We start from the raw sequence: 57,671 nt of genomic DNA on the forward strand, positions 1-57,671 counted from the left end.
CATTTAAAGAAGCTGAAAATACGATTGAAAGATATGTTAATGGATATAACACTAAACGAGTTCATTCAGCAATAGATTATAGAACTCCAGAAGAGTTCTACAATCTAAAAAACTGTAATTTTAAGAAAGAGTTAGTAATCAGTGTATAAGGTCCCATTTGAGGGGGCCAATCCGATTATTCATTCTTAATTTTAAATTTTAAATTTGGTTGTTTATTAAACAGCACATATGGAGTTGAATATGGTGAGAAAAAAGATCCTTGTTGTAGATGATGAAGTGAAAATAATTGAAGTTATAAGTGCATACTTAAAAAATGAAGGTTATGAAGTAGTTTTTGCTACTAATGGTAGAGAAGCTATAGATAAATACAAGTCAAATGATATAGATTTGATTATTTTAGATTTAATGCTACCAGATATATCAGGTGAAGATGTTTGCAAAGAAATAAGAGAAATATCTGATGTACCTATTATAATGCTAACTGCTAAAACTGATGAAGATAGTGTTTTAAATGGGTACTCATTAGGTAGTGATGATTATATTACTAAGCCTTTTAGTCCAAGGCAGCTAGTAGCTAAAGTAAATGCTTTATTCAAAAGAATCACTAAACCTGAATCAACAAAAATGTGCTTCAATGATGAACTTATAATAGACATTAAAAGTAGTGAAGTTATAAAGAATAATGAGATTGTAAGCCTTACTCCATCTGAATATAAGATATTAATTATGTTAGCCAAAAATCCTCAACAAGTATTTACTAGAGAAGAGTTATTAGATTATATAACAGGGGAAAATGACTATGTTTATGACAGAATAATAGATACGCATATAAAAAATTTGAGGTTCAAAATAGAAGATGATAGTAAGAATCCAAGATATATAAAAACTGTTCGTAGTTTAGGTTATAAATTTGATGAAAACTAAGATGAAATTAAAAAATAGACTCATAGCTATTTTTCTCCTATTCTCTATAACTATAATATCACTAGTAGGAATTATAATTCGTATATACATAGAGCATAACTTTAATAAATATGCTGCTAATAAGATGGAAGAAAGTAAAAAAGAAATTTATGAAAAAGTAGAAAAATCATATAAAGAAGATAAATGGAATATAAATAAAATTAGCTTCATTGGATATGATGGATTAGAAAATGGATTATTAATTAGTATAAAAGAAGAATCAGGAAATATTATATGGGATGCAAGGGAATATAATAATATAGAATGTGAAACTATTTTAGCTAAAATTAGATACAATACTAATAAAATAAATCCTAAAAATGATACTGTAAATACAATAGAAGAGTATGAAATAAAGTCAAATAATGAAGTGGTGGGCACCTTAAAACTAGAATATATAGGACCACTTTTCTTTGATGATTCAGATGTTATTTTATACGAAATGTTAAATGACATTTTAATTATAGTAGCAATAGTGTTCTTAGTATTTTCTATAGTACTTGGAATAGTAGTATCTTCATCATTAAATAAACCAATTTTAAAAGTTATAGAAGCCACTAAATCAATTTCTGGTGGAAATTATTCGAAGAAAATATCAGAAAAAAGCAATATAGAAGAAGTAAATGAATTAATTACATCTGTAAATAAAATGGCGGAAAATATAAAGCATCAAGAAAATCTAAGGAAAATCATGACTAGAGATATATCTCATGAACTTAGGACACCATTAACTACTATACAAGCCCATTTAGAAGCTATAATTGATGGATTATGGGAACCATCAGAGGAAAGATTAAATAGTATACACGAGGAAATACAAAGATTAAATAGGTTAATAATATCCTCTGAAGAATTATTTAAATACGATAGTGGTGAAATGACTTTAAATAAGACAAAAGTTGATATTTCAAATGCTTTAAATTCTATTCTTATCAATTTTGAAAAAGATTTTTTAGATAAGAGTATTGAATTAGAGATGAATTTAAATAAATGTGTCGCATTTGTGGATAAGGACAAAATAAGTCAAGTTATAGTAAATATAATTTCAAATAGTGTAAAATACACTTATCCTAATGGAAAGATAATAGTTAATTGTTACGAAGATGATGATAAAGCTTTTATATCAATTAAAGATAATGGGATTGGAATTAGTGAAGAAAATATAGAGTTAATCTTTGAAAGATTCTATAGAGTAGATAAGTCAAGGAATACAGATTCAGGAGGGCTAGGTGTAGGGTTAACTATTTCAAAGGCAATAGTGGAAGCTCATAAGGGAGAAATAAGAGTTAATAGCAAAGTTAATGATGGCACTGAGTTTATAATATCTTTGCCGAAGTAAATTAATAGAATATAAGAAAAGAGAAGGAGTATCCATAATGAATGGGACTTCTTCTCTTTTGTATTAATAGTACAAGGATAAATACTTTACATTTATATAATCTTTAAGGGAATTAAATAAATTATTAAGAAGTATGAATTATAGATAGTAAAAGATATCTAGTGCAAATATTTATTTCCTTTTCTCTATAGGTATAAGGAATTGGTTAGTTTTACCCATATTGTAAGCTAATTTTATCATGCCTATTTCTTCAGAGGTTAATTTTTTATTATACATTTTTTCAATTTGAAGAATTAAACTGTTATAATCAACTATTTTCTTAGGCTCTGATTTTATTCTAATAGGTATATGTGAGTAAATTTTTGCTTCTATTGAATCATTATATAATTTTTTAAATATTTCAGATGTATAGAAAGCATCATTAAAGGCATTATGAAATTCAGAGCTTATATCTATATTTAAAAGATCCAGTGCATTTCTTAATCCAATCCTTTTCCCACCAGGAACTTTAAAATATTTGCTAGTATAATCTTGAATATCTATATAAAGTTTAGGGAGATTTTCAGTGGAAAGATTGAAGTAAATAATGTTTTTATATAATTCTCTTAAGTCTACAGTTCCCCAAATAATAAATGTAATATCTTCTTTTCCAATAAAATTCATAAATTCAGAATATATATCCATAAAATTTTTAGCAGTAGAAACCATCTCGTCAGTAATTTTTGTTAAATCTTGAATATAACAAAGAACAGTTTTGTAAACGGTAGGCTTTACTAATTCATTAAAAGTTGAAATAGTTTTAAAGTTTTCATCAAGTTTTAAAGCTCCAATTTGTATTATCTCAAAAGGCAATTGGAGAACCCTGTCTTCTTTATTAGAACTTTGATTAAATTCTAAATCAAATATAATATACTTCAAATTCTACCACCTCTTTTAAAAATAGTATGCTCAAATAGAGGTTTAATACTGCTTTTAACTATAAATTTTAGACGTTTTTAAATTTTTTTAAGTCTTTATTATATAACTTAAGAAGCAATTAAGATTGAAGAAATCTTCAAAGTCACAGAACTTTAAATAGAAGTAGATAATATTGATAGTCTAACCGAAACTATATTAAGAATAGTTCCTAAATTATTACTATATATTATAAGGTGATATTATAACATGACTTACAATTTCATGATATATGGTTAATAATGTTGAAGGAAATGAATATGATAGAGGGATTAACAGGAACTGTTATAACAAAAGGAGATAAAAGTTATAATATTCTTCGTAGAAATAAAAACTTATATTTTAGTTATTACCCAAAGGTGATAGTTTATCCGAATGATACAATAGATGTAGTTAATGCAGTTAATTGGGCAAGAAATAAAGAGTTAAATATACGATGTAGGAGTGGCGGGCATAACTATGAATCATTTTCTGTTGCAAATGACGTCATTGTGATAGATGTTTCTAATTTACTTGATTTTGAAATAGATTCTAATGCTGGTTATGTAAAAATTGGGGCTGGATATAAGCTAGGAGAACTTTATTCTAAGATAGCTGAATATGGATTTGCATTTGTTGGAGGAAGCTGTGGAACTATTGGCGTTGCAGGAATTGCTTTAGGAGGAGGGGTTGGCCTTTTACAAAGAGAATATGGACTTGTATGTGATAATTTAGTAGAGGCGCAAATAGTAGATGCATTTGGTAGATTAATAACTGCTAATTTATTTCAAAATCAAGATTTGTTTGCTGCATTAAGGGGAGCAGGGAGTAATAATTTTGGAGTAGTAGTATCTCTTACTTTTAAAGTGTATCCTATTAATAAAGTAACAGTGTTAACTGCAAAGTGGAATAAAGAAAGTAGATATGAAGTAATCCAAGCATTTCAAAAGGTAGGGGAACAGTTAGATAATAGATATACAATTGAACTTTCTATTACTAAAAATAATATTAATTTATATGGTGTAGGTTTAAGAACTACAGAAGAGGAAATGGAGAAAACATTAAGACTTTTATTAAAAGTTCCTAATAAAGTAAGTTACACAATAAAGCATATTGATTTTAAGGAATACATACAGAAATATTCGAGTTTTGTGTCTACTCCAAAAGGATTTAAGAATACAGGATTATTGGCATATAAATCATTAGGAAAGGCACCTTGTAAAATACTATTTGATTATTTAGATAACTCACCTCCAATACAACAATCTATAGAGGTTGAAATTCTTCTATTAGGAGGAAGGATTGAAGAAAATAAATATTTACCTAGTGCTTATCCTCATAGGGGAGCTAAAGTATTAATACAAATTATTGCCGAATGGGAGCCTAAGTATAGTACGTATGCTAATGATACAGTTAAATGGGTAAATAATTTAAGAGAATCATTACTTCCATATGCGAACTTTGGATATCTTAATTATTGTGATATTAATATACCTAATTATTTATATAGTTATTTTGGTAATAATGTATCTTGGTTAAAAACTATAAAAGAAAAATATGATCCATATAACTTATTTTACTATCCTCAAGGAATAAATTTATAAGTGTGGATAAACCTTAAGCATTAAGTTAAATTAAGAGCATTTAATGGGATAGGATTTAATCTTAATATGATTTTAGTGGATTTTTATTGTATAGATATAAGATCATTATAAAATTTTTTTTTTAACTATTAATATCTATTTGGAGTACGTACTACTACTTGGAGTTAGTGATTTATATTTTTGCAGCATAATACTACCGTGAATATTTATAGTTCCAGTAATACTAGCTTTTTCTATTTCTTTAGTATAGTTAACATTTATAAAACTTTATATATTTACTAATGAGTATATAATTATAATCTAAAGAAAAAATGATTTTGAGAAGAAATAATTTTTTGAAAAAATGTTGACAAGCATGAAACTATCTGTTATCGTATACATACAAGGACTGTTACTGATTCGATCAGGCATGACCAAAAATTAATGTGATTATTTATATATAATTATATTAATGTTTGGTCATTTTTTATTTTTTAAAACAAATAAGGGGGGAGATGCTAAAGATGAAGATATTAAAAAAGTTAAATAACAATGTTGTATTAGCTTTAAATGATAAAGGAGAAGAAATTATAGTTACTGGAAAGGGATTAGGATTCCGTAAAATGCCATATATTTTAGAGGACCTATCTTTAATAGAGAAAAAGTATATAATTCCTCAAAATACAAAAGCTTCTGAAATATTAGAATCTATCCCTAATGAAGTTATAAAAGTAACAGAAAAAGTTATAAGGAGTGGCTATAAAGAACTTAATATGGAGTTTAATGCAGATATTTTATTAACATTATCTGACCATATTAATTTTGCTATACAAAGAAGTAAAGAAGGGGTAGAAATGAGAAGCCCACTTCAATGGGAAATCAAACATCTTTATCCTAAGGAATATGAGATAGGATTTCATTCCCTAGATATTATTGAAAATGATCTTGGAGTTAAATTAGATAAAAATGAAGCAACTTTTATAGCACTTCATTTTATAAATGCTCAGCTTGGTAAACATGATATGACTGAAACAACTAAGATAACAACTATTATGGGAGAAATTCTTAATTTAATAAAATATAAGTTTAAAATAGAGTTTAATGAAGACTCCTTTGAATTTACTAGATTTGTAACTCATATAAGATATTTTATTATAAGACAAGTAAACAAAAGACCATTAGATAATGATAATAATGATATGTTTTCTCTTATGAAGGATAAGCTAACAGAAGAGTTAGAGTGTGTTGAAATAATAGAGAAACATTTAAATAAAAATTATGGATGGAAGTGTACAAATGATGAAAAGTTATATTTAATGCTTCATATCCAAAGAATAAGGAAAGAAAAAAATTAGGACTGTTACTGATTCGATCAGGCATGACCAAATATTAGTGTGATTATTTATTATAGCTATAATTACATTAATATTTGGTCATTTTTATTTTAAATTTATAACTTATAAATCAAATGCTAGCTAGATTTAAAGGTTTTAAATATATGTATCATAAAACAAAAGGTGGAGATTTAGATGAATAATAAAGAATTAGCTCAAAAGATTCTTGAATTAAGTGGTGGAGAAAAAAATATCAATCTTGTTACTCATTGTGCTACAAGATTAAGACTTGTTGTTAAATCGGAAGCAGAAGTGAATTTAAAAGCAATAGATACTTTAGAAGGTGTTTTAAAAGCACAACATAGTGGTGGTCAATTACAAGTTGTAATTGGGGCTAAGGTTAACAAAGTATATGAAGAATTTATACAACTTGGTAATTTCTCAAGTAATGATGGAGAAGATATGCCAAAGGTTAAGAAAAATCCTTTTAATGCATTTATAGAAACTATAGCAGGAATATTTACTCCTATACTACCTGCACTTGTTGGATGTGGGATGATGAAGTGTTTATCATCATTAATGACTACAACAGGAATGGTAGATCCATCAATGGGTTTTATTACAATATTCAATATGATAGCTGATTGTGTCTTTTACTTTATGCCATTTTTCCTAGCAGTTAGTGCAGCAAGAAAATTCAAAACTAATGAATATTTAGCAGTTGCTTTAGCAGGATGTTTACTTCATCCAACAATTTTAGATGCTGCAGGTAAAATTGCTCAAACTGGTGTTGATAGGATAAGTTTTTTAGGATTACCTATTTTATTAGTTAAGTACACTTCTACTGTAATTCCAATAATATTATCAGTATGGTTATTAAGTTATGTTTATAGATTTGTTGAAAAGATAGTTCCAGATATGCTTAAGGTATTAGTTGTTCCAATGATTACTTTATTAATTATGGTTCCAGTTCAATTAATTGCAATAGGACCATTTGGTTCATATGTAGGTACATGGATTGCAGAAGGATTAGATATATTATTTGCAAAAAGTGGAATAGTTGCAGGTGCTTTATTAGGATTCTTTAGACCAATACTTGTTATGTTTGGTATGCACTATTCAATTATGCCAATGCAAGTTCAACAAGTTGCAGATACAGGATTTACTGTATTAACAGCAAGTGCTTTAGCTGCTAATATTGCACAAGGTGGTGCAGCCTTTGCTGTATTCTTAAAGACTAGAAATAAAACTATGAAGGCAGCAGCAGGATCAAGTTCATTAACAGCTGTATTTGGAATTACAGAACCAGCTATTTACGGGGTTACTTTAAGATATAAAAAACCTTTCTTTGCTGGGTGTTTAGCAGCAGGTTTAGTAAGTGGATTTTTTGGTATGGTTAATGCAAAGGCAAATGCTATTGCTATTCCAGGAATTTTATCTCTTACAACATTTAGTGCAAATAAATATATTTATATAATAATTGGTGTAGTAGCAGCTTTTGTTTTAGGATGTGTATTTACCCTTATTGCTGGAGTTGATGATTCTGTAATGGGTGAAGATAAGAAAGAAGATAAAAAAGAAGATGAAAAAGAAAATGTGATTTCTTGTGAAAGTATTATGGTAAAAAGCCCAGTAGAAGGTACAGTTAAAGATTTAGCTGAAGTTAATGATACTGTATTTTCTGATGGATTAATGGGAAAAGGAATTGCAATTGAACCTAAGGTAGGTAAGGTAATAGCTCCATTTGACGGAGTAGTTGAAGCAATTTTTAATACAAATCATGCTATTGGTTTAAAATCTAATGATGGTGTAGAAGTGTTAATTCACATTGGATTAGATACCGTAAACTTAGAAGGTAAATATTTTAAGAGCCATGTAACTAATGGACAAGAAATTAAGGCAGGAGATTTATTAGTTGAATTTGATATAGATGGAATTAAAAAAGAAGGATATGATGTTATAACTCCATTTATAATTACAAATTCTGATAAATTTAATGATGTTATAGCTGTAAAAAATGGTGAAGTAACAAATGATGATGATTTATTAAATTTAGTATAAATAATGAAAGATTTATATGAAAGTTTTCATTATGAAAAAATGTAAGCATTTATTAAACTAGTATAAGTAATGAAAGAGGTAGATTTATATGAATAAAGGATTTCCAAAGAACTTTTTATGGGGAGGTGCCTTATCAGCTTGTCAAGCTGAGGGTGCCTACAATCTAGATGGTAAGACACTTACTATTCCAGAAGTAATGCCATTTAATCCAAAAAACGATAGAAAAGTAACTAAGCAACTTAAAATTACAAGAGAAATGATAGAAGAAGCTAAAAATGATCCAGATACAATAAAGTATCCAAAAAGAAGAGGTATAGATTTTTATCATACATATAAGGAAGATATGGCTTTATTTAAAGAAATGGGATTTAAGGTATTTAGATATTCAATTTCTTGGGCTCGTTTATTTCCAAATGGAGATGATAGAGAGCCAAATGAATTAGGGTTAAAATTCTATGATAGCATAATAGATGAATGTTTAAAAAATGGTATGGAGCCATTAATAACAATATCACACTTTGATTTTCCAATAGTTCTAGTTGAGAAGTTTGGTGGATGGTATAACAGAGAATTAATCGATTTATACCTAAGATATTGTGAAGTAATATTCAATAGATATAAAGGAAAAGTAAAGTATTGGGTAACATTTAATGAAATAAATATGAGTATTAAAGCAGGTCCTAAAACTATGGGTGTAATAGATGAAGGACAAGAAAACTATGAAGAAATGTTATTCCAAGCTCTTCATCATCAATTTGTTGCAGCTGCAAAGGCTACAAAACTTGCTCATGAAATAGATAAAGAAAATAAGATAGGTAGCATGGTAGCATACTTTACTACTTACCCTTATACATGCAAGCCAGAAGATGCTTTAGCAATGCAAAAGGATGACCAAATGAAGAATCTATTCTATTTAGATATTTTAAATGGTGGTAAGTATCCATATTATTCAAAGAAATATTTTGAAGAACACAATATTAATTTAGATATAAAAGATGGAGATTTAGAAGTTATAAAAGAAAATACAGCTGACTTTGTAGGAATGTCATACTATAATTCTATGATATCTAGTAATGATGGAGAGCAATTAGAACTTACTGCTGGTAATGTTCATAGCGTTTATAAGAATCCACATCTTGATGCAAACGAATGGGGATGGCAAATTGACCCAATAGGATTAAGATATACATTAAATCACGTATATGATAGATTTGGACTACCTGTATTTATACTTGAAAATAGTTCAGGATTCTTTGATACATTAACAGAAGATAATAAGGTACATGACCCATATAGAGTTGACTTTTTACGTAAACATATTGAACAATTAAAGCTTGCTATTGAAGATGGAGTAGAAGTTATTGGTTATACAATGTGGGGACCAATTGATATGATTTCATCAGGAACATCAGAAATGTCAAAGCGTTATGGATTTATATATGTAGATCAAGATGACTATGGTAATGGAACTATGAAGCGTTACAAGAAAGATTCATTCTATTGGTATAAGAATGTTATAGCTACTAATGGAGAAGAACTTTAATATTTATGAAAATATTAAAGAGTATTAAGAAAGTACCAGGGGGACTTCTTATAGTTCCCATGATACTTTCTGCAATAATAAATACTTTTTTTCCTGAGATTTTTCAAATAGGGAATCCAACAACAGCACTTTTTACAAATAAGAGCACTATGGTTTTAGTAGGACTAATGCTATTTGCATCTGGAACACAATTTAATTTAAATAAAACAGTTGATGTTATTAAAAGAGCTGGTATATTATGTGTTGGAAAGTTATTGATATCATATATTAGCGGATTATTATTTATTAAATTCTTTGGAATAGAAGGAGTATTTGGAATATCAGCAGTTGCTATTATTGCTACAATTACAAGCTGCAATCCAGGATTATACTTAGCTTTAGTTAATGACTATGGAGATGAAATAGATAGTGCAGCTTTTGGATTTTTAAATCTAATAGTGGTACCTGCAGTTCCACTTATGATTTTAAGTTCGGCAAGTGGACAAGGAATAGATTTAAAAATAGTAATAGCTAATCTTTTGCCATTTATATTAGGAATGGTATTAGGAAATTTAGACGTGGATTTTAAAAAGCTTTATGCACCAGCTACAGTAATACTTTTACCTTTTATGGGAATATGCTTTGGTAGTAGTATAAACTTTATAGTAGCCTTAAAAGCAGGAATATCAGGAATAATTCTTACAGTAATATTCTATTTAATAAGTCTTTTACCTCTGTTATTAATAGATAGAAAAGTTATTAAGAGACCTGGTTATGCAGCTATTGCAATGTCATCTGTAGCAGGGTTATCTATTTCAGTACCATCACTAGCAGCTGAAATTAGTAATGTATATGCTCCTTTTATGGATGCTGCAATGTCTCAGATTGCATTAGCATCAATAATAACAAGTATAATAACTCCAATGATAATAAAATATATAGCAAAGAAATAAGAAAATAACAGATATCTAAAATAAAAGATATCTGTTATTTATTTTTGTAATAATAGTTTAATTTTATTTAATTCATCAGTTAACCTCTGAACTTGCTTTTCTAATTCTTCTATTTTATCTATGTTAATATCATTAGATCCTGAATTTGATGATTTTGATGAAGTAGATGTATTTGAGGTGCTTGATGAATTAGTACTTGTATTTTTAGAATTAGAATCTGTACTATCAGAATTATTGCTACAAGAAGAGTTAGAGGTATTAAAATTCTTAGGATCAAAAAATCTACCTGGACCAGACTCGAAGTATTGTTGCTGAGCATTAAAGAGTAAAATAGCTTGCCCAATTAATTCGAACCAGTTTCCTATTACATTTTGTACATTAAAAGGAAGATTTCCAGCTATTATATTACCTAGTAGTTCGCCTATTAGCACAAAAAGTTCAGGATAAAGAGTTTGGAATCCATTTGGTATATCATTACATCCAGGGTTATTTTCATTTTTATTCTCATTACTATTTTCATTTTTAGAAGAAGTAGTATAACCGCAAGCTCTTAATAAATCTTCATAATTACCCCATCCATTAAAATTCATTTTATTACCTCAATACAAGTGATTATTTTTATTATATTAAACTTATAATTAAAAGGTACTAGATATATAATGGGAAGGGGATTTGAATAAGGGTGACATAGGAGAATTTAAGTTTAAAAGTATTTAGATATCTGACAACCATAAATTACTATAGTAAAATAAATCTGTAATAAAAAAGATACTGTAGTAAAATAAATGTATAATAAGAAAGTTTAAGTATGTATTTGAAAGGGAAGTTATACTATGGGACAAAATGTAAAAATGAGATACCCAGAATATTTTAAAGAGTTTAAATGTATAGGTGGACACTGCAAAGATAGTTGCTGTATTGGCTGGGATATAGATATAGATAAGACTACCTTTAGAGAATATTATAAAGTTCAAGACAAAGAAATGAAAAGAATGTTTCAAAAAAATGTTCATAATAATGATTATTGTACAAGTTATGATGTAGATTATGGAAAAGTAAAATTAAAGGGTGATAAAAGGTGTCCTTTTTTAGATGAAGAAAATTATTGTATTATTTATTCTAAGCTTGGTGAAGAATATCTTTCAAATGTTTGTACATCATTTCCTAGAATAATTAATAAAATAGATGGTTATTATGAAATGTCCCTTGATGTAGCCTGTAATGAAGCTGCAAGAATTCTTTTATTAAAGGAAGAGGGAATTAAATTTAAAGAAAGTGAAGAGAGCTTAGGAAAACATATAATATCAAGTGAAATTGATACTAAATCTAAAAAATATAATAAGTCACCAATAAAGTATTTAAAAGAAATTAGAGATGTGAGTATTAAAATAATACAAAACAGAAAATTAAATTTAAGTGAAAGACTTTATATATTAGGTGATTTTATAAATAAATTAGAGGACGAAATAAATGATAATTTTAGCAATGTAGCTAAATTTATTAAGAATTATGATATAAATTTAGATAAGAATAATTATGAGAAAAATCAATTAAATTATCTTATTCAAATTAATTTTTTTAGAAAAATGTTAGAGCTTTTAGATGTATCTAAGAAGGTAGATAGCATTACCTTTAAACAATATACAAAGGAAGTTATAGCTGGATTTAAGCTTGATGAGAATACTGGAACAAGTGAATGTTCAGGATTATACATAAAAGCATTTGAAGATTATAATGAAAATTTCATTAATAATAATAGTTATATTTTTGAAAACTATTTAGTAAATTTCATATACAATAATATTTTCCCATTTACTGAGTCTGAATCAATATTTGATGGATATATTATGCTTTTAACAAGATACTCATTTATTAGATTTTATCTGGTAGGGAAATATCTATACAATAAACAGGAATCTAAAGAAAGCATAGTTGACTTTATCCAAGCTTTTTCTAAAACTATAGAACATCATAAAAGTTATTTAATTGATTCATTAGAGTATATAAAAGAAAATGAATTTGATAATATGGAATTTGCGAAAGTACTTTTATAGCAAATTAGAAATATGTTTTAGTGCAATTGGATTTAAATGAATATGTTATCAAAAAGGATGCTACACCCAGCAAAGATTAGCATCCTTTTTGTTTGCTTTTAATTTCAATATCAAGACAAATAAATAGAAAAAACATCATTTGTAGTAGTTATGGAGAAGTATAGGTGTAGAGAATCAAAATAATTAGGGAAAATTAATCTGTAATATAAGGAAATGATATAAAAGTATTAATAACTTATGTTATAATTGAATTGGAAATAAATGGAAATTTGTTTGATAAATAGAAAGTGTGGGGGGATTAAAAATGGAGATTTATGAAAAGGCTTTATTCACTATGAATGAATTATTTGCAAAGGATTATCAGTTTGCAATGGCTACTGTGAAGGATAATATACCATCAGTTCGATTTGTTGATACTTTTTTTGAGGATGATTCATTTTATGTAGTTACGTACTCAAATTCACAAAAGGTTAGAGAATTGGAAGATAATAGTCAAGTTTCACTATGTAATGAATTTTATCGTTTTAGTGGTAATGCTTATAATATTGGCCATCCATTATTATTAGAAAATAAAGAGATAAGAGAAAAATTAATTAAAGTATTTGAGCCTTGGTATTTCGCACACAATAATGAAAATGATGAAAATATGTGTTATGTAAAAATTGAACTTAAAGAAGGATTTTTATATAAAGATGGGATAGGATATAAAGTAAATTTTCAACTAAAAGAGGTTGAAAAATTTCCCTTTGATTTAGATAGTGAACCAGTATTGTAATTTTTAAATTCCAATTTATATAGGTAAATATATTTAAAGCGGTAGGATGAAAATTATGATGATGTAGAAAATTATTATATTGATTTGTAATTGGTAGAAAATGTTTTTATGATGGTGATATAAATAAGTATAGATAAAATATCCTTGGTATAAATCTTTAGATAATCTAAAGATTCATACCAAGGATATTTTAAGTTTTTGATATTATAATTTTGTGTATAAATATGGAGATTATATCAATTAAATTTCATCTATAAATAAGGCCTCGTTATGGCAAAATCAGAAAACGAAGAGAAGGTGAGATTAAGGTTTATAAATAATTATGATAATAATTCATATTACATGAGGAGAATAACTATGAAAAAATATTTTTTTGGATTATTATGTGCAATTATAGTCACTTGTATAGTATGTATTTATTGCGTTGGTGGGCAAGTCGGAGCCTATACATGGAATATTGCGGTTCTTATTTTTGCCCCCGTTACTATATTTTTAATACTAGTACAAATAATTATTCTTATTGTTGCACTATGTAAAGGAAAGAAAGTGTCATGGAATATTGTATTTATTGCTATTTCAATTGTGTTTGCATTACCAATAACAGTTTTACTAGGTGTTTCACCTGTTGCATATCCAACAAATGCAAGTACTAATGACAGTATTACAGTTACAATGCCGATTGAAAATGCGGTGATTTTTGGAGGTAGTGAGTATAAGACGCATTCTATGTGGCCGTCTGAATGTTATGCTTATGACATATTGAAAGAGCCTTATAATGTAGAAAGTTCAAATTTACAGGATTATGGGATTTTTGGTGAAGATATTATTTCTCCAGTAAAAGGGAGAGTGATTGGAATTGAGAACAATGAGCAAGATATTATTCCTAATACTGAGGAATTTACAAGCTCACTTGGTAACTATATTTTTATTAAAATTGATGAAATAAATACGTATCTTATATTAGCTCACTTAATGCAAGATAGTATAGAAGTATCAGTTGGAGAACAGATAGATATAGGGGACGTTATTGGTAAAGTAGGAAACTCTGGTACGACTTCAGAGCCGCACCTCCATATTCAGCATCAACGAAATAATCCATTAGAAACGAAATTTCCAGTTTGTGCAGAGGGATTGCCTATTACTTTTAAGTAATAAATGAGGTGATATTTTTTATACTATATCAATCATATTCTCTAATTGGACCATTAGTGTTTTCATTAGTACCTTATTATACAACAACGTTCATTTAGAGTAATATGTTTATAGCTTATATAGTCACGTCTTTTAAAGTGGTTTTCTAGTCAAATATTACTTTAACATGAACGTGCCCTATATGGGCTATTTTTTTGTAATAAATAGTATAAATTTTTATATAATGTATATATTCATAAGGTAATTAAAGTGTCAGAAGTTAAGATAAGTCAACGTTTGGAGTATGTTCTTATCTATATATTATTTAGAAATAGCTTATTTGATTAAGAAAAAAATTAAAACTATATTTAGAGAAGATAGAAAGCTTAACTCTAAATATAGTTTTTTGTTAGATTAAGAAGACTTAGATAATTTAGAACAATCTTCCGAATTAATGAAGGTTTTTAAATATTTATCGAGTATTGATTGCCAAAAATTTATAGAGGGTCCAATAAATAAAGTTAAAATAATTGTTCCTAATCCAATAGGACCTTTAAAGATTACAGCTAAAACTAATAGTGAAATATCTATTAATAATTTAGCATGCATTAGTTTAAGGTTGAATTTATTTTTAATGACTAGCATTAAATAGTCAATAGGATTTGTAGGTAACTTAGGATAAAGATATATTGCTATACCAATAGATGAAAAAAGTATTGCTACTATAAATATAATACATCTAATTAACATGGTTTCTAACACAATAAAATCAAGTAGAAACATCCACAAATCAATAAAGGATCCTATTAGCAATGCTGTGATAAAGCTTGAAAACTTAATAAATTTCTTTTCTAATAAAGATGCTATAATAAGTGATAAAAATGATAGAATTATAATCCAAGTTCCTGGAGTTAGGCCTATGGTATAACTTAGACCAAAATTAACGGCCTCCCAAGGAGCAACGCCTAGTGCAGTTTTGGATAATAATACTGCACCAAATGACATAATTAAAATTCCAAATAAAAATACTATCCATTTTTTATAAATATTCATTAAAAACCATCCTTTATATTTCTCTTTTTAAAAGGTGAAAAGAAAAACTTAAGGCTGATACGATTATATTAATTATATATGTTATAGCGTGAATTAGAATATAGTTATTGATTCAATTGTTTATGATAAACTAAAAAATGGAGTGTGTAAATATAATTAGATATTTCAACTTTTAATGGTGAAGTTTATTGAGTTTTTATGAAAAGGTTTAGCTGATATAATACAATTGAAAGGTGGAAAGAAAAATGAATATACTAACTGATAGATGCAAACGTATATTGATGGAGCTATTAAATAACGAGATTGTTACTTTAAAATATTTAGAAGAAAAAATTAAATATTCTAAAAGAACTTTATTAAAAGATTTAGATATTATAGAAAAAGTTTTAGCTGAATATGATGTTCAACTAATTAGAAAACCTCATAAGGGGTTATGGCTCTATGGTAGTAAAGACAAGTTGGCATTTATTCATAAGTTAATAAATATAGAACAAAATGAGATTCCATCTTCTTCAGAAGAAAGACAAGCCTATATATTAACAAGATTAATTGATAGTAATGAATACATAACTTTTCAGGATTTAGCTGATGAAATGTATGTTAGCAAGAGTACAATAAGAAATGAAATTTTAAAGATATCAGAATATCTTGAGGGTGGAGAAATAGGTTTAGAAAAAAAACAAAATAAAGGCATGTTAATTAGAGGAAAAGAGAAAGATATAAGACAGGCATATGCAAATATAATAACCAAGGAAAAAGATTTGGAGTATATGCTAAATGTTGTGAGTGAATCTCAAAAATTAGATTTCAATAAACATCCTGAAATAAATGCAAATAATAAATTACAACAAATGTTAGATAAAGAATGGATAGCTATAATATCAAAGAATGTTAAGAAGTTAGAGACAGAATTAGGATATTCTTTTTCAGATTCGGCTTTTACAGCATTAGTAATTCATATTGTAATAGCAATTAGAAGAATTAAAGAAGGAAATCAAATAAGAACAAATGAAATATCACTAAAAGAATTAAGAGAATGTAATGAATATAAGATAGCTTTAGAATTAGTTCAGGATATAGAGCATGACTTTAAAATTGAAATACCAGAAGAAGAAGTTGGATATATTACTATACATATATTAGGTGCCAAAGTATCAAAAATGAAAAATTCAAGCAGTGAAAATAATATTATAACAGATGTTATAATAGATAATTCTTTAAAAGAAACTATTTTATCTATGATTAGAAAGGCAGAAGAAGTTTTACATGTAAGATTTGATGATAATCATGATCTATATAATGGACTTCTTATACATGTGAGACCAGCAATAAATAGACTTATTAATAAAATGCCTATAAAAAATCCATATTTGCATGAAATTAAAAGAAGATATCCTTTTGCTTTTGAAGCTGCAGTAAAAGCATTTGATGTATTAAAAGAAAAATATTCGATTAAGTCAAATGAAGATGAAATTGCATATATAGCATTACACATAGAAGCTGCTTTAGAAAATATAAAAAAGATTAATAAAAACGAAGTAAAAGTATTGGTAGTATGTAGTACAGGGATGGGAACATCTCAATTAATAAGTGCTAAACTAAAAAGGTTATTTAGTAATATAAAAATAATTGACATACTTTCTGCTATGGAGATAGAAAACAATCCTTTAATAAATGAGGCTGATTTTATTATATCATCTATTCCACTATATATAGATAATAAAACAGTGATTAATGTGAATCCTTTTTTAGAAGATTCAGATATAGATAAAATAAAACATCATATTAATATTGTGGATATGAATAATAAAATTGAAAGATACGGAAAATTTATAAATATATATGCAAAAGAGTTAGTATTCTTAGATAGAGATTCAGATGATAATAAAGAAGTTATTAGAGAAATATGCATGGAATTAGAGAGAAAAAGATTTGTAACTAAAGATTACATGAAATCTGTAATTAATAGAGAAAATATTTCTTCAACAGCATATGATGGAATGGCAATACCACATGGTGATACTAATGAAGTTATTAAGCCATTTATATCAATCTATGTACTAAGAAAACCTTTAAAATGGGGAAAGTGTAAAGTAAGTATTGTGTTTTTAATTGGAGTAAATGAATCTATAAAACATTATTTAAAGGATATATTTAATAATTTATATGAATTATTAGAAGATAAAGAGAGGATTAATAAAATACTACAATGTAAAGATGCAGATGAAGTAATAAACATAGTTTTAAATAAATATCAGAAGGAAGGCAATTAAACAGATGAACATAAGAGAGCTTATAAATATTAATATGATTGAGTTAAATCTAGAAGCGAAAGATAAAAATGAAGTAATAGAAAAATTAGCTTGTATATTAGAAGAACAAGGTAAATTAAAGGATAAAGATCTTTATATAAAAGATGTATTAGATAGAGAAAAAGAATCTACAACAGGTGTTGGAAGATTAGTAGCAATACCACATGGAAAGTCAGATGGAGTTAAAGAAACTAGTATTGTGTTTGCGAGAATAAAGGAAGGAATAGATTGGGATTCATTAGATGGACAGCCTGTTAATATAGTATTTCTTTTAGCAGTTCAAAAGAAGGATGCTAGCGATACACATTTAAGAATTTTATCAAAGATAGCAATGAATCTTATGGAAGATGATTTTATAGAGGGACTGTTATCAGCTAATAAAGAAGAGGAAATATTAAATTTAATTAGTGCTATAAATTAAAAAAATTATATAAATATTAAAATTTTGGAGGGATTTATTATGAAATTTGTAGGAGTTACAGCATGTCCAGCGGGAGTTGCACATACATATATGGCAGCAAAGGCATTAGAAAAGGAAGCAAAAGAAAGAGGTCATGAAATATTTATAGAGAAGCAAGGATCATTAGGTATTGAAGATGAGTTAGAAATGAATCAAATTGATGAAGCAGATGCTGTAATATTAGCAGTTGCAGTAGGAATTGAAGGCGAAGAAAGATTTGAAGGTAAAAAGGTTTTAGAAGTTGCTATTGGAGAAGCTTTAAAAGACGTGAAAAAAATATTTGATGAACTAGAAAGCATTTAGATATAGTTTACCAATGATGAAAATTAATATTAAAGGAGGAAATAAGAAATGAATTTAAAAAATGAATTGAAAAGAATGAAAAAAGCAATTTTCACAGGTTTATCATATATGATACCTTTAGTAGCAGGTTCAGGGTTACTTATGGCTATAGGAGTTGTTATTTCATTAGCAATGGGACAAGATCCTTCAGGAAGCAGTTTTGCATGGAGTATTGATGGTAATAATATTGATCAACTTATAAATAGTAGAATAGATCAAATGATATGGTGGACAGGTAAATTTGGATTAAACTTAATGCCAGCATTTTTGGCAGGATATATTGCTAATTCATTAACTGGAAAGCCAGGGCTAGCACCGGGATTCGTAATTGGATGGATTGCAGGTATAATGAACGGATCATTTATTGGAGGAATAGTAGCAGGTTTATTAGCAGGATACGTGGCTGATATTATTAAAAAGAAAGTAAAATTAAGAGGGGCTTATCAATCTTTATTAAGTTTCTCAATTATACCATTATTTACATTATTAATAGGTGCTTTAGTATATAGATACTCAATAGGATTACTTATTAAAGAATTGATGGATGCAATGTATGCTGGATTAGAGTATATGAATGGAAATCCAGATATGAGAGTTTTATTAGCTATAATAATTGGAGCTATGATTTGCTTTGATTTTGGAGGCCCTATTAATAAAACAGCAATATTGTTTGTATATGGAGTTTATGCAGAAACAAGATTACCTTCAACATATGCACATATCGCACTTGCTGTACCTATGACAGCTATGTTTACTACTTATATATTTAATAAAAAGTATTTTAGTGAATCAGGTAAAAATAATGCTCTTTCAAATTTTATTTTGGGTATTTTCGGTATAGGAGAAAATACAATACCATTTGCTATGGCTAAACCAACAATAGTAATTCCAGCAATGGTTTTAGGGGGGGCTACGGCAGCAGGACTAGCAGCATTATTTAATTTAGAATTAATACCTACTTTAGGATTCTATATGGGATTACCTTTTATTGCAATAACTAACGGTGTTATGGGAGTTGTTAAATGGACTATAGCTTTCATTATTGGAGTAGCTGTGGCAACTATAGCTATGACAATATTATTAAGAGTAAGATGTAAGAATGAAAGTGATACAAAAGTATTCTTTGAGAGTGAAGATGCAGGATTTAAAATATAAATAGAATTATTATAGGGTTTTAAGTTAGATAATATGACAATATTTTATCTTAAAACCCTTTAATTTAAAGATTTTATTAATGTAGAGAGGAAAGAAAAAAGATGAAAGAAAAAATCGTAGCAAATATATTCCATCATACGCATTGGGACAATGAATGGTATTTTACTGAGGAGGATTCTTTAATTCAACTTTCATATCATATGAAAGAGCTTATTAAAGCATTTGATGAAGATATAATAGATTACTTTTTCTTAGATGGACAAACTGCAATATTAGATGATTATATGAAACTTCATCCAGAAGATAATGAAAAAATTGCTAAGCTTATAAAAGGAAAAAAATTATTTGTAGGACCATTTCATACACAATTAGATAGCTTTATATCTAGTGGAGAATCTGTAATAAATAATTTAAGATTGGGAATAGAGAAAGCAGATAAAAATGGAGGCGTATCTAAGGTTGCTTATTTACCTGACTCTTTTGGACAATCTCAAGATTTCCCTAAAATTTTCAAATCTATGGGGATAAATGATTTTGTATTTAGACGTGGTATGGGTACAGAACATAATTTACCATTAGATTTTTATTGGAAATCAAATGATGGAAGCACTGTACTTGTTAATACTTTAAATAGTGGATATGGTTTTGCAACAGCACCTTTTGTGAATGAAACATTAATAAAGAATTCAGGAAAAGATTATGATGGAAAAGATGTATCAACACAAATTGAGAATTTATATAAAAATTCATGCTTGCCAAATGAATTTTTATTACCAATAGGAAATGATCAGACTCCTGTAATTTGGAATTTTAAAGAGTTATTAGAGAAATATAATGAAGAATCTGATAAATACAAGTTTATTGAAGTAACTTTAGAAGAGTATATGAAAAAACTAAGAGAAAATGGAGAAAATTTAAAAACTTATGAAGGAGAATTCTTAAATCCTGAATATCATAGAGTACATAAATCAATTTACTCAGCAAGAGCTGATATAAAATCTATTCAAGATAAAATAGAGAGAATTATGACTTATGAGGTACAACCTTTGATGGCAATAGTAGATAAAATAGGGTTACCTTACGATAAAAATATAGTTGATATGATATGGGATCTTTTAGTAAGAAGTCAAACACATTCTTCAGCAACTAATACAGATAAAACTAATGAATTAATATTAAAGAGAAGTGAAAAGGCCTATAATTTAGCTTTATCATTAAAAATATATTTAGCAAGAAAAATTGCAATTACAATAAAAGCAGAAAAAAATAAATATCCGATTGTAGTATTTAATACTTTACCAGAGAAGCAAAATATGTGCATTAATTTAAAAGTTTATTCAAAAGAAAAGGACTTTAAATTAGTCTTAAAAGATAAAGAATTAAGTTACTCTATATTGGAAGCAGAAAAATTATTTTCAGGTACATACAGAAAAGATCCTACTTTAATGAATGAGGATGAATATTACTATAAAACTAATTTAACATTGAATATTGATAACTTTGAAGGATTTTCTTATAAGACAATTTATTTAATAGATGGTGAAAAATCAACTAAAATCAAGAATATAAAAGATAGTAAAGATACTATAGAAAATGAGAGATATAAAGTAAGTTTCATAAATGGAGAATTTGAAGTTTATGATAAAAAATACAATACTCATCATAAAGATGTTATTTGTTTTGAAAATTCAGGTGACGAGGGAGATAATTATGATTACTCATATCCTGATAATGATTGGGTAATAAGATACAATTTTAATGATGGTAAAATTGTGAAGATATATAATGGTGATGAGTTTAGCGAATTAAAAGTAGTAGGAGATATTATGGTACCTGCTAATTTGGAAGAGAGAGAAAAGAAGAATACATCTTCAAAGATGAAATATTCTTTAAATATAAGATTGAAAAAATATAGTGATGTAGTTGAAATTAGTGGGGAAATTGATAATAAAGCATTAAATCACAGATTGAGATTAGTTGTTAAAACAACAAATAAAAGTGAATATTCATATGCAGGAACACAATTTGGTTATGTAAAAAGAGTTGTTGAAGATAAAGCTTTAGCTAACTGGAGAGAAAATGGATGGCTTGAAGAACCATCAGCAATTAATCCGCTATTAAATCATGTTTCATTAATTGGCGAAAATGATATTGCTACAGTTTTCACACGAGGATGTAAGGAATATGAGGTTATAGGAGCAGATAAAACAGATATTGCATTAACTTTATTTAGATCAGTAGGTCACTTAGGTTTACCAGACTTAAATAGAAGACCAGGACGTGCTAGTGGATTAGCTGAAAGAATTATAGAAAGTCCTCTAAGTCAAATGATTGGAAAAAATGAGTTTGAAATTGGACTAGCATACTATGATAAATATGATGCTAATGATGTAAATAAGGATTATATAAAATATGCTACTGACCAAACATATTATCAAAATCAAAGATTGGATAAGGTTGTATTTCCAATAAGTTATTTTGAAACTAATCCATTAAATTTTGAAATTCCAGATGAATTTAAACTATTAGAATTAGAAGAAAGTGAAGCTGTATTTGGAACTCTAAAAAAATGCAACAAAGAAAATGGGTATTTATTAAGAATATTTAATGGAGAAAATCATGAAATAAATGCGGGAAAACTAAATATAGGTTTTAAATATAGTGAATTAAAATCAACTAATATTATAGAAGATGAAGATTCTAAATGTGATATAAATATAGGTAATTTAAAACCTGGTGAAATAAAAAATATTAAAATAATTTTATAAATTGTATGGAGGTACACATGAGATCAAAATATGATAAGCAGCCATTTGTTGAAGTTAAGGGATTTGAAAACTCTCATTCCTGGAGTGGTTATAATTCCATTGTTGAAGAGATAAAAAATAAAGTTGATAGTTTTAATAAAGATAAAGTTATAGTAGCAATTGATTTTTATCCAGGTGTTAGAACAGCGGAAATTGAAACTGGAATAGTAAATAAATTAATGGCAGATTTAACTGTTTATACAGATGAAGATATATTTGAAGATATAGATACTGTTGAAGATAAAATAAAGGAAGTAGTTACTGACGATAGAGTTTTTGGTAGAATTAGTTTACATACTCTTGAGAATTTTATAGATGAGAAGAAGTTAAATGATGTCAAAGAAAAAATAAATAATGCTACAGGAACAGTTGTTGTTTATGGAGTAGGCGCTAACTTATTAGTAGAACCGGATATCTATATATTTGCGGATTTAGCTAGATGGGAAATACAACAAAGATATAGATCAGGAGATATTCCTAACTGGAAGGGTAGAAACTTTAATGAAGATCCATTAAGAAAGTTAAAAAGAGGATACTTCTTTGAATGGAGAGTAGCTGATAGATATAAGAAACGTAGATTTAATAAATTTGATTATATTTTAGATACAAATTTAAAGAATACTCCTAAAATGATAACAGGAGATTCATTTAGAGCAGGTTTAAAAGAAACTGTTAATAGACCTTTTAGAGTTGTTCCATTCTTTGACCCAGGGGTTTGGGGTGGACAATGGATGAAGGAGGTTTGTGATTTAGATAGAAATATGGAAAGCTATGCTTGGTGCTTTGACTGTGTACCAGAAGAAAACTCTTTATTATTAAAGGTTGGAGATAATATTGTTGAAATTCCATCTATTGATGCTGTACTAACTCATCCGAGAGAGTTATTAGGAGAAAAGGTACATGGTAGATTTGGGGCAGACTTCCCAATAAGATTTGATTTCTTAGATACTATGGGAGGACAAAACTTATCTCTTCAAGTACATCCAGTAGTAGAGTACGCTCAAGAGAAGTTTGGTCTTCACTATACTCAAGAGGAATCATATTATCTTTTAGATGCAAAGGAAGATGAGGAGACCTATGTATATCTTGGAGTAAAGGATGGAATGACTAAAGAAAAATTCTTTGGTGATTTAAGAAAGGCTCAAAATGGAGAGGGAGATTTTAATGCAGAGGAATACTCTAATAAAATAAAGGCTAAGAAGCATGATCACTTCCTAATTCCGCCTGGAACGGTTCATTGCTCAGGTGCTGATACTATGGTTTTAGAAATATCATCAACTCCGAACTTATTTACATTTAAGTTATGGGATTGGGGTAGACTTGGTATGGATGGTAAACCAAGACCAATTAATATAGGCCATGGGGAAGAGGTAGTTCAATTTGATAGAGATACTAAATGGACTATGGATAACTTAGTTAATCAAATAGAGGTAGTAGCAGAAGGTGATGGTTGGGTTGAAGAGAGAACAGGTCTTCATGAAAAAGAATTTATAGAAACTAGAAGACACTGGTTTACAAAAGAAGTACATCACAATACTAATGGTGGAGTTAATGTACTTAATCTAGTTGAGGGGGATGAGGCCATTATTGAGTCTCCTAACAATAAGTTTGAACCATTTGTAGTACACTATGCAGAAACCTTTATCATACCAGCATCAGTTGGTGAATATACAATTAAGCCATATGGTGATTCTGTAGGCAAAAAGATAGCTACAATAAAGGCATATGTTAGAAACTAAATGTTAGGCTAACAGATTTGAGTGTTCATGATACTTTATGGTTTGATGGAGGATTTATTATTGAATAAAAGTTTGTTTGTAATAGACTTGGATGGTACTTTATTAAGTCATAAAGATATTATACTAGATGAAAATGTAGAAAAATATATAAAAGTATAAAGTTAAAAGTTTGAACTGCCCTCTGTCTATTTAGCAGAGGGCAGTTTATTCTAAATAAGATAGAATTATTGTAATTTTTAAGATTAAGAGGATGTTATTCTTAGAAGTACGAGCTTAAATATAAGGAATGGGAGAGAAGAAATATGTATCCAATTATATTTGAAAATATTTATTATGATAAAATATGGGGTGGAAGAGACTTTGAGTCATTTAGAAGTAACTTACCAGAAGGAATGATAGGAGAATCATGGGATATAGCATGCCATCCTAATGGTATAGGGATAGTTAAAAATGGAGATTTTAAAGGGATTAGTTTTGATAAACTAATAGAAATGTATGGACACAAGTTAGTCGGAGAAAAGATAAGTGTAGATAAGTTTCCGTTATTAGTGAAGTTAATAAATTCAAAGGAAAAGCTATCAGTACAAGTACATCCAGGAGATGAATATGCTAAGAAGTATGAAAATGAATTTGGAAAGACAGAAGCTTGGTATGTAATAGATGCAAAGCCGGGAGCTTCATTAATAGTAGGAACAAAGAATTGTGATAAGGATACCTTTGAAAAAGCTATAGAAGAAGGAAAGGTCGAAGACTATTTAAATAGAATAGAAGTAAAAAAAGGGGATTGTTTCTTAATAGATAGTGGATTAGTTCATGCAATATGTGAAGGGGTAATAATAGCAGAGATACAACAAAATAGCGATGTAACTTATAGGGTGTTTGACTATGGTAGACCGAGAGAAATCCATGTGGAAAAATCATTAGATGTAATGAATTTTAATTTACAATGTAAAAATTTATCTAACAACCAAGAGAAACAAAAGGATGGATACAAAGAAGTTTTTTTGTGTGAAAATGAGTATTTTCATATGGAGAAATTAACTGTAGATAATGAATACAAGAATGAAAGTGATAAAGATAGATTTTATATATATACAGTAGTAGATGGAGAAGGAGAAATAATTTCAGTAAATAATACTTTGAAGATAAATAAAGGAGATTCTATCTTTATACCAGCAACCTTAGGAGAATTTAAAATTGTGGGAAATATAACTATGTTAATGAGTTATGCAGTTTAATAGTAAGAGGGTAGAAAAATTATCTAGATAATTTGTTAATTATAAATTAAGCTGAAAATTTATTTAATCTATTGTTTGAATAATTTAGTACTGATTACTGAATCTAAAAAAGTAGCTACTATTAATAGATTTTTATCTATTAGTAATAGCTACTTTTAAATATATTACTTTGTATAATTATCGAAATAACCTTGGATGAAGATTATAGGAGTTCCCTTATCTCCACTTCCTGATGTTAAGTCAGATAATGATCCTATAAGGTCAGTAAGTCTTCTTGGAGTAGTACCTTGAGATTCCATAGCTCCAACTAAGTCTGATTCTTTATTTCTAATATAGTCTGATATTGCTTTCTTAAGTTCTTCACCCTTTAAGTCAGCAAAGTTATTATCAGCAAGATATTTTAATTTGATTTCATTTGGAGTACCATTTAAACCTGCTGTATATGCTGGTGAAACAACTGGATCAGCAAGTTCCCAAATCTTACCTACTGGATCTTTGAAAGCACCATCTCCATAAATCATAACTTCAACATCTTTTCCTGTCTTTTCTTTAAGAATAGCTTGTATATTATCAACTATTGGTTGACAGTCACGAGGGAAAAGCTTAACAGTTTCTTCAGTTGATTTATTTGAACCTAATAATCCATAAGCTTCATTACATCCGCTTCCATCAATAGATTCACATAATATATTATCAAGGCTATAGACCTTTTCTCCACCATTTGCTTTTAAAATCTTCTTAGTTCTAAATCTTGTATGAATGTCACAAGTAAGAACGCTCTTTGTATAATTTAATATAGTCTTAGGATTGTTTGAGAATATTACTTCACACTCAACACCATATTCTTCTACTAAAGATTTATAGTAATCAATGTAGTCAACACCTGTGAAAGTGTGTTTATTATATCCAAATAAATTACGGAATTCTTGTTCTGTTAAAACATCTGTCCAAGGATTAACTCCCTTTTCATCTAGCATATCTAAGTCAACTAAGTGATTTCCAACTTCATCAGATGGATAGCTTAACATTAATACTATTTTCTTAGCTCCCTTTGCTATACCACGAAGGCAGATTGCAAAACGGTTACGACTTAAGATTGGGAATATTACACCAATAGTATCATCACCAAACTTAGCTTTAACATCTGTAGCAATATTATCTATAGAAGCATAATTTCCTTGAGCACGTGCAACTATTGATTCAGTTACAGTAACTATATCTTTATCATTTATAGTAAAGCCTTCAGCTTCTGAAGCTTTAAGTACGCTTTCTACAACGATATCTTCAATTTTATCCCCTTCTTTAATGATTGGGCAACGAAGACCTCTAACAACTGTACCAACAACTCTTTCCAAAACAATCTCTCCTATCAATTTAAAATTAAATTTAAATATTTCATACTCTTGTAATATACACCAATTAATGATATAAGTAAAATAAATAGAGTTAATACATGGTATAAGGAGTACTTATATGGTTACTAAATTAGATTTATATAAAGTGTTTTGTCAGGTAGGAAAAAGCAAAAGTTTTTCAAAGGCAGCAAAGGAACTTTACATGACACAGCCAGCAGTTAGCCAGGCTATAATGCAATTAGAAGGGGAACTAGATATTAGACTTTTTCATAGGACACCAAAGGGGGTAACCTTAACTAATGAAGGAAGCCTTTTGTTTGAATATGTAAATTCAGCGATTAATTTAATAAGTGCTGGAGAAGTCAAAATATTAGAATTTAAAGATTTAACTATTGGAGAATTAAAGATTGGTGTAGGGGATAGTATATCTAAGTATTTTCTACTTCCATATTTAGAAGACTTTCATAATAAATACCCTAATCTTAAGTTTAAGATTATAAATGGCACGACATTAGAACTTTGTGCCTTAATTAAGTCAGGGGAAATTGATATAGCTATTTGTAATTTACCATTAGATGATCCTTCATTAGAAATAAGACCTTGTGGAGAAGTTAGAGATATTTTCGTTTGTGGAGAGAAGTATAAGGATTTATCAAAGAAGAAAATTTCATTAGAAGAGATGGTTAAATATCCTCTAATATTTCTAGAACCTAATTCAAATTCAAGAAAATATGTAGAGAAGTTTATGCTATCTAAAGGTATAAAAATAGCCCCAGAATTTGAACTTGGATCCTTTGATTTATTATTGGAGTTTGCAAAGATAAACTTAGGCATTGCCTGTGTAGTAAAGGAGTTTTCAAGAGATTATTTAGAAAGGGGATTATTATATGAAGTTAAGACATTAGAAGAAATCCCTAGTAGAAGTATAGGAGTCTGTTATCTAAAGAGTGTTCCACTTTCATTAGCTTCTACTAAGTTTGTTGAGATATTAGAGAGTTAATTAATACCTATTGCGTTTACATAAACTATTTTAATAGTTTAGTTTTAATTACTAAAAGTATTAAAATTAATATAAATATTATATAATTGATATTAGTAAATTAATTGTGAATCTGAAAATTAAGAGATTTGTAATTAAAATAATTTTTCAAATTAAGGATAAGAAATGGATAATAGAAATTTAACTATAAAAGATATAGCAGAAATGGCTGGGGTTGCAAAAAGTACAGTTTCTAGATATTTAAATGGCGGTAAAATAAGTGAGAGTACAAGCGAGAAAATAAAAGTTATTATAGATAAATATAATTATGAACCTAATGCTTTTGCTCAAAGCTTAAAGGCAAAGAGAACAAAATTTGTTGGAATAATAGCACCTTGTTTAGATTCTGTAGTTACATCAAGAGTAATTATGTCTATTGATGAAAGACTTAGAGAAAAAGGATATAATTCATTAATATTAAATACAAGCTTAAATAAAGAAAGTGAAGTTGAAAATATTGAAAATTTATCTAGGCTTAAGGTTGATGGAATTATTTTAATAGGTACAGAAATAACTAATGAGCATAAGAAAGCTATAAGTAAATTAAAAATTCCTATTATTATAGTAGGACAGAAGTACGATAAAGCAATCTCTATTATTAATGATGACTATAATGCAGGGAAAGTTGTAGGCGAGTACATTTTAAAAAATGGACATAAAAAAGTACTATATCTAGGTGTTGAAGAAAGTGATGAAGCAGTTGGAATCATAAGAAAAAAAGGTGTAAGAGAATCTTTGCTTAGAGATAAAACTGTAACATTTAAAGAAATAACTACAAGTTTTAGTGCAGAAAACTCTGAAAAAATAGTTAATGAATTAATAAATAATTTAGAGGAAACTGTTATTATTTGTGCTACAGATAAAATAGCTTTAGGAGCTTTGAAAGCTATCAATAAGAATAATAAAAGTGTTCCAGAAGATATTTCCTTAGTTGGTTTTGGAGGATACGATATTTCATCAATGATTACACCTAGCTTAACAACTATTAGATTTAACAATAATGAGGCTGGTATAATTTCTGCAAATACAATTATAAATTTAATAGAAGAAAAAGAAGTTGAAAGTTTACAGATAATAGGATTTGATTTTATTAAAGGGGAAAGCGTTAAAGAAATTGCTAAATAATAATTTATTAAATCTAAAATTTAAATAAGAGGCTAATGGTTAATACTCCAGCTAGGTTTAAAGTGGATATATATAAGTTTACGTTGTCTTGGATAGAAGCAGCGGAAACTTATATATATCCACTTTAATCATATAAAGAGAAAAATTACTCTTGAAAATGTTTTCTGTATCTATTGCATATGGGTAAATAATATGATAATATCTAATCATAGATTTTAGGAACCGGTTCCACTGGTTAAAAAAAAGTATAGGGGGAAGAAACTATGTCAAATAAAAGTGAACAAAATAAAAAAATTTCTGAAGAAATATTAGTACATATTGGCGGAAAAGATAACGTCCAAGGAGTAGCACATTGTGCTACAAGATTAAGAATAGTATTAGAAGATACTAAAAAAGTTAATATGAAAGAAATAGAAAATGTTGACCTAGCTAAAGGTGTATTTTTAGTTGGGGATCAATTACAAATAATATTTGGAGCAGGTACTGTTAATGATGTATATAAAGTATTTGCAAAAGTATCAGGAAAAGAGAATATGTCTTTAAAGGATGTTAAGGCAAAATCTGCTGAAAAGCAAAATAGATTTCAGAAAGCTATTAAATCTTTATCAGATGTATTTGTAGATATTATTCCGGGATTACTTGCAGCTGCATTATTAATGGGTATTACAGGATTATTAACTCAACAAGGAATATTTGGAGAACAATCAGTAGTTGAGATGTTTCCATCCTTAGCTGGATTCAATAGATTTATGCAAATAACATCAACAGGAATATTTACTATACTGCCATTACTAGTAGCTTACTCTGCTACTAAAAGGTTTGGTGGGAATCCAGTTTTAGGTTTAGTTATTGGAGCAATAATGCTACATCCAGACTTAGCAAATGCTTACAGTGTTGGTAATGGATCTGTAGAACCAGAAGTTATTAATATTTTTGGATTAAAAGTTGAGCTTGTTGCTTTCCAAGGTGGAATAATAATTGCATTAATGATGGGATTCATAACAGCAAAGCTTGATAATTTCTTTAATAAGGTAATTCCTGATTTAGTTAAGTTATTCTTATCACCATTAGCAACTGTAACAGTTGGAGCATTTTTACTATTTACTATAATTGGACCAGTTGGTCGTGGATTATCAGATGTTGTAACAAGCTCATTATTATGGACAACAACTAATTTAGGTATTTTTGGATATATGATTTTTGCTGGTATTCAACAAATAGTTGTAATAACAGGATTACATCACGTAATAGGTGCAGTAGAAGCTCAATTAATTGCAGATACAGGAAGAAACTTCATAATGCCATTAATGTCAGTAGCATTAATTGGTCAAGGAGGAGCTGTATTAGGGTATTTAGTGGCTAACTGGAAGAATATGAAGGAAAGACAAATTTGTATTTCTTCATTTGGATCAGTATTATTTGGTATATCTGAACCAGCAATATTTGGTGTAACATTAAAAAATAAATTTCCTCTAGTAGCTGGATGCATAGCAGGAGCTTTAGGTGGAGCTTATATTTACATAACTAAGGTAACTGCCATAGGATTTGGAGCTACAGCTATACCAGGACTTGCAATAGTTGCAGCTGAAAATTCAGGTCATTTAAATTACTTAGTGGCTCATGTAATAGCTCTATTAGCAGGTGCAATTTTAACAATTATCTTTGCTAAAGCTAAAAGAAAATCAGCTTAAAATACAATTTGGGGGTTAAGATGATAATTTATAAGGAAGAAAAGCATAGAACAATAATCGAAGCAACAGAAGCAGAACTTAATGAACTTAAAAATAAATCAATAAATGATCCATGGAAACCTAATTATCACATTCATCCTGAATTTGGTTTATTAAATGATCCAAATGGATTAGCTTATTATAAAGGTAAGTATAGATTATTTCATCAGTGGTACCCATTTGGAGTAACCCATGGAATGAAGCATTGGGCTCAATTGGAATCAGAAGATTTAGTAAATTGGAAAAGGGTAGGGGTAGCACTTACTCCTACTGAAACTTATGAATCTCATGGAGCTTATTCAGGAACAGCTATGGAGATTGATGGAAAGCTATATTTATATTACACAGGTAATATTAAGCTTGGAAAAGAAGAGAGAAGTGCTAATCAATGTTTAGCTATTATGAATGAAAATGGAAAAGTTGAAAAGTATAGTAATAACCCTTTAATATTAGGAGTGCCTGAAGGATATACAGGTCATGTAAGAGATCCTAAGGTATTTAAAAAAGATAATAATTACTATATGATTTTAGGTGCTCAAAGGTTAGATGAGACTGGAACATTTATTATGTATAAGTCAGTTGATGGTTTAGAATGGACTTTCCTTGGAGAATTAAGCCTTGAAAACTTTGATAATAACTTTGGATATATGTGGGAGTGCCCAGATTATATAAATATTGATGGAAAAGATGTACTAATATTTTCTCCACAAGGGATAGATCCAGTAGAAAACAAATATCATAACATTTTTAACGTTGTTTATATAATTGGAAAGTTTGATGTAGAAAATTTAAAATTTATAGTAGAAAGCTACGATGAATTTGATGCTGGATTTGATTTTTATGCACCTCAAAGCTTTAAAGGCAAAATGAACCAATCATTATTATTTGCATGGGCAGGTATGGGAGAATTTAAAGCTCCTACTGATGATAATCTATGGGCAAATTGTTTGACTTTCCCTAGAGAGTTAGCTATAAAAGAAGGTAAGTTATATCAAGTACCAGCTAAAGAATTAGAGCTTTTAAGAGCTAATGAAGTAAATAATAGTGGAATATCTAATGAAAGAATAAAGATTTCAAATGAAAATAATTGTTATGAACTAGATTTAACTATTGATTCATTAGAAGCAAATAAGTTTGGAATTGAGTTCTTAGTATCAGAAGAAGAAAAGCTAACATTAACCTTTAATAAGGATAATAAGAGTGTTGTTTTAGATAGAAGTAATATGGTACATCAGTATGCAGAGGAATATGGAAATGTAAGAGAGACAATAATAAAATCCTTTGATAAAATAAATGTAAAAGCTTTAGTTGATAATAGTATAATAGAAATATTTATTAATAATGGAGAAAAAGCATTTACATCTAGGATATTCCCATTAGAAGATTCTAATGGAGTAGAAATCTTTACTGATAGTGAGATAAAATATAATTATAGCAAATATTCTTTGAAAAAAGGGATATAGATTTGGAGGTAATAAACTATGAATAATATATATTGTATTGGTGAATTATTAATAGATATGGTTTCTCTAGATGGAGATAATTACTTAAAGAAACCAGGTGGAGCACCTGCCAATGTTGCTGTAGCTATAAGTAAATTAGGTGGAAAGTCTTACTTTTTAGGGCAAGTTGGAAAAGATAATTTTGGAGGCTTTTTAAAGAAAACTTTAATAGAAAACAATGTTGATACATCACTTATGAAAGATGAAGGAAAGACAACTTTGGCATTAGTTACTTTAGATAAAAGTGGAGAAAGAAGTTTTGAATTTTACAGAGGAAGTGATAGTAAATATGTTATTGATCCAGCAAAGATATCAATAGATAATAAAGATATCATACATTTTGGATCTGCTACAGTATTCCTAGGTGGAAAGATTCAAGAAACTTATTATTCGCTTTTAAAAGAAGGAAAGTCTAAAGGTGCATTAATTACTTTTGACCCTAATTATAGAGATGTACTAATAACAGAAGATTTATTAGAAGAATATAAAAAGCATTGTTGGAACTTTATGAAGGAAGCAGATTTTATTAAGTTAAGTGATGAAGAAGCTATGCTATTAACAAATACTAAGACTTTAGAAGAATCAATAAAAGTATTGAAAGACTCTAACCTTAAAACTATTGCAATAACTTTAGGTAAAGAAGGAACAATGCTCATAGAAGGAAATAAATCAATTATAATAGGTTCAATAGAGATAGAGCAAAAGGATTCTACAGGTGCAGGAGATGCTTTTGTTGGAGCTGTATTATATGGATTAACAAGAAGTGAAAATAAAGATTATGGACAAATAATAGAGTTTGCAAATGTAGTTGGAGCTATGACTTGTGAGGAATATGGTGCAATACCAGCAATACCAACCTTAGACAAAGTAATTAAAAGAAAAGGTAAAGTTGAGTTTTAGTTATACATCAAAAAAAGAATAATTGAAGTTTAAGACCTAGAAGTTAAGAAATTTCTTAACTTCTGGGTCTTATTTATATTAAAGACTTAATTTGTTTTGATAGAGATAATTAAGAAAAAAACAGTAGTTGAAGTTGAAAGAAGAATTTATTTAAACCATGTATAGAATAGGTATATGATTTAAAGGAAATAGATATTTTGATTTATAGTATTTGATTAAGATTTGTAAATATTATAGGAAAACTAATACCATAATAAGAAAGATAAGTAGAAATTATAAAAGGAGGAAAGTTAATAGAGATTATAGAAATAATAAGAATAAACAGAACTTATAGAGAAAAAAATAATAATTTATAAAATGAGGTGAAAATATGTGTACAGCATTAACTATTAAATCAAGTAAAGGTAATAGCTTTTTTGGAAGAAATATGGACTTGGAGTATTATTTTAATCAATCTGTTATGGTTCTTCCGAGGAATTATGAGTATGAAGATAAGGTTACTGGCAATATGATAAAGGGTAAGTATGCAATTATTGGAATGGGAACTGTTATTGAGAATCATGCTGCGATGGCTGATGGTATGAATGAAAAAGGGTTAGCATGTGCAGGATTAAATTTTTCAGGATTTGCTTATTATGAAAAAGAACCAATAGAAGGAAAAGTAAATATTGCACCCTATGACTTTATACTTTGGGTTCTATCTAATCATGAAACAGTAGATGAAGTTAAGAAAGAGATTAATAACATAGAGTTAGTAGATGTACCTTTAAATGAAAATAATCCTGTACCAACTCTTCATTGGATGATAGTAGATAAAACAGGAAAATCTATAGTAGTAGAGAAAACTAAGAATGAGTTTGCAGTTTATGATAATAATATTGGAGTACTTACTAATAATCCAACCTTTGATTGGCATTTAATTAATTTAAGTGAGTATATAGGTCTTACAGAGAAACATCCTAAAGAAACTAGATGGTGCAATCAAGAATTAGAACCTTTAGGAGTTGGAGCAGGAACTATAGGAATTCCAGGAGATTTTTCTTCAGTTTCAAGGTTTGTAAGAATTGCATTTATTAAATCTAGAATGCCAAAAGTAGAAGATGATTTAAGTTCTCTTAGTCAATTCTTTCATATGCTTGACTATGTGGCAATGGTAAAAGGAGGAGTAATGACAGCAGAAGGAAAAGAAGACTTTACTTTATATTCTTCATGCATGAACCAAGAAAAAGGTATTTATTATTATAAAACCTACAATAATAATAGAATAAATGCTGTTGATATAAATAAGGAAGAATTAGATGGTAGAGAGATTAAAGTCTATCCTTATTTAATAAAACAGGATATAAATTATCAAAATTAATAAAAATAAGCTAGTAATTACTAAAAAGTTGATATGCTCCCTTTATAGTAGACAGTTTAAATAATATATAAGTAATTATTAAATATAAAGAACAAATAGATAAGATAATTTCAGTGAATAGGAAGGATAATTAACTTTGAGAATAAATAAACTATTAAGCAACTATGGATATTGCTCAAGAAAAGAAGTAAGTAGGTTAATTGAAGATAAAAGAATAATGGTTAATGGAAAACTCTGTGAGCAAGGACAGTGGGTTGAAGAAAGTGATGATATATTATTAGATGGAGAAAAAGTTAAGCAAAAGGAAAGGGTATATATAGCCTTAAATAAACCTAAAGGGATAGTTTGTACTTCATCAAGAGAAATAAAAGATAATATAATTGATTTTTTAAATTATAAGGAATATGTTTTTCCAGTTGGACGATTAGATAAAGATTCTGAGGGGCTTATACTAATGACTAATGATGGAGATCTTGCAAATAAAATACTATCTTCAGAAAGTTATCATGAAAAAGAGTATATAGTAACTTTAGATAAAGACTTTGATGATGAGTTTATTTATAAGATGTCAAATGGTGTTAATATACTAGGAACAGTTACAAGACCTTGCAAATTAACCAGAATAAATAATAATACATTTAAGATAATTTTAACTCAAGGTCTAAACAGGCAAATAAGAAGAATGTGCAAAACTTTAGGATATAATGTTATTAAATTAGAACGAATAAGGATAGTAAATATACTTTCTAATGGAATAGAACTTGGAAAGTGGAGAGAATTAACCAAGGAAGAAGTAGAAGAATTAAATTCTATAGAGCTTATTTAATACAGTTTAAGATACTGTAACAGTAGGGGATATTAGATGGATATCAAGTACATACTTTATAATAATACAATATGTTAATTATTTTAAATTAAGTCTTACATAGGATGAATGAAAAAGTGGATCACGAGGTGAACCACTTTCTTTTTGTGTGCGCCAAGCATTGGAAACAATTTGACTGTGAAAGTCAGTTAAGGGCTTGGTAGTGGAAACCACTAGCGAATGCCTAAAGTATTAACTGTTAGGTGGAACCTGAAGTAAGTCTTGGCTTTTTATAAGGTATATCCTAAGAAGACGGAAATGTTAGGAATTATAGATTAGGAAGCTTAAGATTGCTATCAATGATATCAATGTCATTACAAAATATAGCAATAACTACTCCAACTAATCCTAAACTATAACGCTGCAGTAGAATCTTTAACTACTAAGTTAGTACTTACCAATACTTCTTGATAAGGATCTTCAGAGTTAGAAAGTCTAGAAAGAAGTAATTCAATAGCTTTTTTAGCAAGATAATCTTTTGGTATATCTACTGAAGTAATTTTAGGAACCATTAAATTAGAAAACTTAGCATTATCAAATGAACATATGGATATATCTTCAGGAATGCTATAGTTAAATTCTCTAAGAGCATTTAATAATAGACAACCTAGTTTATCATTGGCACAAAACCAAGCGGTAGGTTGATTGCTACCTAATGATTTTATAATATCTATTATTAGATCGATATCATTAGATACATTTGTGAAAATGTATTCATTATTTATATTCAAATTCCTTTTATAAAAGGCAAGTTTATAGCCTTCTAATCTTTCGTAATAACTAGGAGAGTAATCTATTTCTCCTAAAAATCCTATTTTAGTATGACCTAGATCGATTAGATGTTCTATAGCACTAAAAGTACCAAACCTATTATTTGTAAGAACACAATCTACATTTAAGTTGGGTATATGATGATCTATTAAAACACAGGGCATATCTAGTGATGCAATTGATTTTATATAATTATCTGTAATATGAGAAAGTATCAGTATACCATCAGAATCATAAATACCTTGAGGTATAATATTATTTTCAATATATTCATCAGTTATTGGTATCACTGTTAAATCTATATTTAGGTTGTTAAGTTCAGATTGTATATTTAGGCATATGCTACCAAAAAAATCTAAAGAAAAAGTTTTGGATGAACCTACTAAAGAGATTTTCCTTGTATCTAGAGATTTAGATTTTTTATAGACATAACCAAGAGATTCAGCAGTTTCAATAACTTTCATTCTTGTGTTTTCACTAACACCATCTTTTCCGCTAAGTGCTTGAGAAACGGCATTTTTAGATATACCTAAATGCTTTGCTATATCATTCATAGTAATTTTTTTTTGCATATATATTCTCCTTTATTATAAATAACATAAACATTAAGTTGATATTAATATATTTTGTTTTACATTATGTTATTATTAATGTTCAAATTAACCTTTATTAATATTATAACTTTACTTATTAAAAAAAGTAAAGTAAATGTAATGTAAAAATAAATTACAAGGTAATATTTTGTTTAACATAGGATATTTCAATAATGAAGTTTCAAAAAAAAGATTACAAAATTTATGGAATTGTTAAAAATAACTTTACAAATTAACAATAATAAACAAAAAGTAATTTTAAAATAATTCAAAAAATAATTAAAAAATAATTGACAAATAAATTGATATATGTAATAATTATCAATGTAAACGATACTAAAAACGAGGGGGAACAAAAATGAGAATGTTTAGAAAAATTGCTTCATTAGCTATTGTAGCTACGATGGCAGCATCTTTAGGAGGATGTGGGAAAAGTGCTTCAAGTGATAATTCAGGTGACAAAGGAAGCAAAACTATCTTGACATTAGCAACATGGGCAAATGAACGTGAAGCTAAAGAAGTTGATGAACTACTTGATAAGTTAAATAATGCACAGGATGAATATGAAATACAACAACAAGTTATACCATCCGATTATTACACAAAGATACAAACTCAAATAGCTGGACAACAAGCTCCAGATTTAATGTGGTTAGCACAAGAATATGTTCCAGTATATGCTAAAAATGAAGCTATACTAAGTTTAGATGATATGTTACAAAAACAAGATAAAATAGATATGGATGATTTCTTAAAGGGACCATTAGATGCTGCAAAGTATGATGGAAAAACATATGGTTTACCATGGATAGGTCAACCATACGTAGTTTACTATAATAAAACTATGTTTGAAGAAAATGGAGTAGAACTTCCAACTATGGAATGGACTTGGAATGATTTCTATGAAACAGCAAAGAAATTAACTAATGGAAATACATATGGATTTGCTACTACAGGAAACCCTCCACTAGAAGTATTCCAATGGGGATATGGTGGCGATACTATAGATAAAGATGGAAATGTAGTAATTGGCAACAATGAAAGTATAGAGGGATTAAAGTTTGCAGCTAATATGTTAAATGACAAAACTGCTGTTATGCCAAATGTTGAAGCACAATCAATAGGTGTAGAACAAGGATTTGTTCAAGGAAATATAGCTATGATGGTTGGTGGAGCTGCAGATGATGTTGAACGTAAAGTGAGAGAAGCTGGAGATAAATTCGAAGTTGGTATGGCTGTTATGCCTGCTGGACCAAAAGAACATGTTTCTTTCAACTGGACTGCATCAACAGTAGTAAGTTCTCAAACTAAGAATCAAGAAGTTGCACAAAAAGCGTTATTAGACTTAACTAATGCTATGTTTGATTATAAAATACCAGCACCAGTAGCTTCTAAGATAGATATGGTAGGAAAGATAAATCCTGATAAAGAATATGCAATGGACGTTATTAAGAAATCTTCTGAAATAGCACGTGGATTTAATAACCAACCAACTCAAAATGAAATAGGAACTTATACATGGGAATCAGTAGCTTCTCCTATATTAACTAATAATGATGGAAAAGGAAACTTAGATATAGAAAAGATAGCTAAAGATGCTCAAAAGAAATTAGAAGAAATAACTAGTAAGTAATTACTACAGATTAGGAGATATGATTTCATATCTCCTAATTTTAAAAGGAGGTTAGTATAATATGAATCAAGATCAAAAAGTATCAGAAATATTAGAGAGGTCTAAGAAAAACAGAAAAAAGAAACTTAGTCCTGGATATTTCTATATATCACCTTGGTTTATTTTTTTTGCAGTTTTTTCATTATTTCCTATAGTCTTATCTCTTTATATGAGTTTTACTGATTGGCCTATAATAGGAGATCCAGTGTGGGTAGGATTAGAGAATTACAAAGGGTTATTATCAGATGAGAAATTTATTAACTCCTTATGGGTAACTATAAGATATGGATTAATATCTGTACCATTAACAATGGCAGCATCATTTACAGTTGCACTTGTATTAAATGCCAATATTAAAGGTATAAGTTTTTATAGAACTATTTACTATTTACCAGCAGTAGTATCCGGAGTTGCCGTTGGAGTAATTTGGAGATGGATATTAGATCCTAGAAACGGGTTAGTAAATAATCTTTTAGCGATTATAGGCGTAGAGGGACCGATGTGGTTAAATGATCCTAATTGGGTATTACCTTCATATCTTATGATTGCAATATGGGGTGCTGGCGGAGGTATGTTAACATACTTAGTTGCTTTAAAAGAAGTACCAAAGGATTTATATGAATCAGCAGAACTTCAAGGAGCGGGATATTTTACTAAATTATTTAGAATAACTTTACCTACTATGAAACCAATACTTTATTACAATTTAGTAATGGGGATAATAGGAGCATTTAAAAAATTTACAGATGCGTACATATTAGGTGGTGCAGGAAGTGAAGCGCAATATGTAATGCTTTATTTATATGAAACTGCATTTAAGAACTTCAAGATGGGATATGCATCTGCTATGTCGTGGATATTACTTATTATAATATTACTTACGACTTTATTAGTTTTAAGGTTTACAGACTTCTGGAAATATAGTCAAAAAAATGTAGAATAGGAGGCATAGTATGACAGAGCAACAAAAGATAGAGTACTTAGTGGAAAAATCTAAAAAGAATAAAAGTGGTAAAACTGTAGCTTTAACAATACTTAAGCATGGAATACTTATGTTGGTTGCTATATCTATGATATTACCATTTTTATGGATGATATCAACGTCCTTAAAGACAAACTCAAATGTGTTTGTAGTTCCACCACAGTGGATACCAGATCCAATAGTTTTAGAAAATTATCCGCTTGTATTTGAAAAAGTTCCATTTTTAAGATATTTCTTAAATACTGCATTTGTAGCTTTTTTCAAATTATTAGGAGAAGTGGGAGTTTCAGCACTAGTTGCATATGGATTTGCAAGATTTAACTTTAAAGGTAAGAAAATATTATTTATGTTTTTATTAGCCACAATAATGTTACCAGGAGAATCTACTTTAGTTCCAAGCTTTATTTTCTGGTCGCACTTAGGTTTTATAGATACATACGTACCATTAATACTTCCAGCTTTTGGAGGACAAGCAGTATTTATATTCTTCCTTGTTCAGTATTTTACTAGTATCCCAAAAGACTTCTATGAAGCAGCTTATATATCTGGGGCAAACTCTTTTAAAATATTCTGGAAAATATATGTACCAATGTCTATACCAGCATTAATATCAGTAAGTATATGGTCATTTATGGGAAGTTGGAATGATTTATTAGCGCCTCTTATTTATATAAATGATCAAATGAAATTTACTATTCAGATAGGACTTGCAATGTTCCAAGGAATGTTTGAAGTTAACTGGCCATTACTTATGGCAGCAACTACATTATCCTTAATTCCTGTAATTTTATTGTTCTTCTCATTACAAAAGTACTTCGTTCAATCAAATAAGGGAGATGGAATTAAATAATAGGTGGTAATTATGAAAAATTTGAAAAAATTAAGTGATTTAGTATCTAAATTAAGTGTAATAGCTATTGTAATAAGCATAATTATAGCAGGACTTAATTTAACTGTACCTTATTATTTAGCATCAAGACAAAGTCTAGCTGATATAACTAATAATTTTGGAACACTGGCAAATAGATTCCAATATGAAAATATTGTTGAAGATGGAGGACTTATTATTAAAGATTCAACAATAGAAACAGCAGGGGACTACAGCATATCATTTAATTACAGTAATGATAACATAATATCTAAAAACTTTATTAATTTTGAGCAAACTGGAGTCACAATAAGCATCAATGATTCTGATATGTTCTTACCATATAAAAGTGGTGAAAATATAACAATGGAAGAAATTATAGTTGCATTATTTGCAGCTCTTCAAAATATACCAACATTAAATATAATGGGTTCTATAATGATAGCTTTTTTACATGTAATGTTGATAGTGTCAATATTTATGATAGTAGCTTATTTTATATTGAAAAAGAGATATAAATATAGAAATCTTATAAGATACTCTTCAATATCAGTATTAATCGGTGCATTTATTGTGAGTATTTTATCTCTTACAATTTTAAAAAATAAATTAATAGCAATTTCGATATTCACAGTTATTGCAGGGGCAATAAATATGCTAATTTTACTACCTGCATACAACAAAATTAAATCAGAAGATTACATGTAATAAGAAGGAGGATAACATAATGGCATTTATTGAATTTAAAAAAATTTACAAAGTATATAATGAAAAATATTTAGCTATAGATGATTTTAATTTAAATATAGAAAAAAATGAGTTTGTTGCACTTATAGGACCATCAGGATGTGGTAAGTCAACATTACTTCGTATGATAGCAGGATTAGAAGATATAACAGATGGTGAATTAAATATAGATGGTAAATGTGTAAATAATGTACATCCAAAGGATAGAGATATATCTATGGTTTTCCAAAACTATGCTTTATATCCGCATTTGAATGTATTTGATAATATATCATTTGGTCTTAAACTTCGTAAAGTGCCAAAGAATGAAATAAAAGAAAAAGTAAGTGAGGTTGCAACAACATTAGGACTTACAGATGAAATAGATAAAACACCTAGTGAAATGTCAGGAGGACAACGTCAAAGAGTTGCTTTAGGTAGAGCAATGGTTCAAGATTCTAAAGTATTCTTAATGGATGAACCTTTATCAAACTTAGATGCAAAGTTAAGAAATAAAATGCGTCTTGAAATATTAAGGCTTCATAAGCAGCTAGGCATTACTACTATATATGTAACTCACGACCAAGTAGAAGCTATGACAATGGCAGATAGAATAGTAGTGATGAATAAAGGTGTTATACAGCAAATAGGTACACCTAGAGAATTATATTCAAATCCAAAGAATATATTTGTTGCTACATTTATAGGAGAACCAGAAATAAATTTAATAAAAGGTTTTGTAAAAGGTGATAAATTTGTAAATGAAGATATAGAAATACAATTAGATATATCTAAATATAAGGATTTAAATAAATATGAAGGTAAAGAAGTAATACTAGGAATAAGACCAGAACATATAAAAATAGTTGAAAGTAGTAACGTTCAAAGTGAAATAGAACTTACAGAAATGCGTGGAGATATACAGATATTGGTTTCTAAAATAGGAAATAAAGAAATTAGTGCAAAAACAACATCTGAAATTGATATAAAAATAGGACAAAGTATAAATTATGAGTTTGATAAAGCTAATATACATTTATTTAATGTAGATACTAAGGAAAGAATAGGCTAGGAAAATATATGAATACATGGTGGAAAGAAAGAGTATTCTATGAAATATATATGCCAAGTTTCATGGATGAAAATGGTGATGGATTAGGTGATTTTCAAGGGATAATTTCTAAATTAGATTACTTAGAAGACCTAGGTATAGGTGGAGTTTGGCTAACTCCATTTTATCCATCTCCTAAAGTAGATAATGGATATGATATATCAGATTATTGTGATATAGATCCAGCTTACGGAAATTTAGATATTTTTAAAAAATTTGTATGTGAGGCAAATAAAAGAGATATAAAGGTTGTTATAGATATAGTTTTAAATCATACATCAAATAAGCACAAGTGGTTCATAGAGGCTAAAAGCTCTAAAGAAAATGAAAAAAGAGATTTTTATATCTGGAAAGAAAATAACAATAATCAAACACCAAATAACTGGGAATCTTTCTTTGGAGGAAGTGCTTGGGAATTAGATGATAATAGTAATGAGTACTATTATCACGCATTTGCTAAGGAACAGGTGGATTTAAATTGGTCAAATCCTAAAGTGCTGGAAGAAATGAAAAAGGTATTAAAGTTTTGGATGGACTTAGGGATAGATGGATTTAGATTTGATGTTATAAACTTTCTAAAAGTTAATGGTTCTTTTAATGATAATCCCTTAGATGATAGTGGTAAACAAGATCATATTTATGATAAAGATCAAGACGGGGTTTTAGATGTAATAAGAGAACTTGTAAAGTTTATAAAAGGATATAAAAACGTATTTTTAATTGGAGAAGTAGGATCAGAAGATTTGAATATACTAGAAAAATACTGTGGTAAAGACTTATTAGATGTAGTATTTAATTTTAATCTAGGAAGTCAAAATGAATTTAACAGTAAAATGATTTTCAAAGAAATAGAAAATATGAACAAGAAATATGATGATTATCAATATCCAACATTGTTCTTTGGAAGTCATGATATGCCTAGGTTTATATCAAGATTTTCTAAAGGGAAAGAAGCAAATAAAGTTTCTAGAGCTATATCAACACTTATGTTAACAGCTAAAGGGGTTCCTTTTATATATTATGGTGATGAGATAGGAATGACAGACCTTAAGTGTAAGGATATTAATAATATGAATGATATTCAAGGAAGAAATTTCTATAATTTAGCCATTAATAATGGAAAGAGTTATGAAGAAGCTTTAGAAATTGCAAATAGAGAAAGTAGGGATAAATCAAGATCCCCAATGCAGTGGAATAATGATATTAATTATGGATTTAGCAAAAACAATCCTTGGATTTACATAAGAGATAGAGAAGATAGGAATTGTGTTTCGACACAGGTAGATGATCCTAGTTCTTTATTAAGTCACTACAAAAAGTTAATAGAAATTAGAAAAAAATACAAAGCATTACAGTTTGGAGATTATTCTAAACTAGCTTTAGAAAATGATGTGCTTATTTATATAAGAGAATATGAGAATGAAAAAATAAAGATAGTAATCAATTTATCAAAAGAAATAGTTGAGGTTAATATAGTAGGTGAAATATTAATGACTACTTCAGAGCTCGACATAAGAAATAAAATAATAAAACTAAATGAGTTAGAGATGTTTATAGAGAAATTGAATTAATTTATGAGGTGAAATATGACTACTTTAAAAACTTGTGAACAATTATTAAATGAATATAAATCAAAAAAAAATAACTTTTTTGACAAAGAAAAATTAATATTCGATGGAGTAGGAGAAAAAGATGTATACAATATAAGCGCTCCATTTATTGATGAAAATGAAATGGTGATAGCTGGTAGAGTTGAATCTAGAGATAGCGAACATTCCGAAGTATATTTCTTTGTAAAAAGAGAAGGTAAATGGGTACCAAGAGAAAATACAAGAGTATTAACATTACAAGATCCGTTTTTTACATTTATTGATGGTGATTTAGTAGTAGGAGGAGTAGAAATATTCCCACATGAAACAATAGAAGGGGCATTAGCATGGAGAACTATAATATATAAAGGTGCTAATATTAACTCATTAGAAGAGTGCTTTAAAGGTCCAGATGGAATGAAGGACTTAAGACTTGTACAATTACAAGATAAGAGAATAGGTGTATTAACAAGACCTCAAGGAGAAAAAGGAGGCAGAGGGAAAATAGGATTTACTATAGTAGATTCAATTGAAGATTTAACTATAGAAGCTGTTGAGAATGCTGAATTATTTGAAAATCAATTTACTGATTCAGAATGGGGCGGAGCTAATGCAGCATATGTATTAAAGGATGGTAGAATTGGAGTTTTAGGTCATGTAGCCTGCTTTGATGAAAAAGAAGACAGACATTATTACTCTATGGTATTTATTATAAATCCAGAAACTAGAGAAACTACTAATTTAAAATTAATAGCTACACGTAGCGATTTCTTAGAAGGTCCATCAAAAAGAGTAGATTTAGTAGATGTAATATTTAGTGGTGGACTAGTAAGACATAGTAATGGAACAGCTACTTTATATGCTGGAATAAGTGATGCTGATGCACAATGTATAACAATAGTAGATCCATTCAATGGATTATAATTAGTAGTAAATAGGAGGCATATAAAATGAATATATATCGTTATGAGAATAATCCACTAGTAACTCCAAATGATGTAATTCCATATCATGATGGATTTGAGGTTATTGGTGCATTTAATGCAGGAATAGCAAAATATAAAGATGAAACTTTAATGTTACTTAGAGTAGCTGAAAGGCCAATAAGTAAAAATGAGAATGAAGTTAAAATACCAGTATATAACGTTGAAAGAAAAGATTTAGATATTATTACTTTAAATAAAGATGATGAAAGATATGATTTTTCAGATCCTAGAACTGTTAATTATGCAGGAAGTAGTAAGTTTGCTTATTTAACTTCAATATCTTATATACGTATAGCAAGAAGCAAAGATGGAAAAAACTTTACTATAGATGATAAGCCATTTATTTATCCATCAAATAAGTTAGAGGTATTTGGTGTAGAAGATCCGAGAGTAACTCAAATAGGAGACAAGTATTATGTATACTTTAGTGCTATTTCACCAGTGGGAATAGGTGAAAGTATGGTAGTTACTGAAGATTTTGAAACATATGAACATAAAGGTATGATCTTTGCACCAGAGAATAAAGATGTAATTATTTTTCCAGAAAATATAAATGGGAAATATTATGCATTAAATAGACCAGGTCTAAAGAGTGTTGGAGATTTAGAAGTATGGATTGCAGAATCTAAAGATTTAATACATTGGGGTAACCACAAGCATTTATTTGGTCTTAGAGAAGGAATGTGGGATAGTGGCCGTATTGGTGGGGGAGCTGTTCCATTTAAAACAGAAAAAGGTTGGTTAGAACTATATCATGGAGCAACAGAAGACAATCGTTATTGTATGGGAGGAGTTTTATTTGATATAGATGATCCAACTAAAATAATAGCCCGTTCTAATAAACCATTAGTTGAGCCAGATGCCGATTATGAAGCAAAAGGATTTTTCGGTGGAGTAGTATTTTCTTGTGGAGCAATAGTTGAGGGAGATACTATTAAGATGTATTATGGATGTGCTGATACATCTATGGCATGTTGTGAGTTAAGCTTACAAGAGGTATTAGACTCTTTAGAGTATATAGAATAAAAAATAGGCTCTTCTTTATGAATTAATCATAGGGAAGAGCCATAAATTATTAATTATAAAGAGGAAAAGAGTATGAATTATAAAGTAGAGTATGAAAAATGGATAAGTGATGATTATTTTGATATAGATACAAAGATAGAATTATTAAATATTAAAAAGGATAAAAAGGAAATTAAAGATAGATTTTATAAAAGCTTAGAGTTTGGTACAGGAGGATTAAGAGGGATTATAGGTGCTGGTACTAACAGAATAAATATCTATACAATAAGAAGAGCAAGCTTTGGGTTAGGCAATTATATACTTAACAATTACAAAGAAGAAGGAAAGAGTAAGGGTGTAGTAATAGCTTATGATAGTAGACATATGTCAAAAGAGTTATGCGAAGAAACAGCAAAGACTTTAGGGGCTTTAGGTATAAAAACTTATATTTTTGATTCTTTAAGACCTACTCCACAATTATCTTTTTCAATAAGAGAATTAGGATGTGTAGCAGGAGTAGTAATAACAGCAAGTCATAATCCATCAGAGTATAATGGTTACAAGGTATATGGAGAAGATGGAGGACAAGTATGTCCTGAAAAGGCAGAAGAAATAATCAAAGAAGTAAATAAGATAGAAGATTATAGCTCTATACCAACAATTAGTTATTCAGAAGGTGTACATACTGGGATAATTAACATTTTAGACGAAACATATGACAATAAGTTTGTTAATGCAGTAAAGAAACAAATAATAAGGCAAGATATTATAGATGAATATGGTGATAAAATAAAAATAGTATTTACTCCTTTACATGGAACTGGTAATAAGCCAGTAAGAAAAGTACTTAAAGAGTCAGGATTTAGAAATGTTCTAGTAGTTAAAGAACAAGAAAATGCAGATGCAAACTTCTATACAGTAAAATCTCCAAACCCAGAGGAACGAGAAGCTTTTACATTAGCAATAGAATTAGCAAAAAAAGAAAAGGCTGATGTAATAATAGGTACAGATCCAGATTGTGATAGAGTTGGGGTTGTAGTAAAGAACAGTGAAGGCGAATATGTAGTGTTGACAGGTAATCAAGTTGGGGCTTTACTAGTGAATTATGTAATATCAAATAAAATAAATAAAAATGAAATTGACATGAAAAATAATCCAACAATAATAAAAACAATAGTAACATCAGAACTTGGATCAGAAATAGCTAAGAGTTTTGGAATAGGATCTATAGATACTTTAACTGGATTCAAATTTATCGGAGAAAAAATACATGAATTTGAACTTAATAGAGAAAATGAATTTGTAATGGGATATGAAGAAAGTTATGGTTATTTAGTTGGTACTCATGCTAGAGATAAGGATGGTGTGGTTGCAGCTCTATTAATAGCAGAGATGTCTGCCTATTATTATTCTAAAGGAATAAGTTTGTATGAGGGATTAATAGAATTATATGAAAAATATGGATACTATAAAGAAGAACTTAAGTCTATTACCTTAAAAGGAATTGATGGTATGGATAAAATAGATAAGATAATGAATTACTTTAGAGTATCTGAAATAAAAGAAATAGCAGGAATTAATATTAAAGAAAAAAAAGATTATATAAATGGAATAGGAAAACTTCCTAAATCAGATGTACTAAAATTTATTTTAGAAGATAATTCATGGATAGCAATAAGACCATCAGGAACAGAACCAAAAATAAAATTCTATTTTGGCTGTAAAGATACAAGTCTAGAAAATGTTAATTTAAAAGTAGATATTATTAAGAGAGATATAGAAGATAAAATTCAAGAAATATAGAGCAATAAACAATGTAAATTAAGTTAGAAGGAGAAGAATATGTATCCAATTAAATTCGAAAATATTTATTTTGAAAAAATATGGGGTGGAAGGGGGTTAGAAAGTTTTAGAAGTGAATTACCAGAAGGAATGATAGGTGAATCATGGGATATAGCTTGCCATCCTAATGGAACAAGTGTTGTTTCAAATGGTAAGTTTAAGGGTGAAAGCTTTGAAAAAATAATAGAAAAATATGGTGAAGAATTATTAGGAACAAAAATAAATAAAGAATACTTCCCATTATTAGTAAAACTGATAGATTCAAGAGAAAAACTATCTGTACAAGTTCATCCAGGAGATGAATATGCAAGAATACATGAGAATCAATATGGAAAGACAGAAGCTTGGTATGTAGTAGATGCTAAACCGGATGCATATTTGATAGTAGGAACTAGAGATTGTGACAAAGCTACATTTGAAAAAGCTATAGAAGAAGGAAATGTAGAAAAATATTTAAATAAGATAAAAGTAAAAAAAGGAGATTGTTTTCTAATTAATAGTGGATTAGTACATGCAATTTGTGAAGGTGTAATAATAGCAGAAATACAGCAAAATAGTGATGTCACATATAGAGTATATGATTATGGTAGACCAAGAGAAATACATGTTGAGAAATCATTAGATGTAATTGATTTTAATTTACAATGTAAGAATTTATCTAATAATAAAGCTGAGACGTATGAAGGATATAAAAAGACATACTTATGTGAAAATGAGTATTTTCACATAGAAAAATTAGATATTGATAAATCATTTAAAGATATTAGTAATGAAGAAAGATTCTATATATATACTGTAGTAGATGGAGAGGGCAAGATAACCTCAGAAAATGCAGATCTTAATATAACTAAAGGTGATTCTATATTTATACCAGCTTATATGGGAAAATATGAAATCCAAGGAAATATAGTAGTTGTTAAAAGCTATGCAATATAAATATTAGATATTATATTCTAAAATATCTATAATAAATAAGGAGCTATCCGTAAGGATAGCTCCTTATAATTACTAAAAGAATTAGATAGTAATTATAAATTATTATTAGAGATCAGTGTTAAAATGAAAATATAACTTTTTATAGAAATTTAGAAGTATAACTAATAAATAATGAATTTATAGGAGGAAGAGGGATGAAGAAGGTAATTTAAATAGGAGAAGCTTTGATTGACTTTATTCCACATGAAAAGGGTGTAGCATTAAAAGATGTAAGTAACTTCTTAAGAGTTGCAGGTGGAGCTCCACTTAATGTTGCTGCTGCAGTTGCAAAACTAGGTGGTAGGTCACAAATGATTATTAAGCTTGGGGTAGATGGATTTGGTGATTATATATTAGAAGAAGTAAAACCTTTAGGAGTAGATATTTCTAAGGTTTTAAGAACTAAAGAAGCAAATACAGCCTTAGCTTTTGTATCATTAAAGGATGATGGGGAAAGAGATTTTTCATATTTTTAAAATAAAAATTCAATATTTATAAAAAATAAATAAATTAATAAATATAAAGAAAAGATAGATATAGCAATTTTCAGTATATGTAAGAATATGATAATATAAGAAATAGTATAGATATTGAATATAGAAAAATAAGAATGACAAAAATTCTTAAGATAAATTGTACCAAAAGCAGAGAGGAGGTACACAATGATATTATCTATAAATGAAAAGAAATTAAGTGAAAGATTAATTAAGTATAGACGTGAATTACATGAAAATCCTGAACTATCTATGAAGGAATATGAAACTACAAAGCGTATTCGTAAGTGGCTAGAAGAGGAGAATATTAAAATTTTAGATTTGCCACTAGAAGTAGGTGTGGTTGCTGAAATAGAAGGGGACTACCCTGGCCCAACTATAGCCTTAAGAAGTGATATTGATGCTCTTCCAATTGTAGAAGAAACAGGATTAGACTTTGCATCTAAAAACTTAGGAGTAATGCATGCTTGTGGTCATGATTTTCATACATCATCAATTTTAGGAGCGGCAATTCTTATAAATGAGAGAAAGTCAGAATTGCATGGTAAAGTTAGAATTATATTTCAGCCAGCAGAAGAAAATGCAAAAGGTGCTGATATTATTATTAAATCAGGAGCTCTTAATAATGTAGAAGCCATATTTGGAATGCATAATAAACCAGACCTTCCTGTAGGTACAATTGGAATTAAATCAGGAGCACTTATGGCAAGTGTAGATAGATTTGAAATAGATGTAATTGGAGTAGGCGGACATGCTGGAATTCCAGACAAAAGCATTGATCCTATTGTAGTAGGAAGTCAGATAGTTTCCAGCCTACAAACAGTTGTAAGTCGTAATCTAACTCCATTTAGTAATGTAGCAATAAGTATAACAAGGTTTCAAGCAGGAAACACTTGGAATGTAATACCTTCAAAGGCTGAACTTGAAGGTACAGTAAGAACATTTCAAAATGATATTCGTAATATAATACCTGATTTAATGAAAAGAAATGTAGAAGGAATAGCATCAGCCTTTGGAGCAAAGGTAGACTTTAGATGGTATCCATATGCACCATCTGTCTATAATGATGATAAATATACTAAAGTAGTAACAGAAGCTGCAACAGAATTAGGATATAAAGTTGTAGAAGCAAAACAAAGTGCAGGTGGAGAAGACTTTGCCTTATACCAAACTAAAATTCCAGGCTACTTTGTATGGATGGGAGTTGGAGGAAGTAAGGAATGGCATCATCCATCTTATAATTTAAATGAAGAGGCATTGATTGTGGCAGCTAGGTATTTTTCTGATTTGGTTAGGAAGGTATTATCAGAATATAAATTATAAAATTTAATAAGGGTTAATATAGCTAGTGACTTTTTAGAGAGATACTAGCTTATTATGTTTATATAAGAAGAAAAAATATATTTAAACGGTATAGGAAGTTAGAAAATTGAGAAGAAATATAATTAAAATTTTTAATATGTAATTAAATATTAGTATTTATGGAGAAAGAGGCAATTACCTTAGTTAATAGTGTTTTTTTTAATACTGAATTTCAATATATACCTTCTCGGATTGGAGAATAGCTGCACATGTATTCTCAAACAAAAGTTAAATGACTTTTATAGATAGAAATTTAATAATTTGTGATGAATGTGAGACTATAAATATATTTGATAAAGAAAATAATTATTCATTAAGAGATTGAAATGTAAAGAGTGATTTTCATAATTAAAAATATAATAGATAGATTAAAAATAATATATAGCAGGAGATATTAATTAAAGACTTTGCTTGATTTATAATTTATAATAACTATTAAGAATAAGCTAAAGAATGTCACACCATTGATAAGAAGAATTGTATTAAAAAGTAACTAGGATGGTTTGTAATATATAATATTAGAAACTTAAATAATAAGATTGGAATTTTAGTGTTAAGTTGGAATAACAGGTAATATAAGAAAAAATCAATAGATATTTTTGAATTAAAAGTAAGTATTAAAAAATGAGGAAAAATGATATAATAAAAAAGAAATTAAAAAACAGAACATATGTTTAGAATGAAGTACTGTAGTACATATACAGTGTAAAATAAAAAAGTTAAGGAGGGTAATATGATTACAGAAGATAATAAAAAGTTGAAAGTAATTGATTTATTTTGTGGGTGCGGTGGATTATCACATGGATTTTTAGATGCAGGATATAATGTAGTTATTGGAGTTGACCACGATGAAGCTGCATTAAAAACATATAGTAGAAATCATAAAGACTCAGTTGCATTAAAATCAGATCTGTTTAAGGATGAGGCTATTGATGAAATAGAAGAAAATTATATAAGAATAACTGGTTCAAGCGATGTTGACTTGGTAATTGGGGGACCTCCTTGTCAGGGGTTTTCATTAACAGGATCTCGAGATATTAACGATACTAGAAATACTTTATATTTAGCAGTAGTTAAAAGTGTGAAGAAATTTAAACCAAAAGCTTTTTTAATTGAAAATGTTCCTGGTATTGCAACATTATATGGGGGAATAGTAAAAGAGCAAATAATAAATACTTTTGAGGATATTGGCTATAGAGTAACTGTCACAGATAAACCATTGATAGCAGCTGACTATGGAGTTCCACAAATTAGAAAGAGAATGTTTTTTGTAGGGATAAGAGAAGATATAAGAGAAATAATAGGAGAGAATTTTGTTTTTCCGAGACCAACTCATTTACCAATAAATCATGTGACTTGTAAAGAGGCATTAAGTGATTTACAATCAAGAGAAGATGAACTAGGAACAGAGGAAGATTACTATGTAAATGAACCAACTAGTGAGTATCAAAAAATGATGAGAAAGAATAGTAGTAAACTATATAATCATGTAGCTACAAAACATACCGAAATGGTTAAAAATACAATTGCATTAGTACCGGATGGGGGAAATCATAAAGATTTACCTAATGGAGTGGGGGAAAGTAGGAAGTTTAATGAAGCTTGGACTAGATACGCATCTGATAGACCTTCAAGAACTATAGATACTGGCCATAGAAATCACTTTCACTATAAGTATAATAGAGTACCTACGATTCGTGAAAATGCTAGATTACAATCTTTTCCAGATGATTTTATATTTTTAGGAACAAAGACTCAGCAAAATAGACAGGTTGGAAATGCTGTTCCACCTCTATTAGCTTATAATATTGCAAAAGAACTTAAAATATATCTTGAAAAAGGCGGAAAAAAATATGGGAAGTAGGCTTAATACTATTGAACTATTTGCAGGGTGTGGTGGTTTAGTTGATGGTTTTGAGAAGACTGGAAAATATAAAACTTTAGCATGTGTTGAATGGAATGATAAACCATATGAAGTATTAAAAAAGAGATTAAAAACTAAATACGGTTATAAGAATACTGATGAAATAGTTTTGAAATTTGATATTCAGAGAACTTCTGAATTGATAGATGGATGGAAAGATGATTTAGAATATGGTTCAAATTTAGGATTAAGAAAAATAATAGGAAATAATAAGGTTGACTTAATAGTTGGAGGGCCACCATGCCAAGCGTATTCTATGGCTGGTAGGGTGCAAGACGAAAATGGAATGCGTGATGACTATAGAAACTATTTGTTTGAGAGTTATATTGAAGTGGTAAAGTGCTTTAAACCTAAAGTTATTGTATTTGAAAATGTTGAAGGAATATTATCAGCAAAGCCAGGTGGGATAAATATTATTGATAAAATAACTGAAGAGTTTTTAAAAGCTGGATATGTAATTACAAATAATATTAGAAAGAATGCTTTGTTGGACTTAAGTGAATTCGGAATAGCGCAAAAAAGAAAAAGGGTTATATTATTAGGTTTAAATAAGAATGTGTTTGGTGAAGAATGCAATGATATTCTAAATGAATTTTATAACGAGCAATTGATTAAGTTTAAAGTATCTAAAAAAGTGACAGTAAAAGATGTTATAGGTGATTTACCAAAACTTATGCCTAGAGATAGTGAGAAAAAAGTTGGTAAAAAGAAATATTCACATTTCCCTGATGCTACAGAATATAAGGACCACTATCCTAGATATCATAATAAGAGAGATATGGATATATTTAGAGAATTAGCTTTCGATATAGAAAGTGGCAAAAATCAGTACTCTTCAGCGGAAGCTTTAAAAAAACTTTATACTGAAAAAACCGGTAAAGAGTCTAATATACATAAATATAATGTGTTAAAATGGAATGAACAAAGTAATACCATTCCTGCCCACTTAAAAAAAGATGGTCTAAGGCATATACATCCAGATTCACAACAATCTAGAACTATAACAGTTAGAGAAGCAGCTAGATTACAAAGTTTTGATGATGATTTTGAATTCTCAGGTAGTATGTACTCAGATTATGAAATGATAGGAAATGCTGTTCCACCATTGTTTTCACAAAAATTAGCTGAGGCGGTGTATAACTTAATAAAGAATCAAGGTTTTATTTAAAGCCTTGATTCTTTATTTTTTTTTTTTGAAATAAATTACAAAAAAATATATAATATAATTATGAATATATAAATAGGGGGATTATTAAATGGAATATTACTTAAAAAAGCTAGGGCATCAAGAATTAGGTAGTGTAACTAATAATGGGAAGCCGAATAGAGGGAGATATATATTTTCATCAAAAGATGTGAATGTATTAAAATTGTTTCCACCATTATCAGAGACACAAAAAAATGACTCAGCACTATTGCCTATAATACCACTTTACTTAAGTAAAAAAGTTTATTGTAACTATGTATATCATAATGATAAGTATCATGGCGGTACTAGAAATGAATATAGAATATATCTAAATGGAGAATTAGAGGAGGGTAAACTTTTATTTAAAGAAAATGATATTATAATAATTAGGAAAGGAGAGCTACCTTCTGAAAACAAAGATGAAGATATTAATCAAGTTGTATATTTTCTAGAATTAGTACAACAATATAACTCAGAGTTATATAGGCTATGTGATAAGGAGATTAAAAATTCTTCAATAAGAGGAAATTTTGCTATATATAAGGGAGAGATAAAAGAGTTTGAGGATAAAGTATATGGATTGAAAAATAATGATAAAATTAATGTAGCAATTGACAATTCAGTTATAAATAAAATTATGGATAATCAAGAGTCAGACAAAGGCTCAAAAGATAAAATAGCAGATTTATTTAATTCAACTTCGTTTAGAGATTTTGTTATGGTAGGCTATTCAAATTTATGTGCAGTAACAGGTAATGTTATAAGTTGGGATAATTACAATAATTTAGAAGCAGCCCATATAAAGCCTAAGTCTCACGGAGGTCTATATACACCTAATAATGGAATAGCTATGAGTAGAGACATTCACTGGGCATTTGATAAAGGGTTTTTCACGATAAGTGATGACTTCAAAATTATAGTACATGATGAAATTGAGAGTGAGTATCTAAGATCTTTTAATGGAAAATCAATAAGGCTGCCAGAAAATTCATTTTTTGTTCCAGATAGAGAAAATCTAAATTACCATAGAACAAATGTATTTGGGTTATTTAAGGTAAAGGGAAGATTATAAAAGCTAGTATATAATAAACAAATTTGAAGATATAGAGATGAATATTTAAATACCTCTTAAAAGAAGAGTTTATAATATATATTTAAAAGTTTCATTGAGAGCAAATTAGTGTAAAAAATTAATAAACTCCATAATAATTCCAATATTTAATTATTATGGAGTTTATTTTTATTTTATAAAGATAAAAACTCGATTTTAAGAACACTTCCCCCACCTCATCTATATAATATTACATAAACAAAAAGTAATCCGATAGGAAATAAGCTAAGATGAGAAGAGTAAATTAATAAAAACTTTCAGAGAGAAATCCCCATGGCTGTAAGGGATTTTAAGTAGATATTAATTGAAGTGCATCTCTGAGCTCTGAATCGAAATTTTAGTAGACTTCAGCAGGTACGCCTGTTATAGCGTTGAGGTATATTTGTACCAATATATTGAGATGTCTATTTATATAATTATGTATTATATAAAAGATAATTAGAGTGGAACCGTGGAAGTTTACTTCTGCCTCTAAGTTTTTAGAGGTAGGAGTTTTTTTATTTTATAGAACAATGAAAAATTAATAATAAACAACGGAGGGATATTATGAATTCTGTACAATACTTTGATTCTATAGCTGAAAAATGGAATGTTATACGCAGTGATTATTTCGAGGAAAGGTTAAAGTATAAAATTTTATCAATAACTAATATAAAGGATAAAGTTGTAGCTGATTTAGGATGTGGTACAGGTTTTGTTTCTTTAGCCTTAGTAAATGAAGCAAGTATAGTATTTTCTGTAGATAATTCAAGTAATATGCTTAAGCAGTTAAAGGCTAATGTATTAGATAAGAATTATAAAAATCTTTATCTTATCAAGTCTTCACTTGATAGCTTATCACTTTTTGATGAATCAGTAGATATTGTTTTTATAAATATGGCACTTCATCATATAAAGGATGCAAAAAAAGCTATATCAGAAATGCATAGAGTCCTAAAAAGGGATGGAGTAGTTATTATATCTGATGTTATGGAGCATGATGGTGAATGGGCGAAAGTAGAAATGTTTGATGAATGGCTTGGATTTTCAAATGAGCAAATTAAAAATTGGCTAGAGGAAGCTGGCTTTAACAATATACAAATAGAAAATACAGATTTAAGCTGTAAAGGCTATTCAAGTAAAGGAGAATTTACTGAAACTGGAATTTTTATAGCTAAGGCAATTAAGAAATAGATATAAAATTACTATAAAAAGTGAATATAAAATATAGTAAAACTAAAAGCTTAATAGGTTAGAGTGAATTTATACAAAAACTTAATCAGCTATGATGAATTTTATATAAAAGCTTAAATAACTAGGAAAGAATTCTATATAATAAATTGATTAACCAGTAAAGATTTTTATGTCTGAACTTAATTTTTGAAAAGGAATTAATTATAAAAGAATTATTTATAAAAATAATAGGGGGCAATTATAAAATGAAAATAGAATCATTATTAATCCATGGTGGAATAGATGGAGATGAGAAAACAGGAGCTGTAAATATACCCATATACCAGACTTCAACTTATAAGCAACCTGAGTTTGGTGTAAATAAGGGGTATGAATATTCAAGAACAAAAAATCCAACAAGGGAGGCATTAGAAAAACTTATTTCAGAGCTTGAGGAAGGTTATGCAGGTTTTGCTTTTGCTTCAGGAATGGCAGCTACAACTGCCGTTCTTTCCCTTTTTAAATCTGGAGATACGATAGTTATTTCAAATAATTTATATGGGGGAACCTTTAGGGTTTTAGATAAGGTTTTTAATCACTTTGAAATTAAATATAAAATAGTTGATACTTCTAATTTAGCGGAAGTAAAGAAAAGTATTGATGAAGATGTAAAAGCTATTTTTATAGAAACTCCAACAAATCCTTTAATGGATATAACTGATATTAAAGGTATTTCAACTATAGCCAAGGAAAAGAACATATACACTATAGTTGATAATACTTTTATGACTCCTTACCTTCAAAAACCAATTAACCTTGGAGCTGATATAGTTGTTCATAGTGCTACTAAGTATATATGTGGACATAGTGATACAGTTTCTGGATTAGTTGTTGTTAATAATGAGGATTTAGCTAATAAACTTCATTTTATTCAAAATTCAACTGGTGGTGTTTTATCTCCTTTTGATTCATTTATGTTAATAAAAGGTCTTAAGACATTAGCTGTTAGAATGGATAGGCATAATGAAAATGCAAAGAAGGTTGCTGAATTTTTAAGAGATAGAGAAGAAGTAGAAAAGGTGTATTATCCAGGCTTTGAAAATCATCCAGGATATGAAATTCAAAAAAGACAAGCTAAGGGCTATGGTGGAATGATTTCATTTGTAATAAAAAACAGCTATGACTATAAAAAGTTTTTTAATGGACTTGAGATAATAACTTTTGGAGAAAGCTTAGGTGGAGTTGAATCATTAGCTTGTCATCCAGCTTCAATGACTCATGCTTCAATACCTTATGAAATAAGAGAAAAGGTTGGAATAGTTGATAATTTAATAAGATTATCTATTGGTATAGAAAATTTTGAAGACTTAATTAAAGATATAGAAAATGCATTAAAGGAGAGTAAGATAAATGGTTAAAGTAGAAAGTTTTTCATTAGATCACACAAAGGTTAAGGCACCTTATGTTAGAAAATGTGGCACTCAAAAAGGTGTAAAAGGAGATATAATATCAAAATTTGATTTAAGATTTATGCAGCCAAATGAAGAAGTATTGCCAAATAAAGCAATTCATAGCTTAGAGCATTTACTTGCAGGGCTTATAAGAGAAAAGATAGATAATATAATAGATATTTCACCAATGGGATGTAGGACAGGTTTTTATATGACTGTTTGGGGAGAGGTTGAAGTA

General features: G+C 28.5%; 45 protein-coding genes and 2 pseudogenes (1 of these 47 running past the window's edge). 42 read left to right on the forward strand and 5 right to left on the reverse strand.

Going from position 1 to position 57,671, the window contains the following annotated elements; translation table 11 throughout:
* The 3 genes from GPX08_RS04220 to GPX08_RS04230 all read left to right on the forward strand — a co-directional run.
* A partial coding sequence (locus tag GPX08_RS04220) for a transposase (RefSeq protein WP_156625605.1) occupies positions 1 to 149 on the forward strand: 149 nt, incomplete at its 5' end.
* 94 nt (positions 150 to 243) lie between these two features.
* Positions 244 to 924, forward strand: coding sequence for a response regulator (locus GPX08_RS04225; RefSeq protein ID WP_156625653.1), 681 nt, complete (start codon positions 244 to 246; stop codon positions 922 to 924).
* Between the two features lies 1 nt (position 925).
* Positions 926 to 2,302 (forward strand): HAMP domain-containing protein, encoded by a 1,377-nt coding sequence (locus GPX08_RS04230; protein WP_156625654.1) that lies wholly within the window; start codon positions 926 to 928, stop codon positions 2,300 to 2,302.
* Between the two features lie 171 nt (positions 2,303 to 2,473).
* Here the strand turns inward: GPX08_RS04230 and GPX08_RS04235 are convergent, their stop codons facing one another.
* Positions 2,474 to 3,220, reverse strand: a complete 747-nt coding sequence (locus tag GPX08_RS04235; RefSeq protein ID WP_156625606.1) for an exonuclease — start codon at positions 3,218 to 3,220, stop codon at positions 2,474 to 2,476.
* A 296-nt stretch (positions 3,221 to 3,516) separates the two neighbouring features.
* Between GPX08_RS04235 and GPX08_RS04240 the strand changes: the two genes are divergently transcribed.
* The 5 genes from GPX08_RS04240 to GPX08_RS04260 all read left to right on the forward strand — a co-directional run bounded on the left by GPX08_RS04240 (position 3,517) and on the right by GPX08_RS04260 (position 10,688).
* The gene (locus tag GPX08_RS04240; protein ID WP_156625607.1) at positions 3,517 to 4,839 is read left to right on the forward strand and encodes an FAD-binding protein; all 1,323 of its coding nucleotides are present in this window, start codon (positions 3,517 to 3,519) and stop codon (positions 4,837 to 4,839) included.
* Positions 4,840 to 5,342: 503 nt separating this feature from the next.
* Positions 5,343 to 6,173, forward strand: coding sequence for a PRD domain-containing protein (locus GPX08_RS04245; RefSeq protein WP_156625608.1), 831 nt, complete (start codon positions 5,343 to 5,345; stop codon positions 6,171 to 6,173).
* A 174-nt stretch (positions 6,174 to 6,347) separates the two neighbouring features.
* Positions 6,348 to 8,213 (forward strand): PTS beta-glucoside transporter subunit EIIBCA, encoded by a 1,866-nt coding sequence (locus GPX08_RS04250; protein ID WP_156625609.1) that lies wholly within the window; start codon positions 6,348 to 6,350, stop codon positions 8,211 to 8,213.
* Positions 8,214 to 8,301: 88 nt separating this feature from the next.
* Positions 8,302 to 9,756 (forward strand): family 1 glycosylhydrolase, encoded by a 1,455-nt coding sequence (locus GPX08_RS04255; RefSeq protein WP_156625610.1) that lies wholly within the window; start codon positions 8,302 to 8,304, stop codon positions 9,754 to 9,756.
* A 5-nt stretch (positions 9,757 to 9,761) separates the two neighbouring features.
* On the forward strand, positions 9,762 to 10,688 hold the full coding sequence (locus GPX08_RS04260; protein WP_156625611.1) for a hypothetical protein: 927 nt from the start codon (positions 9,762 to 9,764) through the stop codon (positions 10,686 to 10,688).
* A 38-nt stretch (positions 10,689 to 10,726) separates the two neighbouring features.
* Here GPX08_RS04260 and GPX08_RS04265 read toward each other — a convergent pair whose 3' ends face one another.
* On the reverse strand, positions 10,727 to 11,278 hold the full coding sequence (locus GPX08_RS04265) for a hypothetical protein (RefSeq protein WP_156625612.1): 552 nt from the start codon (positions 11,276 to 11,278) through the stop codon (positions 10,727 to 10,729).
* Positions 11,279 to 11,521: 243 nt separating this feature from the next.
* Between GPX08_RS04265 and GPX08_RS04270 the strand changes: the two genes are divergently transcribed.
* The 3 genes from GPX08_RS04270 to GPX08_RS04280 all read left to right on the forward strand — a co-directional run bounded on the left by GPX08_RS04270 (position 11,522) and on the right by GPX08_RS04280 (position 14,669).
* Complete coding sequence (locus tag GPX08_RS04270; protein ID WP_156625613.1) at positions 11,522 to 12,742, forward strand: FliB family protein; 1,221 nt, start codon at positions 11,522 to 11,524, stop codon at positions 12,740 to 12,742.
* 304 nt (positions 12,743 to 13,046) lie between these two features.
* Complete coding sequence (locus tag GPX08_RS04275; RefSeq protein ID WP_156625614.1) at positions 13,047 to 13,517, forward strand: pyridoxamine 5'-phosphate oxidase family protein; 471 nt, start codon at positions 13,047 to 13,049, stop codon at positions 13,515 to 13,517.
* A 270-nt stretch (positions 13,518 to 13,787) separates the two neighbouring features.
* Positions 13,788 to 14,669, forward strand: a complete 882-nt coding sequence (locus GPX08_RS04280; RefSeq protein ID WP_156625615.1) for a peptidoglycan DD-metalloendopeptidase family protein — start codon at positions 13,788 to 13,790, stop codon at positions 14,667 to 14,669.
* Between the two features lie 393 nt (positions 14,670 to 15,062).
* On the opposite strand, the gene GPX08_RS04285 is transcribed toward GPX08_RS04280, so the two are convergent.
* Positions 15,063 to 15,701, reverse strand: a complete 639-nt coding sequence (locus GPX08_RS04285) for a hypothetical protein (protein WP_156625616.1) — start codon at positions 15,699 to 15,701, stop codon at positions 15,063 to 15,065.
* Between the two features lie 245 nt (positions 15,702 to 15,946).
* On the opposite strand from GPX08_RS04285, the gene GPX08_RS04290 reads away from it, so the two are divergent.
* From GPX08_RS04290 to manA (GPX08_RS04320), 7 genes are all read left to right on the forward strand, one after another.
* Positions 15,947 to 17,974, forward strand: coding sequence for a PRD domain-containing protein (locus tag GPX08_RS04290; RefSeq protein WP_156625617.1), 2,028 nt, complete (start codon positions 15,947 to 15,949; stop codon positions 17,972 to 17,974).
* A gap of 4 nt (positions 17,975 to 17,978) precedes the next feature.
* A complete protein-coding gene (locus GPX08_RS04295) occupies positions 17,979 to 18,434 on the forward strand; it encodes a PTS mannose transporter subunit IIAB (RefSeq protein ID WP_156625618.1) in 456 nt (151 codons plus the stop codon).
* A 39-nt stretch (positions 18,435 to 18,473) separates the two neighbouring features.
* On the forward strand, positions 18,474 to 18,776 hold the full coding sequence (locus tag GPX08_RS04300; protein WP_156625619.1) for a PTS fructose transporter subunit IIBC: 303 nt from the start codon (positions 18,474 to 18,476) through the stop codon (positions 18,774 to 18,776).
* Between the two features lie 48 nt (positions 18,777 to 18,824).
* Positions 18,825 to 19,970 carry a hypothetical protein gene (locus GPX08_RS04305; protein ID WP_156625620.1) on the forward strand — a complete coding sequence of 382 codons (1,146 nt, stop codon included), beginning with the start codon at positions 18,825 to 18,827 and terminating at the stop codon, positions 19,968 to 19,970.
* 101 nt (positions 19,971 to 20,071) lie between these two features.
* Complete coding sequence (locus tag GPX08_RS04310) at positions 20,072 to 22,738, forward strand: PTS fructose transporter subunit IIA (protein ID WP_156625621.1); 2,667 nt, start codon at positions 20,072 to 20,074, stop codon at positions 22,736 to 22,738.
* A gap of 17 nt (positions 22,739 to 22,755) precedes the next feature.
* Positions 22,756 to 24,516, forward strand: coding sequence for a mannose-6-phosphate isomerase (locus tag GPX08_RS04315; RefSeq protein ID WP_156625622.1), 1,761 nt, complete (start codon positions 22,756 to 22,758; stop codon positions 24,514 to 24,516).
* Positions 24,517 to 24,818: 302 nt separating this feature from the next.
* Positions 24,819 to 25,754, forward strand: coding sequence for a mannose-6-phosphate isomerase, class I (gene manA / locus GPX08_RS04320; protein ID WP_156625623.1), 936 nt, complete (start codon positions 24,819 to 24,821; stop codon positions 25,752 to 25,754).
* Positions 25,755 to 25,918: 164 nt separating this feature from the next.
* Here manA (GPX08_RS04320) and GPX08_RS04325 read toward each other — a convergent pair whose 3' ends face one another.
* Positions 25,919 to 27,109 carry a F420-0--gamma-glutamyl ligase gene (locus tag GPX08_RS04325; RefSeq protein ID WP_156625624.1) on the reverse strand — a complete coding sequence of 397 codons (1,191 nt, stop codon included), beginning with the start codon at positions 27,107 to 27,109 and terminating at the stop codon, positions 25,919 to 25,921.
* Between the two features lie 118 nt (positions 27,110 to 27,227).
* On the opposite strand from GPX08_RS04325, the gene GPX08_RS04330 reads away from it, so the two are divergent.
* The 7 genes from GPX08_RS04330 to GPX08_RS04360 all read left to right on the forward strand — a co-directional run bounded on the left by GPX08_RS04330 (position 27,228) and on the right by GPX08_RS04360 (position 35,591).
* Positions 27,228 to 28,109 carry a LysR family transcriptional regulator gene (locus tag GPX08_RS04330; protein ID WP_156625625.1) on the forward strand — a complete coding sequence of 294 codons (882 nt, stop codon included), beginning with the start codon at positions 27,228 to 27,230 and terminating at the stop codon, positions 28,107 to 28,109.
* A 165-nt stretch (positions 28,110 to 28,274) separates the two neighbouring features.
* Positions 28,275 to 29,273, forward strand: a complete 999-nt coding sequence (locus tag GPX08_RS04335; protein WP_156625626.1) for a substrate-binding domain-containing protein — start codon at positions 28,275 to 28,277, stop codon at positions 29,271 to 29,273.
* Positions 29,274 to 29,536: 263 nt separating this feature from the next.
* A complete protein-coding gene (locus GPX08_RS04340; protein ID WP_156625627.1) occupies positions 29,537 to 30,964 on the forward strand; it encodes a PTS sugar transporter in 1,428 nt (475 codons plus the stop codon).
* A gap of 20 nt (positions 30,965 to 30,984) precedes the next feature.
* Complete coding sequence (locus GPX08_RS04345; protein WP_156625628.1) at positions 30,985 to 32,466, forward strand: sucrose-6-phosphate hydrolase; 1,482 nt, start codon at positions 30,985 to 30,987, stop codon at positions 32,464 to 32,466.
* Positions 32,467 to 32,484: 18 nt separating this feature from the next.
* Positions 32,485 to 33,405 (forward strand): carbohydrate kinase, encoded by a 921-nt coding sequence (locus GPX08_RS04350; RefSeq protein ID WP_156625629.1) that lies wholly within the window; start codon positions 32,485 to 32,487, stop codon positions 33,403 to 33,405.
* 370 nt (positions 33,406 to 33,775) lie between these two features.
* Positions 33,776 to 34,765: a linear amide C-N hydrolase gene (locus GPX08_RS04355; RefSeq protein ID WP_156625630.1), complete on the forward strand. Its 990-nt coding sequence runs from the start codon at positions 33,776 to 33,778 to the stop codon at positions 34,763 to 34,765.
* 136 nt (positions 34,766 to 34,901) lie between these two features.
* A complete protein-coding gene (locus GPX08_RS04360) occupies positions 34,902 to 35,591 on the forward strand; it encodes a pseudouridine synthase (protein ID WP_156625631.1) in 690 nt (229 codons plus the stop codon).
* Positions 35,592 to 35,983: 392 nt separating this feature from the next.
* Here the strand turns inward: GPX08_RS04360 and GPX08_RS04365 are convergent, their stop codons facing one another.
* Positions 35,984 to 36,973 (reverse strand): LacI family DNA-binding transcriptional regulator, encoded by a 990-nt coding sequence (locus GPX08_RS04365; RefSeq protein ID WP_156625632.1) that lies wholly within the window; start codon positions 36,971 to 36,973, stop codon positions 35,984 to 35,986.
* A 379-nt stretch (positions 36,974 to 37,352) separates the two neighbouring features.
* Here GPX08_RS04365 and GPX08_RS04370 point away from each other — a divergent pair, with 379 nt between their 5' ends.
* The 17 genes and pseudogenes from GPX08_RS04370 to GPX08_RS04450 form a co-directional block, all read left to right on the forward strand.
* Positions 37,353 to 38,627: an extracellular solute-binding protein gene (locus GPX08_RS04370; RefSeq protein WP_156625633.1), complete on the forward strand. Its 1,275-nt coding sequence runs from the start codon at positions 37,353 to 37,355 to the stop codon at positions 38,625 to 38,627.
* A 61-nt stretch (positions 38,628 to 38,688) separates the two neighbouring features.
* Entirely contained in the window at positions 38,689 to 39,609 is a 921-nt protein-coding gene (locus GPX08_RS04375; RefSeq protein ID WP_156625634.1) for an ABC transporter permease subunit, read from the forward strand.
* A 10-nt stretch (positions 39,610 to 39,619) separates the two neighbouring features.
* On the forward strand, positions 39,620 to 40,498 hold the full coding sequence (locus GPX08_RS04380; RefSeq protein ID WP_156625635.1) for an ABC transporter permease subunit: 879 nt from the start codon (positions 39,620 to 39,622) through the stop codon (positions 40,496 to 40,498).
* Between the two features lie 12 nt (positions 40,499 to 40,510).
* Positions 40,511 to 41,224: a hypothetical protein gene (locus tag GPX08_RS04385; RefSeq protein ID WP_156625636.1), complete on the forward strand. Its 714-nt coding sequence runs from the start codon at positions 40,511 to 40,513 to the stop codon at positions 41,222 to 41,224.
* A 19-nt stretch (positions 41,225 to 41,243) separates the two neighbouring features.
* Positions 41,244 to 42,314, forward strand: a complete 1,071-nt coding sequence (ugpC, locus tag GPX08_RS04390) for a sn-glycerol-3-phosphate ABC transporter ATP-binding protein UgpC (RefSeq protein ID WP_156625637.1) — start codon at positions 41,244 to 41,246, stop codon at positions 42,312 to 42,314.
* Positions 42,315 to 42,322: 8 nt separating this feature from the next.
* The gene (locus GPX08_RS04395) at positions 42,323 to 43,924 is read left to right on the forward strand and encodes a glucohydrolase (RefSeq protein ID WP_156625638.1); all 1,602 of its coding nucleotides are present in this window, start codon (positions 42,323 to 42,325) and stop codon (positions 43,922 to 43,924) included.
* A 15-nt stretch (positions 43,925 to 43,939) separates the two neighbouring features.
* Positions 43,940 to 44,866 (forward strand): DUF1861 family protein, encoded by a 927-nt coding sequence (locus GPX08_RS04400; RefSeq protein ID WP_156625639.1) that lies wholly within the window; start codon positions 43,940 to 43,942, stop codon positions 44,864 to 44,866.
* Between the two features lie 26 nt (positions 44,867 to 44,892).
* Positions 44,893 to 45,954, forward strand: coding sequence for a glycosidase (locus GPX08_RS04405; RefSeq protein WP_156625640.1), 1,062 nt, complete (start codon positions 44,893 to 44,895; stop codon positions 45,952 to 45,954).
* Between the two features lie 72 nt (positions 45,955 to 46,026).
* The gene (locus GPX08_RS04410) at positions 46,027 to 47,736 is read left to right on the forward strand and encodes a phospho-sugar mutase (RefSeq protein ID WP_156625641.1); all 1,710 of its coding nucleotides are present in this window, start codon (positions 46,027 to 46,029) and stop codon (positions 47,734 to 47,736) included.
* 39 nt (positions 47,737 to 47,775) lie between these two features.
* On the forward strand, positions 47,776 to 48,711 hold the full coding sequence (gene manA, locus GPX08_RS04415) for a mannose-6-phosphate isomerase, class I (protein ID WP_156625642.1): 936 nt from the start codon (positions 47,776 to 47,778) through the stop codon (positions 48,709 to 48,711).
* Between the two features lie 194 nt (positions 48,712 to 48,905).
* A pseudogene (locus GPX08_RS04420) lies at positions 48,906 to 49,223 on the forward strand (carbohydrate kinase); the annotation flags it as partial.
* A 189-nt stretch (positions 49,224 to 49,412) separates the two neighbouring features.
* A complete protein-coding gene (locus GPX08_RS04425; protein WP_156625643.1) occupies positions 49,413 to 50,567 on the forward strand; it encodes an amidohydrolase in 1,155 nt (384 codons plus the stop codon).
* Between the two features lie 772 nt (positions 50,568 to 51,339).
* Positions 51,340 to 53,698 (forward strand): annotated as a pseudogene (dcm, locus tag GPX08_RS04430) (DNA (cytosine-5-)-methyltransferase).
* 88 nt (positions 53,699 to 53,786) lie between these two features.
* Complete coding sequence (locus tag GPX08_RS04435; protein WP_156625644.1) at positions 53,787 to 54,791, forward strand: HNH endonuclease; 1,005 nt, start codon at positions 53,787 to 53,789, stop codon at positions 54,789 to 54,791.
* Positions 54,792 to 55,376: 585 nt separating this feature from the next.
* Positions 55,377 to 56,003: a methyltransferase domain-containing protein gene (locus tag GPX08_RS04440; RefSeq protein ID WP_156625645.1), complete on the forward strand. Its 627-nt coding sequence runs from the start codon at positions 55,377 to 55,379 to the stop codon at positions 56,001 to 56,003.
* Positions 56,004 to 56,248: 245 nt separating this feature from the next.
* A complete protein-coding gene (locus GPX08_RS04445) occupies positions 56,249 to 57,400 on the forward strand; it encodes an aminotransferase class V-fold PLP-dependent enzyme (protein ID WP_156625646.1) in 1,152 nt (383 codons plus the stop codon).
* Positions 57,393 to 57,671 carry the 5' portion of an S-ribosylhomocysteine lyase gene (locus GPX08_RS04450; protein ID WP_156625647.1) on the forward strand. The gene runs 174 nt beyond the window's last position, so only the first 279 of its 453 coding nucleotides appear in the window; its start codon is at positions 57,393 to 57,395; its stop codon lies off the right edge, out of view. Before GPX08_RS04445 ends, GPX08_RS04450 begins: the two co-directional genes overlap by 8 nt.

The organism is Clostridium tertium, from assembly GCF_902652255.1.
GTDB classification, from domain to species: domain Bacteria; phylum Bacillota; class Clostridia; order Clostridiales; family Clostridiaceae; genus Clostridium; species Clostridium tertium_A.

What these genes read in the sequence shown, in the direction of transcription:
- GPX08_RS04250 (WP_156625609.1), top strand. Translation starts at nt 6,348, where the DNA reads ATGAATAATAAAGAATTAGCTCAAAAGATTCTTGAATTAAGTGGTGGA.
- GPX08_RS04270 (WP_156625613.1), top strand. Translation starts at nt 11,522, where the DNA reads ATGGGACAAAATGTAAAAATGAGATACCCAGAATATTTTAAAGAGTTT.
- GPX08_RS04280 (WP_156625615.1), top strand. Translation starts at nt 13,788, where the DNA reads ATGGCAAAATCAGAAAACGAAGAGAAGGTGAGATTAAGGTTTATAAAT.
- GPX08_RS04305 (WP_156625620.1), top strand. Translation starts at nt 18,825, where the DNA reads ATGAATTTAAAAAATGAATTGAAAAGAATGAAAAAAGCAATTTTCACA.
- GPX08_RS04375 (WP_156625634.1), top strand. Translation starts at nt 38,689, where the DNA reads ATGAATCAAGATCAAAAAGTATCAGAAATATTAGAGAGGTCTAAGAAA.
- GPX08_RS04380 (WP_156625635.1), top strand. Translation starts at nt 39,620, where the DNA reads ATGACAGAGCAACAAAAGATAGAGTACTTAGTGGAAAAATCTAAAAAG.
- GPX08_RS04285 (WP_156625616.1), bottom strand. Translation starts at nt 15,701, where the DNA reads ATGAATATTTATAAAAAATGGATAGTATTTTTATTTGGAATTTTAATT.
- GPX08_RS04405 (WP_156625640.1), top strand. Translation starts at nt 44,893, where the DNA reads ATGAATATATATCGTTATGAGAATAATCCACTAGTAACTCCAAATGAT.
- GPX08_RS04290 (WP_156625617.1), top strand. Translation starts at nt 15,947, where the DNA reads ATGAATATACTAACTGATAGATGCAAACGTATATTGATGGAGCTATTA.
- GPX08_RS04395 (WP_156625638.1), top strand. Translation starts at nt 42,323, where the DNA reads ATGAATACATGGTGGAAAGAAAGAGTATTCTATGAAATATATATGCCA.
- GPX08_RS04300 (WP_156625619.1), top strand. Translation starts at nt 18,474, where the DNA reads ATGAAATTTGTAGGAGTTACAGCATGTCCAGCGGGAGTTGCACATACA.
- manA (WP_156625642.1), top strand. Translation starts at nt 47,776, where the DNA reads ATGTATCCAATTAAATTCGAAAATATTTATTTTGAAAAAATATGGGGT.
- GPX08_RS04260 (WP_156625611.1), top strand. Translation starts at nt 9,762, where the DNA reads ATGAAAATATTAAAGAGTATTAAGAAAGTACCAGGGGGACTTCTTATA.
- GPX08_RS04440 (WP_156625645.1), top strand. Translation starts at nt 55,377, where the DNA reads ATGAATTCTGTACAATACTTTGATTCTATAGCTGAAAAATGGAATGTT.
- GPX08_RS04245 (WP_156625608.1), top strand. Translation starts at nt 5,343, where the DNA reads ATGAAGATATTAAAAAAGTTAAATAACAATGTTGTATTAGCTTTAAAT.
- GPX08_RS04240 (WP_156625607.1), top strand. Translation starts at nt 3,517, where the DNA reads ATGATAGAGGGATTAACAGGAACTGTTATAACAAAAGGAGATAAAAGT.
- GPX08_RS04350 (WP_156625629.1), top strand. Translation starts at nt 32,485, where the DNA reads ATGAATAATATATATTGTATTGGTGAATTATTAATAGATATGGTTTCT.
- ugpC (WP_156625637.1), top strand. Translation starts at nt 41,244, where the DNA reads ATGGCATTTATTGAATTTAAAAAAATTTACAAAGTATATAATGAAAAA.
- manA (WP_156625623.1), top strand. Translation starts at nt 24,819, where the DNA reads ATGTATCCAATTATATTTGAAAATATTTATTATGATAAAATATGGGGT.
- GPX08_RS04255 (WP_156625610.1), top strand. Translation starts at nt 8,302, where the DNA reads ATGAATAAAGGATTTCCAAAGAACTTTTTATGGGGAGGTGCCTTATCA.
- GPX08_RS04410 (WP_156625641.1), top strand. Translation starts at nt 46,027, where the DNA reads ATGAATTATAAAGTAGAGTATGAAAAATGGATAAGTGATGATTATTTT.
- GPX08_RS04315 (WP_156625622.1), top strand. Translation starts at nt 22,756, where the DNA reads ATGAGATCAAAATATGATAAGCAGCCATTTGTTGAAGTTAAGGGATTT.
- GPX08_RS04355 (WP_156625630.1), top strand. Translation starts at nt 33,776, where the DNA reads ATGTGTACAGCATTAACTATTAAATCAAGTAAAGGTAATAGCTTTTTT.
- GPX08_RS04295 (WP_156625618.1), top strand. Translation starts at nt 17,979, where the DNA reads ATGAACATAAGAGAGCTTATAAATATTAATATGATTGAGTTAAATCTA.
- GPX08_RS04340 (WP_156625627.1), top strand. Translation starts at nt 29,537, where the DNA reads ATGTCAAATAAAAGTGAACAAAATAAAAAAATTTCTGAAGAAATATTA.
- GPX08_RS04335 (WP_156625626.1), top strand. Translation starts at nt 28,275, where the DNA reads ATGGATAATAGAAATTTAACTATAAAAGATATAGCAGAAATGGCTGGG.
- GPX08_RS04435 (WP_156625644.1), top strand. Translation starts at nt 53,787, where the DNA reads ATGGAATATTACTTAAAAAAGCTAGGGCATCAAGAATTAGGTAGTGTA.
- GPX08_RS04275 (WP_156625614.1), top strand. Translation starts at nt 13,047, where the DNA reads ATGGAGATTTATGAAAAGGCTTTATTCACTATGAATGAATTATTTGCA.
- GPX08_RS04230 (WP_156625654.1), top strand. Translation starts at nt 926, where the DNA reads ATGAAATTAAAAAATAGACTCATAGCTATTTTTCTCCTATTCTCTATA.
- GPX08_RS04400 (WP_156625639.1), top strand. Translation starts at nt 43,940, where the DNA reads ATGACTACTTTAAAAACTTGTGAACAATTATTAAATGAATATAAATCA.
- GPX08_RS04310 (WP_156625621.1), top strand. Translation starts at nt 20,072, where the DNA reads ATGAAAGAAAAAATCGTAGCAAATATATTCCATCATACGCATTGGGAC.
- GPX08_RS04370 (WP_156625633.1), top strand. Translation starts at nt 37,353, where the DNA reads ATGAGAATGTTTAGAAAAATTGCTTCATTAGCTATTGTAGCTACGATG.
- GPX08_RS04385 (WP_156625636.1), top strand. Translation starts at nt 40,511, where the DNA reads ATGAAAAATTTGAAAAAATTAAGTGATTTAGTATCTAAATTAAGTGTA.
- GPX08_RS04365 (WP_156625632.1), bottom strand. Translation starts at nt 36,973, where the DNA reads ATGCAAAAAAAAATTACTATGAATGATATAGCAAAGCATTTAGGTATA.
- GPX08_RS04445 (WP_156625646.1), top strand. Translation starts at nt 56,249, where the DNA reads ATGAAAATAGAATCATTATTAATCCATGGTGGAATAGATGGAGATGAG.
- GPX08_RS04425 (WP_156625643.1), top strand. Translation starts at nt 49,413, where the DNA reads ATGATATTATCTATAAATGAAAAGAAATTAAGTGAAAGATTAATTAAG.
- GPX08_RS04330 (WP_156625625.1), top strand. Translation starts at nt 27,228, where the DNA reads ATGGTTACTAAATTAGATTTATATAAAGTGTTTTGTCAGGTAGGAAAA.
- GPX08_RS04345 (WP_156625628.1), top strand. Translation starts at nt 30,985, where the DNA reads ATGATAATTTATAAGGAAGAAAAGCATAGAACAATAATCGAAGCAACA.
- GPX08_RS04265 (WP_156625612.1), bottom strand. Translation starts at nt 11,278, where the DNA reads ATGAATTTTAATGGATGGGGTAATTATGAAGATTTATTAAGAGCTTGC.